This window comes from Pseudanabaena sp. FACHB-1998 (genome assembly GCF_014696355.1).
In the GTDB taxonomy this organism is placed as follows: Bacteria; Cyanobacteriota; Cyanobacteriia; order Pseudanabaenales; family Pseudanabaenaceae; genus Pseudanabaena.
The window spans coordinates 1-57,671 of the sequence record NZ_JACJQA010000038.1 but is presented as its reverse complement, the minus strand read 5'-3'; the positions used below and the strand labels follow the sequence as shown (position 1 = coordinate 57,671).

Genomic DNA, 57,671 nt, shown 5'->3' with positions numbered 1-57,671 from the left:
CGTCTTGGGAGAAGGGGTTAGGGGATGAGGGGCTAAATCTTCCCATCCGTAGGCTTCTAGAACGGCGTTGTCTAGTTCGTCGTGGATTTGTTTGAGGGTGGAGACTAGGGCTTTGTTGTTGTATTCTCTATCTTTGTCGGTGAAGTCTTCGCCTTTGCTGAGTTTTTCGAGGAGGTTATACATTCCTGTAATTGTGATTTTGGGATGTTGGGCTTGGACTTGTTTGCGATGGCGATCGAGTCTTTCGCCTAGTTGTCGAATTTTTTCTTTTTGTTCTAATGTTGCATCTGGGAAAGGGAACGGATCGAAACAAATAGATTTTACATATACAGGTGTTGGTCCGAGTTGTGCGCCACGAGCTAATGCCCAACAGAGATGAGTAGAACTTGAAAGAATTCCAAGATGGTAAGCATCGTCAATAGCTATTACTATTAATTTGTGATCTGGACGAACATCAGATGACACAAAAAAGAAGTTTCTATATTTACTGACTTCTAACGTAACAATATAGCGCTCCAATTTTTGAATTGCAGCTCGCATCTCAGTCTTATCACGACCAAAACGCCACCATTTTTTTCGACTTCCAGAATCTCGGCTTTCGTCTCGTTGAGGCTTTACATACTCAAGCAAGTGTTGAAAAGCTAAAGGCGCTTTGCATTGAGCCTGTGACTCATCAAGGGGATAAAAATCTATTACCCAATCAGTTAAGACTCCATTTATTAAGTCTCGCCCTGACAAAAAAGGATGACATATATCTGGTTCAATTTGCTTGCGTTTAGATTCATCAACAAGAAATCCTTTGCCAAAAAGAACTAATCCAACCGAACAAATAGAAGCATTAGCCTGTAAAGACTTCGCTTGATCAAGTTTTGCACCTCCACGAAGATTTGAATGTATAAACCCAACATTCTGATATTCAAAAGTTAAATTCGCTGTGTCCTCATCCTGTCGTTCCTCACGAATAACTCGAACAATAGTTGGTTGTTGCCTTTCTCTTTTTCCAACAACAGTCATAGCTATTCTTACAGCCGCACTTCCTTCTGTATCTACCCAAGGATGATCAGGTATCGCCCATAAAATCTCATATTCAGAATCATCTTTAATATTTTCAGAAATAACTTGTCTATTCAATATCTGGGTAATACTATTAGTCGTGATGAAACCGAATCGCTTTAATTTGTTCTGTTTGATTATGTTTATCGCATTAAACCACCAGTACATAACAAAATCTGCACCATCTGGCATCTGTGGATAAGCCTTAAATAAACACTCTAAATATTCATCTCCAAGTGCTGTCCTTCGTCTCGATTTCCCAATAAAAGGAGGATTAGAAACAATATAATCAGCCTCTTGCCACACCGCAGGACGCGGATTAATGTAGCGATAGATAGGAACCTGATCCGACGGATCAGGCACATCCTCACCCGTCACAGGATGCCTCATCATGCGCCCACCCCAACGACTCCGCACCTTACCCGTCTTCGCATCAATATCAAGCTCCCGTCCATCGTAAGCCAACACCGCATCCCGAAACTCGATATTGTGGAAATCCTGCAAAATTGGCTCAGGCGGCGGCGTAGTGCCATAGCGCTTAAAATGCCATTGCAAATAACCAATCCAGATCACTAACTCTGCGATCGCAGCCGCCCTTGGATTGATTTCAATACCCAAAAACTGCGAAGGATTCACCTGCTTTCGTCCCGCCAAACGTGGATCGAACTCTTCCAACAAATCCGTCGTCACCTTCCCCAACACATCCAACAACCGCATCTGCACCTCCTGCTCCAACGTCTTGATTAAATCTAACGTCACATACAAGAAATTGCCCGAACCACAAGCAGGATAAAGAATCCGCACCACTTGCAAACGCTCCAAAAACGCCCGAATCTCTACCTCCGCCTTATCTCTTTGGTCTTTTGTTGGTTGTTCTTGACCTTCCTTTAGTTCTAAAATCTTATCAACTACTTGCTCTAACGACTCCCACTCCTCTCGCAAAGGTTCTATTACCACAGGATAAACCAATCTCTCCACATAGGAGCGTGGCGTATAATGCGCCCCCAAACGACTGCGCTCCTTCTTCTCCAAAGCCCGTTCCAACAAAGTCCCAAAAATCGCAGGTTCCACCTCACGCCAATCCTTTTGCGCCGCCTCAGACAACACCTCAAGCTGTTCCCTCGGCAAATCAAAGGCGATCGCATTCGCAAAAAAGCTCCCATTAAACTGCGGAATCACATCAAAATCAAACTCGCCGCCCGTATTCATCTTCTTCCACAGCTTCTCAATCTCAGACTTAAATCGACTCGGTTCAGGAATCCAACGCTCCTTTAAATTCTTAGTGAAAATATCCCCCTGCAACAACCGCACATCCTCCGCAAACATCGTAAAAATGCAGCGCATCAAAAAATTTGCCACCTCCTGCGGTTCCTTACCCTGTTCCTCTAGCCACTTCGCCAACTTTGCCAAAGTCCCAGCCACCTCTCGCGTCACCCGCGCTCGATACTTCTCAGGATTCAGACTATGCGGATCACTAAAAATCGCCACAAAGCGATCAAAAACCTTCTCATCAAGAAGTCTCTCAAGCGCAATTACTTCACGCGCCCCATAGCCGCCATAGTTTCCACTAAAGCTCATCCATAGCTCAAAGTGCGAACCAATATCACAAGTCATCAAAAACGGTGGCTTGCTAGTCAAAAATAGCGTATAGCTCTGAGCCTGATAAAAAGCCTTCTCCATCATCCGCGCATAGCCATCAGTCCCCCGCCTCGGCGTACTTTGCTTAGAGCCATTACTCCCCTGCTTCGCCTCGATTAAAAAATAGCCCTCTTTATGGAAATCAATAAAATTAGAAGTCTCCTTGCGATCCTTATGAAAAACCGTAATCTCCTTATCAAAACAAAATGGATCACCCTTCACTGTCCCCTTAGGAATCGGACGCTCCACCCCCAACGCCCCACACAAATCATCAAAAAAAGTCTGATAATTAGCCCGCTCATTCCCCTGTGAGCCTTGCCATTTAGCTAAAAACCCCTGAATATTAGTGCGATCGCGCTCATCCATGATATCAACTGAAACTTTCGGATAATTCTAGCATTTTGGAGACGATTTGAGGCGATCTCTATTTTGGGGTGATGAATTTAGCGATCGCCATGATCTCCATTACAGACGCTTAACTTTACTTTTGAGAATCTTCTCCTCCACTTCATTGATTTGGACTTCTCGTAAGCGCGTGGCGTAGGCAGGGAAAGGGAAACCCACTAATAAAGGCGATGGAACTTCGGGCTGATGGATAAACATACTGCCAGACTTTAAAAGAAGCGATCGCTTCCGACAGGCTCCCGTCAAAAAGTTGTATTCAGGACGCTCTACTTCAGCAGAGTCAAGGCGACCAACGACGCGCACTGCTGCTTGTCCAACCACTCGCCGCTCGACTTCGGAAGCAGTTTGTTGTGCGCCGATTAAGATAATGCCCAGCGATCGTCCACGTTCTGCAATTTCTACTAACAAATCTTTAATCGGGCTACGACCTTCTTTGGGTGCGTATTTATTTAACTCATCGAGAACGATAAAGACAACGGGATATTGTCCGCGCTTTTCCTTTTCCATAAAAAGCTTTTGCAGAAGTACTCCCACCACAAACTTTTGAGCTTTACTGCCGAGCTTGTTGATATCCGCGATCGTTAACTGATATTCTGCCGCAAGGGGATCGAGCTTATACTTTTGCAACTCCTCCGCAGGCAGATCGCCGCGCACCAGATGCCCCATTTCATCGGCAATTCCCCACATCCGACGGGTGAGCGCTTCGGCAGTGGCTGGAGCATTACGCCCTAGCCATTTCTGATCAGGATTCTCCACCAACTTATCTTCGAGAAATTCAATCAAATCTCGAAAAGTCTCCACCTTATCCTTATTATCTTCACCATAGCGATCGTCTAAGTCCAGACTTGCCCTCGGTAAAAATCCTAACTTCTTATCATATTTGTCATTATCAGCAGCTAATCTCGCTAAACGCTCCTCGACAATGCTTGCCAAAAAGCCAATATTCCCTCGCTCTAAATCATCACCTGCAAACAAGAAACGGAATAGGCGATCGCGACAAAATTCACGCATACCCCAGACATAGGCGGAAATATTATCGGAGCGTTGATCGAGATGGGGCTCAATTTCCTGTGTATTTTTTTTAGGCGCAACGCAAAATCTGACATCGCGAAATGGCTCTACAGGCAGATCGAGCGTTCGATAACTCGCCCGATCCTCTTCCCGCATTTTGTTATTGGGCTTATCTAAGAAGAATAAATCTTCTCCCTTAACATTAAAAATCAAAGCCTTAGTATTCGCTCTCTTAGAACCTAGTGCCGCCGAATTAAAAATGGAATGGAGAATAAACAGGGCAAAAGAAGTCTTCGTCGCCACGCCTGAGATTCCCGAAATATTGACATGAGCGCCCTTTGTGCCATCGATAAATTCATAATTCAAATAGGCGGGACTACCATTTCGCATAATCCCAGCGGAGATACGCTGCTCCATGCCGTCAAAGTTCAGCGCAAATCGAAGATCCTCATCTTCCGCTAAATAGACAGCATCGCTAGGCTGGGGTGGTAAATATTCTTCAGGCTCGATGCGCGTAACTTGGATATGCGCGGCATAGGAGACATTCACGGGCATACTGCCACTAGTAACGAGAAATGTATCCGTATCAAACTGAGTTCCTTCATGGATAGTTCGCACATGATCGACCACACCATAGAAATTCACGACACCTTTTTTGTCAGGGCGATCGGTTTTCACCTGCACGACATCATCTAAACGCAGGACTTTGCCATCACTTACGGCTACCCAAAACTCAAGGGGTGTAGCATCTTTGGTTCCAAGTATGTATCCAATCGGGTCGATCATATGTCACTCTATAAACGAATAGGGAACGGTAGTCGCTCCCTCAATTATCATTATAATGTCCGTGCAGATGGTCTCTTCACAGCCTGTAAAAAATTATAGATTACCAAATTTTCCAGTCACCCCAATTGAGATTAAAAATAGAAGTATCGGGAAAGGCGATCGCATTGTTATTCTGCACCAGAGTTTGCTGCAATTTTGTCAGCAATGGATTTACTCGCGGCAAACTCTCCACCAATTGATAGGGCAGAATTCCTTCGGAGAGGGCAAAAGAAGCTGTCGTACCTGCGGCGGCTCCTACTGACCATTCGTAGGAATGGACGCGATAACCTGCGGCTACGATGTAGCTATAGGCGATATTTTTACCCGATACGATCAAATTATCGATTTTTTGGGGAATCAGCGATCGCAAGGGAATCTGTCCAGGAAAGGCGGCTCCATGTCCATTGCGAACTCCTGCTCGTTCTGTATTACCCGCTTTTTCGACAGGATACTCACTTAAGCAAGGGTGAAAATCGAGATAGTATTGAGCAATCCCGATCGCATCGGGATAAATGGTCGAACGAGTGCGACGAGGAATTTTTTGAGGTTCGGTGTTGTTTCTAATGGCGCTAGTTGCTTCTAGCCCAGCCAGAGCATTCCAGAGATGACGATAGCTTTGTGGTGAGAGGTTCTGTCGATAGAACTCCGTACTAAAATCTACTTGCGAAACATCAATCTCGGACATACTAAAGCCTTCGGGATAGCCATAGGAAGGACGACCGATAATTCTACGGGATTCTCGAATATAGGGATATTTCGATAATCCATGCATAGTTCCCATGGGCGAATCTATTCCCTGAAGTAAACGATGATTGGGAAAAGGTTTTTTCCAATTAGTTTTCTGTTGAGAATCCGTTGTGCCAGCAACCAACCAGTAATAAAAACCGAGGGCAATTTCTTCACCATTTTTCAGGGTTTCTTGGCGCAATCCGCCCATCCAGCCGTTCGCCTCCAACTGCCCCGATCGCTGTAATTGCTCCCTTGAATAAATCAAATTATCTTTATCCGTACCTCCCCGATAATCATTCCCCCAAACCCAATTTTGCATCGAAATATCCCCAGTCTTCATGCTCGAAACCCCAAAAGCATTTTTCTTAGGATTCGGAGCCTCAGCACTCCAAATGCGGCGATAGGTAAAGATATTGTCAAAATTGGCGAGATTTGGCTTAGGGTCGGAGCCGTAATAGGGTAAGTAGCGATCGTAAAAACTGGGCTTTTGCTGTGGTTGAGGCTCGGCGGTTTGTTCCATCGCAAAGGTATAAGTAAAACCTTGGGTGCAGTAAGCATCATTCTCGGTTACTGGCGAAGAAGGATTAAGATGCGATCGCGGATCGAGTCCTAGTCGATAAGGCACATCAGCCAAGGCAATAATTTCGCCTGTCTCTGTCGCATCAATCACAAACCAATCCGTAGGGCGTTTTTGTGCCTGCCCATCTAAGGGAACACTTAAGGGAACAAATTGAATGATTTCCTTTTGTAAACGAGGCGAATTTTCGTAACGATATGCCTCATCAATAATTGTCGAAAGTGGCTCAGTATTTAGGGGTGCTGTATTGGGTGCGGGACGATGCTGAATAGCGATCGCGCGATTAATTAATTTGCCATCGCTACTCAAATCAAGCTTTTTGATAATCGTATTCGGAAACCATTTCAACTTACCATTACCCTTACGTTCCGCTTCCTGCAACATCTCTGTCAGGATTTGCTGAGCAGTATTTGGCATAAAACAAGAAACACTTACCCAACAATCTCCCGCATTCAACTTTCCATATTTCTGTTCAATCCGTTTACGAAATCCCGTATAGCCTTGGGGAAAGAACCAGAGATTGCGTTGTTTTTTAGCTTCATCTAACGCTGAAGTTCCTTGAGAAGTAAGTTGTCCACCCACCCAATCGGTAATTTCAGTCATGCACACGGTGCGCCCAGCTAATAATCCTTCATAGGCGGAGGCTGTACCTGCGACTCCGCCACCGACGATTAAGATCTCGCAACCTTCAACTCGATCAGGATTTTTAGATAGATCTTTTGGGGTAGAAGTTTGGGCGATCGCCTGATCAGTTACTCCATTAGCAATGGCGACTATTCCTAACGCGATCGCAGGGGACAGATATTTGTAAGGTTTCATAGCAAGTTTAAATTTCATCTTCAATTCCATCTTCAATTCCCAAGGCACGTAAGCGTTCTGCTAAGCGATCGGCGCGTTGTTTTTCCTTAAGTAACTGCTCTGAGACATCCTTGAGACTGGTAAATTTTTTACCGTCAGGAAAATATAGCTCTAACTGTTCGCCGCTAAGATCGAAACGAATTCCTAAGCGAGGGCTAACCCAACCATCTATTACATCAATTACTTCTAGGTCTTCGCCAATCCGTTGCCATCCTGTCAGTTCGATACAGCTAGGATCGTAGAGATAATATTCCTCAACGCCATAACGCTCATAAAACTTTAGTTTCTTTGCCATTTCACTAGTTCTATTTCCGGGAGAGAGAATCTCAAAGACAACTTGGGGGGCAATGTCATTTTCAACCCATTGCATATAGGAACCACGTCTGCCCTTGGGTCTGCCAAATACCACCATCGCATCGGGAGCAGTACGGATCGTATTGTTGCCTTCAACGGGATACCACAGCAAATCCCCTGCCACAAAGACATTAGAATCTTTTGAAAAGAGAAGTTCTAAGTTCTCTTTAATGGTGACAATCCAATCAAATTGCTCCGTATTGTTGCTCATCGGTAGCCCGTCATCGTCTGGATAAATAATTTTTTGAGAGGGTTGCATTTGTAAAATCATGGCGCGACCTCAAAAATGTTTGCTTACGTTCACTCTAGTATAGGTATAGCGCTTAAACCCAGAAAAATTTTTGAAAGTATTGCTTCGCGATACTTTCAAAAATTTTTCTGGGTTTAAGTATTGTATAGATTGGCGACATAGGGCGCATAGCCGTTATACATCTGGGTAGCAAAGCGATCGCCTGTACCTAACATGCGCTCACTTGCCTGTGACCATCGAGGATGGGGAATATTAGGATTGACATTAGCCAGAAAATCATATTCTTGAGGAATGCGCGTATTCCAAAAAGTCGTAGGTTGGCGATCGGTAAATTCTATTTGCACAATCGACTTAATACTCTTGTAGCCATATTTCCAAGGTAAAACGAGACGAATCGGTGCGCCATGCTGTTTGGGTAACTCATGTCCATAGATGCCCACCACCATAAAAGCCAATTCATTCATAGCTTCTTTAATCGTTAATCCTTCGGTATAGGGCCAAGGCTCACTTTGGAGGATTTGCCGTCTTGCCTCCTTTTCCCTCAAAAAAGTTGTAAATTTCACATGGGTCGCCTTAGCTTGAGGCTCTACTAATTCGATTAATCGTTTAAGCGGAAAGCCTGTCCAAGGGACTGCCATCGCCCAAGCCTCCACGCAACGGTGACGATAGAGCCTTTCTTCGATAGGCATTTTGGCAATTAAATCCTCGATCGCAAATTTCTGGGGCTTGGCGACTAAACCAGTTACTTCTACAGTCCAAGGATGGGGCTGAAATTTGCCGACCTTTTCCCACACATCCTTATCACTGCTAAATTCATAAAAATTTGTATATACCGCCGCATCATATTCATTAGTGAGGGGGCGATCAAGGGTAAAAGCTAAGTTTCGCGATGCGTTAAATGATTGAAGTTGAGCGTCTTGTAATCTTTGGCTGACGATCGCTTTTTTCTCTTCAATGGTTTGACATCCTGCTAGTAGTCCTAATAGACTCAGGCTGCCTAGTCCAGACTTTTTAAGAAATCGGCGGCGATTTAAATAAACTGATTCTGACGTTGATTGGTTTTCAGGTAAAAACCAATCAGGGAGAATTTTAATCAGCGTCATAATTATTGAAGACCACAAATCTCTACCAAATATGCTATCCTTTCAGGGAAGGGAATAGGTAAAAAATTTACTCCAAAACAAGTAATAACCGTTTTTTGGCGGTTTTATCTTAGATTATGGGAAATATTTAGTCTATAGAAACCAAATTATTTTATGCAAGGGAATCTGCATATTGCTTTTCGTCCAATGGAATAGCTTCAGATCAGTGTATCTATTTAATCTTCAATCAATAGAATGACTTAACCTTTGCATACCTTCGGTAATGTCTCTTATTCATGCTCCCCCATGAAAATGAGGCAGGTCGTGAGGTACTTTTATCCTTCGCTACAAATTTTGAGATAGCTGTACCTCGCTTTTACATTACAAAGAAAGGGTTTGCAACGCAAACCCTTTCTTTATTGGAACTTCAGAAAAAACCTGATAGCTCGTATAGGCGACGCAAAATAGCCATGATCTTCTTGTCATAGTTGATGTCCTCAGCCCAATTACCACTCAATTGACTTAATAATGGTGCTGTGCCGCGCTTAACTAGACTAAAGCGCGGATCGACTAGGGGCAGCACAAGGGGCTGTCGAGTCGCATAGGCTTTGAGATGCTGGATTTGCGCTCTTACCCCAATGCGGCGATCGCTAAAGCTGTCACCCCTCACCCCGTTACCGATCGCCCCAATCCCACCGAAATTATTCTGCTCTGGTTTTACATCCCCATCAAATTGTAAAAACCCCGTTTCTAAACACATCTGACAAAAGGCAATGTCGTAGTTGACTCCCTCGGTAGTCGCTTCCTCACGATAAATGGTTGGTAGGTCACCATAGATATTAAGAGGGGCGTTATTGAGTCGCAATAATCTTAAGAGTTGGACTTCGGAGGTCATCCCATCCCCCATAATCCGATCAATCTTGCCCGTGAGTATGGGCGAACATGGCTGATTTTGACGAACAACCTGCGGATCGGTTACAAAATTTTGAGCATGGGCAGCATCTTGGCAAATGCGATCAAAGGCGATGAGAGCGATCGCACCCGAGCCTATCTGAAGAAACTGCTTTCTTCTCATAACGGTTGTGCTATGTCTTGCTATGTCTAAATGAGGTGGGCTTATGCCTAGCTAGGGATGTGAGCCTATGGGAATCACAACCGCCAACTTAGTCTTTGTAGATGTTAAGTAAATTTGTTTGCTTGTGGCAAGGGGGATTTGACGGATATTGAGTTCTTGGATCATTGCAACTAAGAGGATCTTGGGAATAAGCAGAGGCACTACTAGCAAAGGGCATCAATAAAGCAGACGCAGAAATAATCGATAGTAAAAGTTTCATAATTTTTTAGATTTGATTTTTAGATTTGAAATGGTTGAGTAGGATTTTTTAATTCTGGTTAATTCTATTTATATAGAAAACAGGCGATTTGTGGGCTTTAAACCAAATTTTTAAGACATTTAGCTTAAGGAATAACAGGATGATGTATCAAAAATTTAATAAATCTGATGTTTGACAAATTCAGGAATATTAATTTTTTGAGTGGAATTACTCGAATAGAGAAGGCTTTCGGATACTACCGAAATTAGATCGGGATCTTGGGTCGATTCTTTGGCTAACTCAAGAAACAAGCTCTCAATTTTTTGCATGGACTCAATCACTTGGTGCTTAATTTTGATGCGGTCGGCAGCTAACCAGAAGGATTTAGACTCTTCTTGCGAGCAGTCAGCGATTAATAGCTCAATCTCGTTAAGTAGATAATTCTGGTCGATTTCGCTATTTTCTGAAGAATCCCTTGGTGTTAGCCAAGACTCAGGATCAGCGATCGCTAAACGAGGCTGGAAATTATGCGAGTAAATGGGAGGAGTCGGAAAAGCGTCACTTTGCATATTCTCTCCCCCCTTAATTTAATGAAGCCTTGAAGGATGCCGAGGAATGATAGCCAAACGCACTATAGGAATGAGCTTTTTGAAACCTATGGCGATCGCTAAACTGACTCGACAACTGACTTGACAAATGCAGTTTGGGGTAGGGCAGATCCGCAAGGACTTCTAAAATGCGGCAAAAATCACGATGTTTGCGGCGGTCAGTTAAAAATTGCGGTACTTCCGATGGACAGGAAGAATTTTTTAGGCTTTGACGGAGGTTAGCGATCGCTTTCCAGAAATTGCACATTTCCTCATAGGTACAGGCTAGTAAAAAAGCCTCAATCTCATGCAGTAGCTGGGACAAGCGATCGGCAATGCTAGGTCGTACAGCTAAATGAGGCGATCGTGAGGATGTACTGGACTCTAAAGGGGAAGGACGTTGGGGCAGATGATGAATTGCGCTCATGTTTCAAGACCTCTAATTGTGAGGATATATGAGGAAAAGTCGTTTTTTGTCGGAAAACGTTATTTCCCTATTGCCTTATACACTTACCAGTGATACAAGAAGTAAATATTCCTTCATGTGAGGTTAAGTGAGCTTAGCGGTAGCCCAAAGGTAACGGAGATAGACAACTCGAATGAGTAAATCGACTTAGTAACCTTGGTTGGCAACCAGCATACAATCCAAAATATGATTTGCACACCTGAAAAAATAGTATTTTTTGTCAGTAAATGTATGGATAAAAGAAAAGACTTGATTGTAGGAATTAGATGCATATATAGGTCTTGTTTGTATGGATTTAAGTTTTTGATTTTTTAACAATTAGCAATCTATAAAATGCTATTAACTTATAACTAATGGATCGACTATGGGTTTTATCAATCAAGCATTTAAAAACAAGATTTTGATTTATTTTGTTTGCAAAAACAACTGTTTTATGTTTCTATTGACTGACTCTAGTTGACAAGCATTGACCCTATAACTTTTGCTAAGCAAGGTTTATCAGAAAAAACAAGAAAAAATTGTCATAGGTATTAAGCCAATGTCGGACTAAATCAGGATCTACTCAAAAGTTAGATAAATCTATTGCAAATACCAAAATATATGTTATCTATCTAACTTGAAAAAACAAGAATATGTTGACTAAATTATCTGGAAGTGTTGTGATTAGCCTTTAATTAAATATGATTAGTTGTCAACAAATCTTTTTTTAAAAGTATGCATAACTGTCATTTGTTAAGTCGTTAAAACACACATCATCCTTAGATACAACTAAGCCAATAACGAGACATTAATTAAGAGGAATTACGACTATGACTATTGAAGACGCACTTGCAGTTGTTGATGCGGCTCTCCAGCAAAAGCGCCTTAGCAACATTCAAGAACAACTATTTCGCCAAACATGGGAAGGCAAGACCTATGCTGAGATTGCCGAGATGTGTGGCTATGATTCTTCCTACATTCGGGATGTGGGCTATCGCCTGTGGCAAATGTTGACTAAGGGTTTTGGTGAGCGCGTCACCAAGCACAATTTGCAAGTGGTCGTCAGAACTCATGCTAAGCGTTTTCAAGATAGCGTCGAGTCTCAGCAGTCCGCCCATCCTCACAAATCCTTGAGCATCGTCAATCCTCACAACCATGCTCACAATAGTGTTCAACCTGTCTCCCCTACACCGAGCAAGCGCTGCGATTGGGGCAATGCGATCGACACCTCAATTTTTTATGGTCGTATAGAAGAGTTAGCTACGGTTAAAGATTGGGTGGTTAGCGATCGCTGCCGTTTGTTGGGAGTCTTTGGGATTGGCGGCATCGGTAAGACCGCTTTTGCCACCAAATTAGCGGAGCAGGTGCAAGGCGAATTTACGCTGATTGCATGGCGATCGCTCCGCAATGCACCCAAGATAGAAGTTTTGTTGGCGGATTTGGTCAGCTTTTTAACTAATCAAGCGATCGCCAATCTGCCCCAAGATTTGAATAGCCTCCAATTGATGTTTATCCAAGTTCTTCAGCAATCACGCTGTTTGATTGTGTTAGACAATGTGGAATCAATCCTCCGAAGTGGCGAAACCACAGGGCAATATAGCGAAGGCTACGAAGGCTATGGGGAACTGTTCCGTCAAGTGGGAGAAGTGCGTCATCAAAGCTGCTTGATTTTGACCAGCCGTGAAAAGCCTGCGGATGTGCTGCCTCCTGACATTAGCGATCGCATGGTGCGCTCTTTGCAACTGACAGGACTCAAGGAAGAAGCCTTGCAAATGTTTCAACCCAAATTGGCGATCGCCCCTGAAACTCGCAAATTAATCGACTTCTACTGTGGTAATCCCCTCGCGCTGACAGTGGTGTCACGTTCCATTAATAGTATGTTTGATGGGAATGTGCAGGACTTCCTTGATCAAGAAGCCAATGTATTTGGCGATATCCGCAATCTCGTCGATCAGCAATATGCGCGTCTCTCTCCTTTAGAACAACAGGTAATGCATTGGCTAGCGATCGAGCGTGAACCAATCACCACTGATAACTTGCGCCAAGATATTGTGCCAATGGTTTCTAAATCCCAAATTCTCGAATCTGTATTTTCCCTACGCTGGCGATCGCTGATTGAGAAAAAGGCAAATAGCTTCACGCAACAGCCTGTGATGATGGAATATATGACCGATCGCCTAATTGAATCCGCCTATCAAGCCGCGATCGAGCGTGATCCTGAATTCCTGATGAGCTACGCTCTTGTCCAACATCGCGCCGAAGATTACATTCGTGAAACGCAAATCCGTTATATTCTACAACCTTTGACTGATCGCCTATTGGCACATTATGGCAGTGCGGAAACTTTGCAACGGGAACTCCATGAGTTACTAGAAACTTTGCGCGATCATCAAACAGCGATCGGCTATGCTCAAAGCAATATCATGAATCTCCTCAAAGCCTCGAAAACTGACCTCTCCAAAAGCTTTAGCCGCTTTCCTGAACGAGTAACTGAATCTTCAGATTTAAAAATTTTGGGAAGATTGCTCGAAAGCGATCGGGCTGGAGGCTTGGCTACATGGGATCATCGCATTCCTTGGGCAAATAATCCCCTCGCTCAACAAACTTCCGAATCAAAAACCCAAATCCGCAGCAAAAATCTCTATTACCAATGGACAGAAGGCTCTCTTGAACAGTTGCAACAGGAGCTAAAGCAGCAACCTAAAATGCGTAAGCAATATCATGCTTGGCTAAATGAGACAGAATTTGCCGCGATCGATGCAGATTTTGAAGCTGTCCAAATCACTGATACGCTCAATCAGCCCGTTGAGGCAAGATTAGTCTTTATCAATGAGGTAAATGTAATTGAGCCTCCCGCCGACCTTCCCACTCCTGCCGAACGCCGCGCCCAAGTTCGTAAAAGGAAGCAAGAAATGCAAGCTAAGCGCAATAAGAAATTAGGTTAAATCTCAAAAAGAGAGGGAATAAAACTCTCTCTCTTTTTGGTTCCTAAGCAACGCGGATTAGTGAACAATTAGGCGTGCGTTACGAACTATATAACTTGCCTTTCTCACAAATGAAATAGGATTGGCATAGCTTGATGGCATAGGTTTTGACATCATTTTTTATCAAAATTTTGATGGGTTTCTAGATAAAGTGGTATATATGAATCGCACATTTCAATTATGGCAAAAAAGCGATCTCTTATCTCCAAATCAAGTCAATTACATAATATCCATTTTTTTTCATAAGAGGGGTTTATTCTTTTGGAGCTTGATCTACGAGGCTGACTAGAACTAAAGCACTAACATTGGGTTCATCTTCACGTACAGCCTTAATAATATCTTGTGTATAGTTATGGTAGTTCTCATTATCCTGTTTTAATGGTTTTAATCCACTATCTTCATAATAAAACCCCCGTGGTGGAGCGATATAAGTCCCCGTTGATATATCGATTATTCCTGCTGAAGGTTTAGACTCGATACTCCATTTGACTTTTACATCTGGCAAAACCTCAAAATCGGTACAATCGCCACAATAAACTTCAATGCTTGCACGGGTAGACAAATTTCTTTTACGTGGATGTCTTTGGTTATCTTGATCCTCATTCTCATCTTCACATTTTTGAATTTCAATTTTTCTAACGGTTTTCTTCCATGCATCTCCAAAAATGCCAGCGACAATCATATTAAGTTGTGTATTTGCGACTCGATTAAATAAACCTAAAATAAAAGCTAATGAGATTAGTACCTCCGAGGGCACACTACTCAATGCTAATGCAATTCCAGCAATATTCAAGTTCGCCATACTCAAAACCCAAAGTATCACCAAAGCTGTAAAAGGACTCTGAAGAAGAAAGTAATAATATTGAGGCTTGCGGCGAACCAAAACTTTAACGTCTTGTTTATCCCCTGATGATAAATGATATTCAGCTGTTTGTTGAATTATATAAAGCAGCGTACCAAAAAAACTCCAAAAAACAACTTCCAGCCATTTTCCATTACCTGTCCAGAACAAATTTTGTTCTAATGAATTCTCAAGAGATGATTCAAGATTCGCTAGACTTTTACTAGTATTAATAAGAAGTTGAATATTCTCCTGAATATTATCTTTCTTAAGATCTTTACTTTCTATCTCTTTCAGAAACAAAGATAAATCTTCAATAATCCGCTTTTCTTTGTTACTAATATTAGACTTACTTAGATCATCCTGCCATCTTTTAGCTGTTTTTTCTGCCAGTAAATTTCTTTCAGTAGATGTATTTAAACTCAAAATAACTTTATCAGCATTAGATTGGGTGCTTCTTGAACTACTAGCATCTTTAGCAGTTCCAGTTGAGCTGCCAGTACTTCTAGTGGTTTCAGTTTGGTTGAGTAGTGAAAGAACGGTACTTTCTTTATTCTTAATATCTTCTTTCATCAAACCAATTTCTTCTAAGATAGGCGCTCGTATTTTGTCATTCTGCCTCTTGAAAGAAGACAACGATGAGTTAGAAGGGATAAGTAAATGGCAACCAGTATAAACACTTAATCCCAAAATTAGCAAGATTACAAACTCTAGCATCGTAGCTGGCTTTTGGAGTTTAGCTACTTTTTGGGATTTACCTACTTTGTAATTTTCAAAATTTGCTTCACCAGCTTGCAAATTTTGAGCTTCTCTCGTCACCGATAGCCTTCTCTGTCCCTCTACTTGTGAATTTGGAGCTTGATTACTTGGGGTCATTGTTTTATAAATTTTGGATTGTTGGAATATATCTATAATTTTTAATTCACGAAAGTGTGACTACACTTTCGTGAATTAAAAATTAAACCTGATAAGGATTTTAAAAGCACTAAATGGCGTAGCCATTTAGTGCTTTCTACCTTGCAAATGCAAGTTCTCCACAAGGCAAAACGACTTAAAAATACACAAGTTGAGGGCTATAGGAAGTCGTGTTTATGAGAAGATACGTCCCCAACCATCATTACCTGCTGGAGCCCAACGCAGTTGCAGCATTGAACGAGTGTATACAGCACCCTTGCCATTAATTACAGATCCTGTGTAATCGTCATAAAACGAGCCGAAAGGATCGTTCACAACATAATCATTACCCTTCTTACCGATCGCAACAATCATGTGTCCCCCAGAAGGAGCAGCATCAGATCCCCTGTGGAGAATGCCAAGTACTACTGGCTTCCCTTTAGCCAGAGAGTTATCAATATCGGCAAAGGAGAGACGATAAGAGAAGGAAGAACTAATGCCATAACTATTGAGAACCTGTGTCTGTACATCATGATCAATTGTGTTACCGATCGCAAGAACCTTTTCAAGGTATGCATCATCACCAGTTGCTCCAATCAAAGTCCCAGGCTTGAGGAATTCAAGACACATTGCACAGGCGGATGAATTACAAGTACGTTCACCTTGGGTGTAGTTATCGACTTGACTAAAAAAGGGAACATTAAGAATAGGAGGCACAGGAGGAGCAGGAGGCTTAAATCTAACCCTGTACTTATTAATCCACTCTGCGTCCCCAGCACCACCTATACCATCATCAATCAAAAGTTCTGGGGGGATAGCTGTTTGTAGTGCAGTGACCGCTTGGGCATGATTCGCATTCTTTTCTGAGAAAAACTTGAAAAAGTTGTTTAGATCCACAGCACCACCGTTAGTATTGCCACCACGATAGGTAACAACCCACGGGGCTGTTTCTGTGAGAAGTTCGGGTGGAAGCGATGACTTCAAGATACCGATACTAGCAACATGATTAGGATTCCTTTCGTCATAGTACTTGAAAAAATTACTGAGATTTGCAACCATTTTGGGTTCTCCTTCTTTATCTAGTTCAAAATATTTTTAAATGTGAGAAGAAAAGTTAATTGAATATATGTAGTCAAACGACTGTTCTTCTGAGAGAGTTCTAAATTACTTGACTTGCTTTAGCAAAATAATTACGTCTATCTACATAACCATTTGGAGGATTTACGCCATTAACTCTTGCTCCTACTGCATCAACATTAGCTTCAGAGCTGCCATTGTCAGCAAGAGCATTGATATCGTTGTTCTTCCAGAAAAATCCTGCACTTGTGAAGGGATAGTTTTCGCCTACATAGCTTGCGCCTTGCATAACCCTCTGATCGCCAATAAAATTAGCAAAATCTTGATAATTAGCTCTACCAGTTAGCTGAATGAATCCACCACCTCGAAACCTGAAACCATCACCAGTTTGGGTATTGCCAAGATCTCGACGGGTTTCATACTTTTCCTGAACTGCTGTTGGTCCCCATATCTCAGTACGATATCTTAAAGCACCTGATTCATGGGCAATCTGTGCCAAAAAATGCCGAATGCGAAGTGGAGTGTTAATACTAAACCTTTTCAAGCAGGCATTTAAATCTGCAAGGTCTTTGGCATAAATTGAACCAAACACATGAACTGCCTGAGCTTTTGTGACAATTTCAGTCTCAATTGCAGGAGTTTCTGGGTTCCATCCAGATAATTTCGGATGAGCCAATCCAGCTTTCCATGTTTTAGCATCAACTGCCGATGCTTGTGGCAATCCAACATCCTTTTGAAATTTTTTGGTGGTTTCAAGAGTAGGCGAATCTAGATTACCTGTGATGTGTAATACAGGATAGCCGCATCCATTGAGAATGTTTTGCCATGCGGCTACAGAGCCAACTACATTAGGATCGTTTTCAATGGTCATAATAAAATACTTATGATTTTTTGTTCAAGAATTCAACCTTGATAGATTCAGTAATCGCTAGATGATTCCAATAAAAACGTTAGGTGGATAACTTCTTATCTAAATAATTTAGCGATCGCCTTTAAGCAATCAACTAATGCCAATTAGATAAGCATTTATACTTGTTCTTATAAAGACAACGCTTTATTTGATGTGTTTAGATCAACTTTAATTGGTAGTACAAATTTTAAAGGTCAGAAAAAGTCGGATCAAGGTCGGATATTTTTAGCGTATTTATGTAAATTTTTTTGACAAATGAATATTTTCTGGTCATAGTGTAATTAGTAGTAGGGTTTTAAGGCGAAAAATGACGGAAGAAGAGGCGATCCCCCTAGTTGAGGAATTACTAGGACGAAAACACTTAACCACAGTTCAAAATGTCGTATTTAGTCAATCTTGGGGAGGTAACAAATACTCAGATATCTTTGGCTATGATCTGGGCTATATCAAAGATGTCGGATCAGAATTGTGGCGATCGCTGTCTAAAGCATTAAACGAAAAAGTCACCAAAAATAATGTGCGGGGAGTATTGGAGAGATATGCTCAGCAACAGGCGACTAAATCAGGATTGAGTCAGTTTCACATGGGTGAAGCGATTGATGTTTCCAAGTTCTGTGGACGAATTCAGGAGTTAGAAACTCTTAGGGAATGGATTATAGGCGATCGCTGTCGGGTGGTCACGATTCTCGGTATGGGTGGACTAGGCAAAACTTCCTTATCAGTGAAAATTGCTGAACAACTGCAAGGAGAATTTGATTATGTGATTTGGCGATCGCTGCGCCATGCACCGACTTTTAAAGACAAGATGGCAGACTGTCTTACAATTCTGTCACAGCAACAAATTACGACCTTACCTGCTAACTTTCATGAGCAGATTACTTGTTTAATCGAATACTTCCGTAAGTCTCGATGTTTGCTGATTTTGGATAACTTCGATACGTTATTAGATCATAGTCAAGGGACAGGCTCCTATCTTGATGGTTACCAAGCCTATGGTGAACTTTTGTGGCGAGTGGGAGAAACCAATCATCAAAGCTGTGTGCTGATTACCAGCCGCGAAAAACCTTCAGAAATTGTGGCTCTTGAAGGGGATGGCTTGTCAGTACGCACACTTGCTCTCTCAGGATTAGAACTTGATGCAGGGAAAACAATACTAGCTCTCAAAGGGCTATTAGTCTCTGATGCCGAGGCTAGGCAATTAGTTGATTGTTATAGGGGTAATCCTTTAGCCCTAAAGATTGCCGCTACTTCCATTCGTGACTTGTATGAAGGTAATGTTAATCATTTTTTAGCCAGTGGCATAACTCTCTTTAATGGCATCAGCAATCTGCTATCTCAGCAATTACAGAGGTTGTCAGATATACAAAATCAAGTCATGTATTGGCTGGTGATCCATCGCGAGAGTATTTCTTTAACAGAATTACATAGTGTTTTTACGCCATCTATACCTAAATCGAAGGTAATAGAAGTTTTAGAGTCCTTGGTGAACTGCAATTTAATTGAGCGCGATCGCCATGGATTTACGCAGCAACCTGTGGTGATGGAATATGTAACGGAATGTTTGATTGAATTAATCTGTCAAGAAATAATTACTGAGTCACCGCAGTATTTGCTGACCCATTCTTTAGTTCAAGCCCAAGCAAAGGATTACCTTCGCGATAGTCAAATTCAATTAATTGTGCAGCCGATCCTTCAACGATTACAAAATAGTCTTGGCTCTACCGATCAACTTGAGAATAAACTGGGTAGACTGATTATCAATTTGCAAACTGAGTTAATAGCTTCAGATAATTATGGAGGTGCAAATCTTATTCATTTATTGGTTCATTTGGGAACTGATTTAACGGGCTATGATTTTTCGCGGCTGACGATTCGGGACTGTGATTTGCGATCGCTAAACTTACATCGTGTCAACTTTAGTCAAGCTTCCTTTCGAGATTGCCTGTTTGCCGCGACCTTTGGCGGTATTACCAGTGTTGCTTTTAGTCCTGATGGACTTTCCCTTGCCAGTAGTGATACCAATGGCGAAATTCAGATTTGGGACGCTGTTAATGGTCAGCAACTCTTTATTTGTAAAGGACATAACAGTTGGATTTGGAATGTTGCTTTTGCTCCCAATGCTCCAATTCTCGCTAGTTGTGGTCAAGATCATACAATCAAACTTTGGAATACAAATAATGGAGAATGTTTCCGAACCTTACACGGACATATCAATATTGTTACGGCGATCGCCTTTAGTCCTGATGGTCAAATTCTCGCTAGTAGTAGCACCGATCGCACCGTTAAAATTTGGAACTTAGTCACAGGCGAATCTATTCATACTCTGGAAGGACATAATGCTTGTGTCTGGTCAGTTGATTTCCATCCCAATGGTCATTTTTTAGCATCGGCGGGAGAAGATAACACGATCAAGTTATGGAATCTAGAAACAGGTTCTTGTGTGCAAACTCTGCAAGGTCATCAATATTGGGTCAAAGCGATCGCCTTCAATCCTGATGGCAAAACATTAGCCAGTGGCAGCTTTGATAGCACCGTGAAAATCTGGGATTGGCAAACTGGCGAATGTCTAAAAACTTTGCTAGGACATAATGCGGTTGTGACCTGCTTAGCCTTTAGTCCGCAAGGCGATCGCCTAGTAACAGGTAGCTACGATCAATCTGTCAGGATTTGGGATGTCGCCACAGGGAAATGTCTGGACACTCTGCACAAACACACCAATCGCGTGTGGTCAGTTGCCTTCCATCCCCAAGGAAATCTAGTGGTTAGTGGTGGTGATGACCATGCGATCAAAGTATGGGAAGTTCAGGGAGGGAAATGCATCAAAACCCTGCAAGGAAATAGCAATGCAATTTATGCGATCGCCTATAGTAATCAGTATGATCAGCAAAATTTACTTGCCAGTGGACATGAAGACCAGACGATTAAACTTTGGAATGTTAATATCAATGCGCCCCTAACTTTCGAGCCTGCTCTGCAACCTTTTCAAATACTGCGTGGACATAGCGATCGCATTCTCTCTGTTGTCTTCAGTCCTAATGGACAGATTCTTGCCAGTGGCAGCGCCGATCGCACGATTAAACTTTGGAATCCCCATTCGCATCTTCATACAGGCAAACCCATAAGAACACTTCAGGGACATCGAAGTTGGGTTTGGGAAATTGCCATCAGTCCTGACAGCAAATTCTTAGCTAGTGGCAGCTATGACCATACAGTTAAGGTGTGGGATTTAGAATCTGGTGAATGTTTACAAACCTTGCAAGGTCATCCTAGTTCCGTTCTATCGGTTAGGTTTAGTCACGATGGGAAGACGCTGTTTAGTAGTGGCTATGACCAGCTTGTGAAACATTGGGATTTAGAAACGGGTGAATGTTTATACACTTGGGAAGCGGACTCTAGTAACCGTATTTGGGCAATGGAGATCAGCCCCAATTCCCAGTATCTAGCGACGGGCGGCGATGATCACTCGATCAAACTATGGGACATAGAGACAGGAGAATGTTTACGCCTATTTTCTGGACATTCTCATCCCGTTGTCTCCCTCATCTTTACGCCTAATGGCGATCGCCTGATTAGTGGCAGCAGCGATCGCACTATTAAAATCTGGGATGTATGCACGGGAAATTGCCTTGAAACACTACAAGGGCATGGTCACTGGGTTGTGTCATTGGCTCTAAGTCAGGATGCAACAACTCTCATTAGTGGCAGTTGGGATGAAACGATCAAATGTTGGGATATCACCACAGGGAAATGTTTACAAACCTTGCGATCGCTTCTTCCATACAAAGGCATGATCATCAACGATGTCACAGGTTTAACTCAAGCTGAAATCGGCACTTTAAAAGCTTTAGGAGCATTAGACACCTAAAATTAGCGTAATAAAACGTACCACTAACTTTTAGGTTAGAAGGGGAGTAATATAGAAATCATATTTTTTGTCGTAGGCAAGTCATAACCGCCATGATGATTCACACCTTACCGAAAGTTACTACCTTTGATGAATTTGTGGAATTTCTTCCTGAAAATTCTGGCGTGCGTTACGAACTACATAACGGAAATATTGTTGAAATGGCTCAACCAGTTGGAGATCACGAAGAAGTTAAAAGCTTTTTGGGTGTAGAAATCCCCTTTGAAATCAAACGTCTGGGACTACCATACGGTATTCCTAACCAAGTTATAGTCAGACCTGAAGGCAAAGATTCTGGATATTTCCCAGATATATTAGTGATGAATCGCGCAAACCTACTTAACGAACCACGATGGAAAAAAGAATCAATTCTTAGTCAGGGTGCATCCATACCTTTAGCGATCGAAATCGTGTCTACCAACTGGCGCGATGATTATCATTTGAAATTCGCCGATTATGAAGAAATGGGCATAGCTGAATATTGGATTATTGATTATGCGGCATTAGGTGGACGGAACTTTATTGGTAATCCCAAACAGCCAACCATCTCAGTTTGTAATTTGGTAGATGGAGAATATCAAATTAGTAAGTTTCAAAATAGCGATCGCCTGATCTCGCAAATATTTCCTGAGCTAAATCTCACCGCAAATCAGATTTTTACAGCAGGGCTTCCCAATTAAAAACTACTTCAGGAAAAGCAAGAAGCGACAGAGTGTCACCCTGTTCATAGCGCTGCATTCGCTTATAACCTGATGCAGAGGGTTGCGTATATCCTTCGATAATTTGTTGATTGACATCAAAAAGCCACATTTCAGGAATCCCATTAGCAGAATATAAAGGCATTTTCACGTCGCGATCATAGGCGATCGTGCTATCTGCAACTTCGATAACTAATAAAATATCCTCTGGTGTTGGCAAGGCACTAGCATAAAAATCATCGCGCCATTTGAGGATGGCAAGATCTGGCTGAGGTTGAGAATAATCACCAAGAAGAATCGGATTTTGCGCCCAGACCAAAGCTCGATCGCCTAATGTGATTTGAAAAAATCTTGTTGTTTTTGTCACACAAACCGCATGCTTGATCCCAATTGGCGACATTTCTCTGATTTCTCCATTAATTAACTCATAACGATCGCCGACCGCAAACACACCCGCTTCGTGCATAAGATGGTACTGCTGCACTGTGAACTTATGGATATTGCTGGTAAAACTGGGCGTAACCAATTGGGCTGTGGTCATAATTTCACCTGAATCGGAGTTGTATTTTCTATACTAATTGTAAGAAGGCGATCATTGAAAATGTGGTTAATAGCGATCGCTTAAACCTTTAAGAGTCATATTTTGGGCGATCGCATCATGGGGAACTAGGACATATTGCCAAGGTTTACCGCCGTGAGTGAGCATATAGTCTGAGGCATTTTTACACCATTGAACTGCGACATCTTTTTTGGCAAGTACTTCGGGGTTGTTTGTTTCATTTTGAGCTTTCGGTTCGAGCATATAGATAATTTCTGCGGTTTCAGCGACAAAATCGGGTTGATATTCTGAATAGTTGCCATGCCATTTGTAATAAAGCTGAAATTGTCCTTTGGCGGGTTTAAACCATTTGATTGCTTCGCGTTCTAAGATTATTGCTAAAAGCCTTTCGGCTTCGGATTGAAATTTTTGCTCTTTGTAGAGGCATTTTGAGAAGCCTGTAAACAGATATTTAGACATATTGCTTTTGTCTGGTGGCGAAAAGCGATAATCAAGACGATTTTTGAGGCTGGTGTTGTAGGCACTATCTTTTAGAGTAGTGAAACCTTTACTGATTTTGACTTCATAATCGGTGGTTTCTTCCCAGAAGTTTTGCTGCATTTGATGATGGATAAAGTTAGCGATTTCATTTTGGCGAACTTGTAAAATCTTGCGGGTGTCATCTTCAGAATATTGGTTGAGAAAATGGCTGATAATTTGTCCCGCTAAGTCATAGAGCAAGTCAGAGTGTTCGTCATAGCAAATATCATCAAACTTGGCTAAGCTTTCGACAATGTAATTTTCTAGGCGTGATTTCTCGAAGTTTATTCTGGTGATTTCTAAGGATGTGGATTTATCAGTTGTGAGAGATTGAATATGTAGTTCTTCTTTGGAGGGAATGCCATAATTTAAGTCGGTTAGATTGATCGCAAAGGAGCGAAAGCCCGATCGCACTGTACCGATAGGAAGCACTAAAATTCTAGGTATATCAATAGTTTTCTGAATGACTAGGTTAGTGGTTTTGGCAATGATCGCTTCAATGTTTGGTGGTGGGGTTACGCCTTCGATTTCGATTTGAGCGGGTTGATATTCTCGCTTTACGGCTTCGCGGACGATCGCTTGGATTTTAGGATTGGCAAGATGCGCGGTGGTGGGAACTTTGTCGGGTTGGCTTTCAAGTTTGCGAATTTCTTGATAAGTGATTTGAGCAATTTTTTGTTCTATAGGTGTGGAGAATAGGAGAGGTTGAGTAACTTGCGGTTCGTTTGTAGATAAACCTTCGGATATTGGAGATGGTAAATTAGTTGCTGATTCTAAGTTTAGTCCTAGTGCTTGAGAGAGTTGAGATCGCGAAATTACAGGTTGTGTTTTTTGTTGGAGGTCTTCATCGGTGAGGATGATTTGTTTGAGGCGAATCTGGGATTCGGGTTTCTTGGCTTCATCGACGATTTCTTGGAATTTGTCATGGCAGACGATATTGAGGCGATCAACTATTTCTACGCCTGTACGCATTCCGTAGGGTAAACGTAAGCCACGCCCGATCGATTGCTCGATTAAGATTTTAGAATTTGCGGCTCTCAATGGCACGATTGTATAGAGATTGGTGACATCCCAGCCTTCTTTGAGCATATTTACATGGATCACGATTTCGGTAGGTTCATCGGCATCTTCAACTTTGAGCAAGCGATCGACCATTTCATCTTCCTGTGTACCTGTTTTGCTGGAGTCAACTTGAATGACTTTATTTTTGTATTCTCCTTCAGCGAATTCATCGGATTGAATTAGTCGCATCAAGTCTATGGCATGAGTAATATCACGGGCAATGATGAGCATGAAGGGTTTGACGATTTTTTTGCCTGTGGCGATCGCATAGGTTTCTAATTCAGCTTTGATATTTTCGTGGAGATAGATGCCATCTTCTAGTTTGATGCGTTCTATCGCTTCGGGTGACATGGAGGCGGGATTAAAATCTTTGCGGGTAACGACGGCGGGATCTTTGACGAAGCCATCGCTCATGGCGCGTCCGAGGGGATAGTCATAGATTACATTTTTAAACGGTACGCTTCCCTTATTGGTTTCGATAAAGGGTGTGGCGGTGACTTCTAAGCCCAGCAATGGTTTCAATTCGTTAATGGCGCGAACTCCTGCGGAAGCTCGATAACGGTGCGATTCATCCATTAAGATTACGAGGTCTTTTAGTTGAGATAGATAATCGAAATAGCTTTCGCCAATGTATTCAGATAGTCGTTTGATTTTGGGGCTTTTACCGCCGCGTACTTCGGAGTTAATTTTAGATATGTTAAAGATGTTGATTTTGCAGCTAATTTGCTCATCTAAAATCGTTCGCGCTCGCATTTCATAGTTATCACCTGTGATGATTTCGGGTGGATTTATGGCAAATTCCGTGATGCCTGTAAATACATATTTGGGTGTGTTGGGTGTGAAATCGGTAATTAGTTTGTTGTAAATGGTCAGGTTGGGGGCGAGAACAAAAAAGTTTTTGATGCCATGAGCGAGGTGTAAATAGCTGATAAATGCGCCCATGAGTCTGGTTTTACCTACACCTGTGGCAAGGGAAAAGCAGAGGGATGGAAATTCGCGATCAAAGTCGGTGACGGTGGGAAATTCAGCTTTAATGGCGGTGAGGCTGGTTTCAATGTCTTTGATATTTTGGATTGGTAAGAGTTCGCAAATGCGATCTAATATTTTTAATGAGTCACGTTGGGGATGACGGAGGCTGAGGCGATTAGCGATCGCATTGACATGATTATTCATAGTGAGTTTCTCTGAAGTTGTAATTGAGTAGGATGCGTTAGTGCAACGTAACGCATCATGTTTTCCTAATTGATGCGTTACGCTACCGCTAACGCATCCTACATTTAAAAACCTAACTCCAATTGTCCAAGTTTGGCAGGGGCTTTGGGGAGGTTTTCGATTTTGAGGCTGTAGTCATCATGTCCCCATTCACAGCGAGAGAGGATTTGTTTAGGGATTTTCTTGACAGTGAGGTTTGGGAAGTCGTCAGTTTTACCGCGAAAGGCGCTACATAGGACGAGTAAACTGCGTTCTTCGCCTACTTCTTCGGATAGTTTGGCGAGTTGCTCATGACTGAGGTTTTGGGTGGTGACGTAGATAAAGTCGCGTTCGGTGGAGTAGCCATGTTGCCAATAGAAGGTGTCTGAGGGTGCATATTTGAATCCTTCAATTTTACAAAGGGCTTCGGCAAGCATGGCGGCGTTATAGTCTTTGTTGATTACCCAGTTATCCCATTTGTCTTTTTCGAGCAACGATGGCGCAAGATGATAATACCGAAATCCACCGCCGCCTTTCCAGTTAACTGTTTTGCTAATCCCGCCTTGGTCTTCGCCGTTGATGACTTTTTGGATTCGGGGAATAATATGGGTATGGCAATGTTCGCCCAGTTCGATCATGATCCAGCGTCTTCCCATTTTGTGCGCGACTGCGCCTGTTGTGCCTGATCCTGCGAAGGAATCGAGAACAAGATCACTAGGTTTTGTTGCAATATCTAATATTCGTCGAATAAGCTTTTCAGGTTTAGGTGTAGCAAATGAATCATCGGGATTTATTGCTTTAACTTCTTCTCGCGCTTCGTGATTATTTCCTGCTTCAGTATGTAGCCAAATTGTCGCTGGAGGAGTTCCTGAAATTTTCAACTCACTTAAAAAAGTCTTTCGCGAAGGGTTTGCTTTGCCATCAGTTCCAAACCAAATTTCATCATTCTCATCTAGCTTCCGCAAGGTTTCAGCAGGGAATCTAGGCGAAGTCCCTTTGGGTGGCATCCATACAAAGCCATTTTTAAATTGAAATGAGAATGCTTGTTCTTTTTCAGAACCAGTTCTTTTTGCATAAATAGGGGTAGCTTTCCAGACTCCTTTAGGATGATTATCAGGATTACGATAGCGCTCATCCATTTCAGAAGTACGTCCAAGTCTATATGGTCGCCATAATTCTTTATTCTTAGCAAATATCAAAATATGATCATGATTTTCTGCCAACCATTTAGCATCATTTGCTACTGTATATTTCTTTTGCCAAACTGCATTTGCTACAAAATTAGCTCGTCCAAAAATCTCATCACATAATACTTTCAAATAATGAGCTTCATTATCATCAATCGTTATCCATAAAGAACCATCATTAGATAATAGATTTCGCAAAATTTCTAAGCGATCGCGCATCAAACCAAGCCAGATTGAATGCTCAACACCATCATCATAATGTTCAAAAGCTGACCCCGTATTGTAAGGCGGATCGATAAAAATACATTTGACCTTTCCTGCAAACTCAGACTCCAAAGCCTTGAGAGCCAACAAATTATCCCCAAAAATCAAGCGATTATCAAAAATATCATCATCACTCACCCGATGCGCCGCCGTATAAGACCTCTCAGGATCTTCCAACAAAATACGCGGCTCCAACTGCGGACGTACATCCTTCCCAATCCAAGTAAGTTCTAATCTTTGCTTTTTAGTCATAATCAATCTCAATCTCAAACTTTAAATCATCTATATTTAGGACGGCAAATGAATGTAGGGGCAATTCATGAATTGCCCCTACATTCACGAATTACTTCTTTGATCTAACTCCTGCATCACCCTACTCATCAAAGGTCTAACATCAGTTAAATTCTTGAAAATCGACAGATAGCTTTTGTTATCACTCGCAAATTGAGATTCTGCAATATTGTAAATCAAGGTTTCCAGATCGTTTAAAATCTGTGAAAGCTCATTTTTATCAGAATCTGACAAATTAATTTCTGACTTATTGAGCAACTCCTTATTTCGCCTTCGTCTTGAAAAAATATCCAGAATAAAGAATCTTCCATGTCGATAAAACATCTTTTGTCTACCTGTCGCCGCTCTCTCCGAAGCCGCAAAAATCCCATCTAAATATGCAAATATCCGCACATATCGACAAAGTGTAATCCCTGAAAGCCGATTGCTAAACAATGTCGAATAATAATGCTCCCGCTTGTAAAGCTGACTAACCTCTCGCTTTGCCGCCACCACTATATTCGTATCACCACTAAAACAAGCCAATGCGATCGCCGCCTGTTCAATCGTAATATCATCCTGACCCCGATCCGCCGATGGTCGATAGTGATATACCACGCCTGACACCATGCACTCCTGACGCAATCGCTCTTGATTCGGGTCTAGCGCCGCAAAATAAACATCCCGTACTGCATTTTGGGTGTTTCTTGCCCCAGTAATTTTTACCCCAATTCCATCAGTTACCGTCCCCACCTCAATGATCGTCACCAATAACTTAGCATCAGCCGATATCGAACTATTAGCGCCATAAACCGAAGCGATTGCCCCGACAGTCTGCGCCCCATTCACCACCGAAAACCCTTGCAAAGTAAATTTTGTTGACTTCTGATTATGACCCGATGGCAACTCAACCTTTGAGCAAGTAATTGTTAAACCATTATTCAAATAAAACAATTCCGAAGGCTGTTCTCTTACAGTTTCCGCGATCGCTGAATTAACATCCTCAGTCCCCAAATAATAACGAATATTCTTTTCAAACAGTCGTTTGTCATGCTGTTGATAAAGTACCGCAAGATCCGAAGCCTTCACCAATCCATAAAAAGCTTTGCGTGGCTGCTCCAAACAATGCCAATTTTCGAGCGTTAATTCCACATCAACAGGTGCGATCGCTTGTTTTGCCGTCAACCAACTATGCGTCTGCTCAATATTCAGATCCCGCCATTCAAAGCGTAGAGAAAATCTATTTAGTTCTTCCGTTAACTGATTAAGATCATTAACCACATGAGAGCCAAGATCACCTTCCAAATAGACATTACAACCAACTATTTTCAACCCATTGATATCTAAAGCAGCCTCCACATCTGGCTGTAATCGCGCAAAACCTTGATTAAATTTATCAAAACGTTTTTCGATTAAATCTCGAATTCCATCGCAAAACTTTTTGTTGTCGCCCATATTAGGCGCGTTACCTGCCTTAGCCTGCACTAACCAAAGAAAATTCTGACTACGATCAAAATAAATTGCATCAATCCCATTATCATTTTCCCCATTGATAATTGAGTTAGCCCCTTGAGCAGGAGTAACATCCGCCAGATTCGCGATCACAAATGCAGCCAGCGATCGGCTCAACCTATTTTTCTCATGTTGATTGGCTGTCCAATTCCTTGCAAGCTCAGGAATCATCGGAAAATAGTCTCGCTTTAACACCTCAATAACTTGAGTCTTTTTAGCACTGGCATTTGGCTGGGTCATTAGGCGATCGAGAATATCTTAATAATTTCTAAAATAATATCTTGTTTTTATTTCCAGAACTTCATAATAAGCAATATCTCAACGCCTAACTTATTTTTACCCTGTTGATCTGTCAACAGATTAGACCTTTCATGCTAAATGTTTAGTATTATTAAGATTCGAGATTAGTGGTCTTATAGATCGCTTGCTTCTTTATTCGCATATTTTCGCACATTGATTGATAAGTAATGGACACTAGATATAATCCCCAGCAGATCGAACCCAAGTGGCAAAAAGTTTGGGCCGAGAAACAACTTGACAAAGTAAGCAACGATGCAATTGGTGCAGACAAAAAGAAATTTTATGCGCTGTCAATGTTTCCCTATCCGTCGGGCGATCTGCACATGGGTCATGTCCGTAACTACACGATCACCGATGTGATTGCCCGTTACAAAAGAATGCAGGGCTATCAAGTGTTGCATCCAATGGGTTGGGATGCCTTCGGATTGCCTGCGGAAAATGCGGCAATCGATCGCAATACGCATCCCGCCAAATGGACTTATGCCAATATCGACAATATGCGATCGCAGCTTCAGCAAGTGGGTTTGTCCTACGACTGGGATCGGGAGTTAGCAACTTGTTCGCCCGACTATTACAAATGGACGCAGTGGATATTTTTGCAGTTTTTGGAAGCGGGTTTGGCTTATCAAAAAGAGGCAAAGGTTAATTGGGACCCCATTGACCAAACTGTAATTGCCAATGAGCAGGTAGATAATGAAGGCAGATCTTGGCGATCGGGCGCATTAGTTGAGAAGCGCAAATTGCGTCAATGGTTCTTAAAAATCACCGACTATGCCGAACAACTTTTGCAAGATTTGGACAAGCTCAAGGACTGGCCCTCTAACGTCAAGATCATGCAAGCCAATTGGATTGGCAAATCCACAGGTGCAGAGTTAAGTTTTCCGATTGTTGGCAGTGACGAAAAAATCACAGTTTTCACTACCCGTCCCGATACCGTTTACGGCGTGAGCTATGTCGTACTTGCCCCAGAGCATCCCTTAGTTGAGACTTTGACTAGTGCTGCTCAAAAAGAAGCGGTTAATAAATTCATTGAGGAAGTCAAAAATCTTAGCGAAATCGATCGCACCTCCGATGATCGCCCCAAACGTGGCGTAGCGATCGACGCAAGTGTGGTTAATCCCTTCACAGGCAAAGAAGTCCCCATCTGGATCGCTGATTATGTTCTATTTGAATATGGAACAGGCGCAGTCATGGGAGTTCCTGCTCATGATGTCCGCGATTTTGCTTTTGCAAAGCAATATAACCTTCCCATTCAAACCGTAATTATTCCAAACTCCCCTCTCCCTATGGGAGAGGGGCAGGGGGTGAGGGAATCTGCCTATACCGAAGCAGGGATCATGGTCAATTCGGGGGGATTTGATGGCTTAGATTCCGTAATTGCGAAAACCAAAATCATTGAACTCGCAGAAAAGAATCAATGGGGAACTGCCAAAATTACCTATCGCTTGCGTGACTGGTTGATTTCGCGCCAAAGATATTGGGGCTGCCCAATTCCCGTCATCCATTGCCCAAAATGTGGCATTGTTCCCGTACCTCATGCTGATTTACCGATCGCCTTGCCTGAAGATGTTGAACTCACAGGTCGCGGTGCTTCACCCTTGGCACAATTGGACGCTTGGGTAAATGTCCCCTGTCCGAAATGCGGCACAGCAGCTAAGCGCGAAACCGATACGATGGATACCTTCATCGATTCTTCTTGGTATTTCTTGCGGTTTGCTGATGCGAAAAATGATCAAGAAATAGGCGATCGCAATGCTATCAATAATTGGATGCCCGTCGATCAATATGTCGGTGGTGTGGAACACGCGATTTTACACTTACTCTATTCGCGTTTCGTGACTAAAGTTTTGCGCGATCGCGGTTTGCTCAATTTCGATGAGCCATTTACGCGATTGCTGACTCAGGGCATGGTGCAGGGCTTGACCTACATGAACCCTAACAAAGGTGGAAAGGATAAATGGGTTCCCTCTGCGTTAGTTGATCCTAAAGATCCTAAAGATCCAAAAACGGGCGAACCATTGCAAGCGCTATTTGCCACCATGTCCAAATCTAAGGGCAATGGTGTGTCTCCGACTGAGGCGATCGCAAAATATGGAGCCGACACTTTGCGAATGTTTACTCTATTCAAAGCTCCACCCGAAAAAGATTTGGAATGGGAAGATGCCGATGTAGAAGGTCAACAGCGCTTCTTAAATCGAGTGTGGCGCTTAGTTACTAGCTTTGCCGAAACCAAGCAGAATGGAATTTCTAAAAAAGTTGATAAGAACTTACGCAGAGCAATTCACATCGCAATTAAGGAAGTCTCCGAAGATTTCGATGGTGGCTATCAACTCAATACCGCGATTTCGGAAATGATGAAGTTGAGCAATGCTTTGCAAGATGCTGAAGACAAGAGTTCTGCTACTTTCCTAGAAGGTGTGGAAACTCTCTTAACCTTACTTGCTCCCTTTGCGCCGCACATCGCCGAGGAACTCTGGTCACTCATTGGACATGAAGACTCGATCCATTTACAGCCTTGGCTCACCTACGATCCCGATGCGCTCACCGTTGATGAGATTACCCTCGTCATTCAAATTAATGGCAAAGTGCGTGGCAGTCTTCAAGTTCCATCTAGCGCCAGCAATGACAAGCAAGCATTGGAAGAATATGCGCGTAGTTCGGATGCGGCGCAGAAGTATCTCGAAGGTAAGGAGATTAAAAAGGTGATTGCTGTCGTAGGTAAGTTGGTGAATTTTGTAGTTGTTTAAGTTTGTGGGTGGTGTTTATCGCCACCCTATCTATTTACTCAATAACGAGGCTATATTTTTATGGAAGAATTATTGACTCTGAAGGAATTGCTAGTTTGTGGTGATATTCCTGCGGCGATGGTTTTGGTTGAGGAAATGACGGAGATGAGTAAGGATGATAAAATTAGCAAAATTTTCAGCTATAGCATCATTTTGCTAGTTCATCTCATTAAGCAAAAGGTAGAAAAACGCTCGACGCGATCATGGGATCTCTCAATTTACAACTCGACAACTCAAATTCGGCGTGCAAATCAGCGTCGTAAGGCTAAGGGAACTTATCTTAGTCAATTAGAACTTAGTGAAACCTTAGCAGATGCTTATAATATTGCGCTTTCTAGTGCAGCGATCGAGGCTTTTGAAGGTCGTTATGAGGCGGATGAGTTAGCGGCAATGTGCGATCGCGATGAGATTTTGACAGATGCAGTAAAATTAATTGAGCAGGAATCAGTTAATTAGGCTTTTACAAGAAAACAACAGGAGTTTATATGCATTTGCAAAGAGTTCAGGTTCCTGATTTTCGGGTTCTAAAGGATGTAGACATCACTTTTGAGAAAGATTTTAATCCTAGAGTTTTCCCTCTTGGTAGTCAAAATGGTGGGGGGAAAAGTACTTTATTGCAATTAATCTTTGTATTGCTACATTGTTCAACTAATCCTCGTCGATTACCTGCGCTTAATAACTTGCTGAGTAGTTTTATGTTGCAAGCAGGAGAAGATAAGAAAGAATTAGCAGTTATTGATATTTGGGATGAAAATAAGACAATTCAATTAGATTTTTTCGTTGTTAGCGAAAGACATCTAAAGGAGTTTAACAAGAATTTAGATGTCAATCTTGACGATAAATTTGAGTCTTTAACAAAAAGGATTCAACAACAACAAAGTATAACCGAGGGGGAATCTCAAGAAGCATACTTCTTTGCAAACTTTCTTATAGATGAAATTATAAAATCTTTGTCTTTAATGGGTGATACTATTTTAATTACCTGTTATGTAGATATAGATGAGATGAATTTCCCTCGTCTATTGACTTTGCTATGTAATATAAAGAATTTAGGAGGATACAAACCTCATGAATTCTTGAATTGTTTGTCTAACAAAATATTTTTAGCAGCTCCATCGACTCAAGTTTTCTTATTTCTTGATGAAGAATCTATAAACTCTTTATTTAAAAGCAATTCTGTTTATCAGTCAAATTTAAAGAAGATCAACTCTATTTTGCCTAGCCTATTTACATATGATTTTTTAGCAACAGAACTGTTAATTAACTTCTTTAAATCTATTAGAGATAAAGATTTTAAGGAAGCTATTAAGACTGGTGAATATGGCGATAATTATAAGAAATCACTTCAAAATTTAAATCTTATAATGAATAATAAGCAAGTTAATCTTTCAGAGGATTTCTCCAGTATAACTTTTAAAATTATTGGATTAGATAATAGTATTAACCTCTACCCTCAAGATCTAAGTCATGGTGAGCTAAAACGACTTAGTATTTATGTATGGCTAAAATATAAAAATATCGAAGATTCAATTGTATTAATGGATGAAGTTGATCTTGCATTGCATCCAGACTGGCAGTATAAAATTACAACAGACTTGGTTGAATGGTCGCCTAGTAATCAATATATATTAGCAACTCATTCTTATGAAGTATGTGAAGCACTAACTCCGTCTCATGTGAAGATATTAAAACCAAAACTCACTGAAAGACGTACTAAATAATTATGAGTTTTAGTCAAGAAGAATTACAAAATTATTGTAAGTACATTTTAAAGCAAGAAAGAATTCGCGATAGGATTCTTGTTCTATGTGAAGGAAAAATATTAAAGGAAGAAGTTAGAATATCTAGATCCCCTGAGTCTTATCAAAATCAATTACCTCAAACTGATCAAGATGAAAAGATAACCCCAGATTCATCTTTTTATAAAAAATGTATTCCAGATTCTTGGTTTCAGTTTGATTTAGTCCCGAAATTTTTTAATTGTGGAAATTGTGATGATGTCATGAAAATTTATCTTACGCTATCAGAAATAATTTCTAAGGATATAAATAATGCATATATTCATCCTAAAGAAATATTTGCCATCATAGATTTAGATAATCAAATAAGAAAGATTAACAACTATCCATTTAAAACTACGCAAGAAATATTCTTTAATCTGTACGAAAACACAAAAATCAATAAAGACAATGCTGAAGCAAATCATAAAATATGGGTAACAGGTCTCATCCATAAAGAAGCTTATTTTCTAATTCCAGAACTTCAGTCATTTTTTGATAGTCATAAACCACAGTTTTTTTATAAAAGCAGCAAAATATTACTTCAAGATATTTATCATTCAATGATTCTTGAAATTGAGCAAGACAAAAATTTAGCTGCAAATTTAGAAATTATTAGCCCCCGCATAAAAAATTGTCTAGGACTAGATTTTAATAATTTAGATCAATTAAAAGATATTTGGTTAAATCTATTTAACAATGAGACTAACGAGAATAGAAAGCGCGAACTAATATTGAGTTTACTCACTGTGATAAAGGTTAAAGATAACTACTGGAAAAATATTAAGCCAGAGCAAGGCCTAAACGCTCATCAACATAGAGAACAACTAGAGTTAGAAATTGCAAGCAAGTTCTATGCAAAACAAACTGACGATGAAGCAGCGGCAAAATATCATATTCCCTACTTTTTTAAGATGTTGCGTAAATTTGCTTGATGAATTTGCGATTCCTTAGCCAAAAAGTCCACCAATAGACTGAAAGACGAATCCCATCTCTCGTTACCCTATTTACATCAACTTTATGATAATGATTATTATTCTTATATAACTAACACTATTAATTCTTAGTAAGCTTATGTACTAAAAGATATAGATATTGCTTGTAATGTCTCATAAATCTATTTCTACATATTGCCTAAATTATGTATGATGTAATTTCTTGTTTAGTTATTGATAATATTTTGCATTAGTATTTATATTTACTGAGGAAATTTTCTATGTCTCAAATTTCATCTCGACAGGTCTCGAAGTCTTTAGCTAACGCGATCGCTTTATCGGCGTTGGCGATCGCTACCTGTGTTAATTCTGATGCTTCTGCCCAAGTCATCAAACCTGCATCCACTGCAAATGAGCGATCGCTACTTCAAAACAAATCGGTCATTGGGCAAGACGTGATTGGACAGAATGTTACCTCTGTTTCTCAACTTAGTGATGTGCGCCCCACCGATTGGGCGTTTACAGCATTGCAATCCTTAGTGGAGCGCTATGGATGCATTGCGGGATATCCCGATCGCACTTTTCGCGGAAAGCAAGCGACCAGTCGCTACGAATTTGCCGCAGGGCTAAATGCTTGTCTGGACAAAATCAATGAAATTATTTCGGCTGGTTTAGCGGACAAAGTGAGCAAAGAAGATCTGGCAACATTGCGAAAACTGCAAGAAGAATTTGCCAGTGAATTAGCAACTTTGCGGGGTCGTGTTGATGTGCTGGATGCGAAAACTGCCAAATTAGAAGCGCAGCAGTTTTCAACTACGACCAAACTGGAAGGTCAAGCGATCGTCTCTATTGCCGCCAGTGGCTCAGGTTCAGATAATCTCGTAAATCCTAATGGAACTCTGTCAGGCAACAGTGGCAAGGCAAATACAACCGTAATTAATCGCGTCCGATTGAACTTCAATACTAGTTTTACAGGCGAGGATTTGCTGTTGACCCGATTGGAAGCAGGCAATGGCGGCGCTACTGTGGCAAATTCCCTTGATGGTGCGAATAATGTTTTTCGGGGATTTAGTGGATTAAAAAGTAGCTCCGTAGCTGACTATAGCGAAGTGGGTAATACCTTTTCTCTAGGGCGGTTGCGCTATGATTTTCCCATTGGTAGTGACATCAGAGCTTCCGTTGGTTCCGTGATCGCTTTAAATGATCATTTAGATAAAAATAGCTTTGCTAATGATGAATCGGTAGATTTTTCCAGCCGTATGTTTATCAATAATCCGCTTATTTTGCCTGTAAATGATGGTGCGGGTGCGGCGATCACTTGGAATATCAATCGTAGTGCCTTCACTTTTAGGGCGGGATATGTTGCCGCGAATGGAGCCAGTCCAAATGGAGCCTTAGATCCTAACGGCAATCCCATTAATCAAGGGCTATTTGGCGATGCCTATCAAGGCACAGTGGAGCTAGAGTTTGCGCCAAAAAATGCAGAAAATGCCGCACCTTTTGCTCTGCGATTGCAATATACTCGCGCCTCTGTTAATAATTTGGACTACAACATTGGCGGATTAAATGTTGAGTGGGCAGTGAATAAAGCGATCGCGATTTTTGGACGCTATGGCTTTGGCAATATCAGCAATCGCGGTACGGCGATCGCTAATGCGCTGAATACCTATATCAATGCAGGTTTTACAGGCGATTCCATTAGCCCACAAACATGGTCAGCAGGTTTCGCCTTTCCTGATTTATTTAAAGAAGGAGCCACAGGGGCGATCGCGATCGGGCAACCCTTTATTGAGAGCAAAGTTGGGAATGCTACCCAAACTAATTTGGAATTATTCTATCGCTTTCCAATTTCAACTAATATCAGCATCACTCCCAATCTACAATTTATCTTCAATCCTAATAACAACAGTGGCAATAGTACGATTACCATCGGTACTTTAAGAACTGTCTTCACCTTCTAAGCCCAAAGTAAGAAATGGCTCCACCATTTCTTACTGTATAGCTGTGGTCAATCTTGTTAGGACACAAAACCAGAAGACGAGTTGCGGCGCGAAGCGCCGCAACTCGTCTTCTTAGGTTTTGATTTGCCCTAATACAAGTGACCACAGCTATAATTCCCAATCAATTCGACAAAATAGGAAAAAGTTACAGTGTTGCTTCGCAACACTGTAACTTTTTCCTATTTTGTTCTTAATACTGCTTCGCTTAGGGCAACCCATTGGGTAACATCCAAATCCTCAGCACGCACCTGTCCATTAATTCCCATCGATTCCAAAATCTCAACTAAGCGATCGCGATCAATTTCAGGAATGAGATTATTTCTGAGCATTTTGCGTTTAGTCGCAAAACCCAAAGTAATTAAACGTTCAAGAAACTTTGGATCGCTAGCGGGAGTGATCGGCGGACGGGGAATTAGTCGAATTACCGCAGAAGTGACTTTGGGTGGTGGATAGAATGCCGAAGCAGGAACATCACAAATAAACTGACAATCTGCCAAATATTGCATCCTCACACTTAGGGAGCTATAAGCCTTATGTCCTGCCTTTGCCGCAAGGCGATCGCCGATTTCTTTCTGGACTAAGAGGACAATCTGTTCAAACTGGTGAATGGGTTCAGCTAGAGTTCCTAATAACTTTTTGAGAATTTCCCCTGTAATGTTGTAGGGAATATTTGCAATCACTTTATTGGTTTGCGGAGGCAGAGGAATATCGAGAATACTACCTTCGATTAAAAGAAAATTAGGCTGATGCATGGTCTTACGCAGTTTTTCGCAAAGATCGCGATCAATCTCGACTGCCGTAAGCGACTCCACAAAAGGCAAGAGTAAACGAGTGAGATTGCCTGTCCCTGGTCCAATTTCTAAAATGCGATCGCTTGGTTGCAATTGTCCCGCCCGTAAAATTTTGTTGAGAACAGCATCACTCTTTAGCCAATGCTGACCAAACTGTTTGCGGGGATAGATTTTGGGAGAACTTTTGCTAGAGCTAGGCTGATCGAGATTGGTCATTGCGGCGGGATATTTAGTCCAAGAAACTACTTCGTAAAATGAGTTACTTGCGTTATTATCGCTCTTACAGCGCTGTGCGCTGTCATAAATTACTTAATTATCGCTAAGCGGTTAACGCTAAACGTGCATAGACAATCTTCTTTTACTATTCGTCACGCCAGCTCTAGGGATGTCGGTCACGTTGCAGACATCTTAACTGAGAGTTTTTATCGGAGTCCCGAGGATCAAGTTAATTTACTGCTCCGTTGCTTTACGGACTTGGTATATCCCCTATTGCGCTATGGGATCATGCTTGACCTCAATAGCCGCTTTGACGATAAAACTCCCTGTTATGCTTGTCTAGTCGCTACTCATCCGTCAAATAATTTCCAAGCGATCGCATCCCTCGAAATCTGTATGCGCCATGTGCCAGCCAAATCCTATCGTGATTTTTGGCTATGGAGTGAGATGAATCAACATCCCTACATTTTTAACTTGGCAGTGCATCCTCAATGGCGACGACGTGGTGTCGCTAAACAACTATTGTTAGCTGCCGAACAAACGGTCAAGCAATGGGGATTTTCATCGTTATATATGCATGTGCTAGAAAGTAATCAGCCCGCCCGTAACCTCTACGATCGCCTTGGCTATCGACTGCATCACCATGAGGGGACGGTAAGTTACTGGATCTTGGGTCGTCCCCGTCGATTTTTATTACAGAAGATTTTGGGATCGAGTTACAATAAAGGCTAGGTTCGCCAGCAGACATTGACTGCTCTAGCTACCTTTATAAATTACTAGGAGTAAATCCACCCACTATGACAATCGCAACCGATATCGCTACCCCCGCCGATCTACATCTAAGTGAAAGAGAACAAGACCAAAGCTATCAAATGGTTCAGGCAGCCGTAGCTGCGGCTGACGATCGCAAGGGAGAAAATATCGTTGTGTTGGCGATCGGTGAAGTCTCCTCCTTAGCAGAATATTTTGTGATTGTGTCAGGCTTTTCTAAGGCTCAAGTCAAAGCAATTTCAGGAATGGTCGAAGAAAAGATTTCTGAACAATTTGGACGTAAACCCAGAAATATTGCGGGTGAGCAGGATGGCTCTTGGATTTTGTTAGATTACGGTGACTTAATCGTTCATGCCATGATGGACAAAGAGCGTGAATACTACGATCTAGAAGCCTTTTGGGGTCATGCTCCCAAACTAGAAGTAGTTTTACCAGAAGTCCCAGACTAAGTAAAAGGGCTGTGATTTAATAAAAGATCAATTTTTAGTGCCGTGGCGAAGCCACGGCACTAAAAATTGGTCTTTTATTTTCACTATCAAAGAAAGAGACAGACCCAAATGCTATTTCTTTCTTTGATAAATTTGTGTTTTGACGATTGATTGACCACCTAGACAAGCGATAATTGATACATATTGTTTACATTTAGATATATCGGAATATATGAAGGTTGGCGATCGCGTTCGTATCAAAACAACATTAAGTGTCTTTCACCATCCTGAACATAAGGGCAAAGCCTTTGACATTACAGGATTGGAGGGAGAAATTGTCCGTATTCATACGGAGTGGCATGGTCGTCCGATCAGTCCTAACTATCCCTATGAAGTGCGGTTTACTCCTAAATTTGTGACTCACTTAGGAGATCACGAAATAGAAATAGCCAGCTAGATCACTTTAAAGATGAGAGGCGCAAAGCGCCTCTCATCTTTAAGTTCGCAGACCATCTTGCTATGAGAGATTTGTCCGAGACTTATCTATGGAAGCAACAGTTTTAAGTATTGTCTTTGCCCTCTTAAGCGGCACTTATATTTATCGCTCCTTTCAGATTATCGAAGAAGGTCAAATTGCATTGGTTGAAAGGTTTGGTAAATATCAAAAGACGATGGAACCGGGAATAAATATCGTCTTACCATTCCTCGATCGCATTGCCTTAATTAAAAGCTCCCGCGAACAGGTTCTCGAAATTTCTCCCCAGCCCTGCACCACCTCAGATAGTGTCAGCGTCAGCGTTAGCGGAGTCATGTACTGGCAAATTACAGATTTGCAAAAAGCAAGATACAACATCGAAAATGTAGACAAGTCCTTAGTCGTGTCCCTTGCTACCCAAATCCAAACCCAGATTGGGCGATGTGATCTGGATAATATTATTGGCGGACAAGAACGGATTAACGGCGATATTTTAGAAGGGATTTCCAGCGATACCAAAGATTGGGGCATCAAAGTTTTGCGGGTGAGATTAGGCGAAATTACGATTCCCACCTCCGTGTTGCAATCGATGGAAAAGCAAAAGGCTGCCGAAATTGAGAAAAAGGCGATGATTTCTCTGTCGGAAGGGGAAAAAACTTCAGAAATCAAAAAAGCGGAAGCGGTGGCGCTATCCAATAAAGTCCTTGCCGAATCGGAGCGAAAGGTTCGGCTAGAACAAACTGAAGCTATGGCTTTATCAATCGAGCGCATTGCCAAGGCGATCGCTAATCATCCCCACGGGCAGGAGGCAGTCCAGTATTTACTTGCTCAAAAATATTTGGAAATGGGCAAGGCGATCGGCGAGAGTCCGAGCAGCAAAGTCCTCTTTATGGATCCCAACTCAATTCCCGCCGCAATTCAATCACTCCTAGCGATGACCGATACCAATGTCGTAGAGGCGATCGCCAAACAACCCTTTGGCGAGAGTACGAATATCCCATCCGCCATGAGAAATATTCCTGAAATCAAGGATAAATCCATCAAACCCCCTTCCGATCCAGCCTAAAAAAATAGGTGCGTTGCACCTTTCTTCAAAATCAAAATATTTTAAGGCGGCGCAAAGCGCCGCCTTAAAGCCTTAGACTGAACGCCGCTTGGCTATCGCATAGAAAAAAGAGGTGCATTGCACCTCTTTTTTCTATGGAAGTAGTCCGCCAGAATTGCCAATGCCTAGTCGTGCCGCCACATTAGAGGTAAGGGGTAGCAAAGTAACGAGCATCCAAAATAGAGCCACAACTCCCAACGCCTCGCGATCGCCATCTAGTTCCGACAACTCATTGAGCATAGGGCGTTCGAGATCTCGCAAGAGAATTAAGATAATCCCTCCCCAATAAAGCGCAAGGGGATTAATTACCGTCGCAATTACCAAAAAGATCAAGGTCAGCACCGTAGTCCAACTAGCAGTACGTCTGCCATAGATCGATTGGACAATGCGTCCGCCATCCAATTGCCCCGCGGGCATCAAATTCAGAGCCGTAATCGCCGAGCCTAGCCATCCCAAAATCACTAAAGGATGAATGGAAATAAAGCTATTTTGCAGCGCTTCTCCTAAAAATAATTTAGCCAAGGTTCCTGCTAAGACTGAAGCTTGAAAAATTTGGCTAGGAATATCAATGCTACCCATTCCGATCGCGGATAGCCGTAAGCCCACTAGCAATATAGCTAAGGACAATAAACCGCTAGCAAGGGCGGGGGCGATCGCGATGTCAAATAGCACTGCTCGATTTGGTAAAGGCGAATAGATGCGACTAAAAGCCCCAAAGGAGCCTAGCTGCGACGAAGGCAACAAAAAGGGCAAGCTCATCTGCACCTTGTACTTCCGCGCCATCCAGCGCATAGCAAATTCGCGAATCCCTAAAATTGCGCCAAGGCAAAGGGCAAAGGGTAAACCCACTAGATATTCTTGATAATTCTGCACTACAGGAATCCCCGCCACCTGTGCGCCTAAGCTTACAGCCGTGTAGCTATTGGCAAGAATTAGTACCGCAATCAAGATTTTTTGAGGAATTGTATTATTATCGATCGCCAAATCTCGATGGGGCAGCACAATAATTACAGGCTTACGATCTTGACCTTCCACTAAAAAGAGATTGTATTTATTGCCAAGGCGATCGCTTAAGGATTTCGATAACCGATCATGCACCTCGTCTGCTTCTCCGCGCAAATTCCCCTTAAATATCGCGCCCTCTTGATAGGGAATGGTTTCCGTCACATAGTAAGTCTCAATTCCAAAAATTCCCTGTATGAGTTTCATATCTTCCACAGGTACGGGCTGAAAACGTTTAAGCTGCGTTTTGCCCTGAGCCATGGCCAGAGCAATGGGCGTATTTGCCGATTGATTATTTGGAGAAGAGGGATTATTAGGTGCACTATTGGGAGAATTATTAGAAGGATTATTAGATAAAGGGCGATCGCCATCGCTAGCATTGAGATCTTGTTTGAGTTTCTGCTCAATTACTGCTCTTTCCTCGGTGACAGCCTTTCGCAATTGATTGCCAATCACCACATAGGCGATCGTCGAACTTAATAGTAAGAATAATAGCGTGGTGAAATTAATAAAAATACCTGACACAAATAGCCCAAAGTACACTAGCCAAGGCGACATCAGGGAAACGAATTGCAGCCAAGAAAGTAGTCCTAGCTTGCCAAATCGCCGTGCGCGAAAATATCCCCAGCCGAGTAAGGCAAGGGTAAGTATAAATACAGCGATCGGAATAAATGGAGTTGATTTCATAAAACTAAATTACAGGAAATAATAGAAATTCTTGAAGGTAATCCACAATTCCCTACAATTTCTGGATACATTGCCTTCGGAGCAGGCTTAATCAGCAATAGATTAATTTGGGATAAAAAGCCTAATCTTGAAGCTCATATAACCACTCTAGCGATAAACCCTAGTTAGCTGTCAGGATTTTAAAAAACTTAGCTTATTCAGGTTTTTACTACCTTCGCCGTGAATACTCCTTTTCCAAGTAATAGGCGTGTGCGGCTTCGCCGCGCACGCCTATTTATTCACTCAAAATAATTACCAAAACCCGTAAAGTTGCACCCCTACGGGGTGCAACTTTACGGGTTTTGGTTGGTAATTAATTATGCCTAGCTACTTAACGCCTATTTTTTTGCGAAGGGAGTAGCTACTGGATTAGTGGGGCGGTGCTTTGCACCGCCCCACTAATCCAGTAGCTACTTAAAACCTATTCTTTGACGGGGAAGGGATGATGATGTGATAATATTTAAAATCAACGGTAAACACATAGGCTAACTGGAGATTGCTAAAAGCTATCCAGTTAACTATCTTAAAGACAAATAGCAAGACAATTTGAGGCAAGTGCAACGTGGGCATTGTTGTAGAAAATGTAAATAAGCGCTTTGGCGATTTTTTAGCCCTAGACAATATTAATCTTGAGGTCAAGACAGGTTCATTAGTGGCGCTACTAGGTCCTTCAGGTTCTGGTAAATCGACACTTTTGCGGCTGATCGCAGGGCTAGAAACTCCCGATAGTGGCAAAATTTTTCTTACAGGTAAAGATGCCACCGATCAAGATGTGCGCGATCGCAATATTGGCTTTGTGTTTCAGCACTATGCCCTCTTTAAACACATGACCGTCCGCAAAAATATTGCCTTTGGTCTAGAAATTCGCAAACAGCCCAAGGATAAAATTGCCGATCGCGTTGAAGAATTATTGGAACTAATCCAACTCAAGGGCTTAGGCAATCGCTACCCTTCCCAACTATCGGGCGGACAGCGTCAACGTGTTGCCCTTGCCCGCGCCCTTGCCGTTGAGCCTAATGTGCTTTTGTTAGATGAACCCTTTGGCGCATTGGATGCCAAGGTTCGCAAAGAATTACGCGCATGGTTGCGCCGCCTCCATGATGAAGTCCATGTGACCAGTGTATTTGTGACCCATGACCAAGAGGAAGCGATGGAAGTTTCCGATGAAATTGTGGTGATGAATAAAGGCAGGATTGAGCAGATTGGCACACCTGCGGAAGTTTATGACAATCCAGCAACGCCTTTTGTAATGAGTTTCATTGGCCCCGTAAATGTCCTACCTGCTAATCGCAGCCAAGTTAGTGAGTTTCATAAAATCCATCAACACAAAGAAAGTGCAGATGTTTATATCCGTCCCCGTGATATTTTGATTGCGACGGAACCCACCAGCAGTTCTATTGCGGCTCAAATTACCCGATTGATTCATTTAGGTTGGGAGGTACAGGCGGAGCTAGCCTTGGGGGATGGTCAAGTATTAACTGCTCACCTAACGCGCGAGCGCTTTGATGAGTTAAAGTTACAACCCCAGCAACAGGTACATATCGAGCCAAGAGATGCCAAATCTTTTCCTTTGGACTATTCAATTTAAAAAAAGTCGATGCATTGCGCCGATTTTTGTAAATAGCGATCGCTATTTAATCAAAGTTATACCGAAACTAAAAATGGCTATACCATTTTTAGTTGTGAAAAACCTTATGGGATTTGCTTTTTAATCCACAAAAGTGTGGTCACCCTTTCATGGATTGATATTCCAGTTTGGGGTAGACGCGAGTAGTACCCAAAGATTTTTGAAAGCGTCACTTCACAACGCTTTCAAAAATCTTTGAGAGTTTTAAGTCAGCATTGATCGCTGTAGTTATGTTGCTATAAAAAATTTTGGTATAAACTAGAAAGTAGATGTTATTTAAGGAGACAAAACTATGATTTCAAAAACAATTTCCCTAGTGACTACAGGGATTGCTGCTCTAACCCTATCAGCAACAACGATCGCATCAGGGGCGATCGCACAAGTTAATACTGCACCAACTCTTGCTGAGCAAACCCTACGCGAAGCTCAACAACAGGAAAAATCTTCCCTTAGCATTGGCGGTAGTAATTTGAACATACTTCAGCTAATTAATAACATCAACTTAGCGAATGGTAAGTCCCCCGAAAAATTCCGTGCCGATCAAGCTGAATCTTTAGATGATGCTGTTACTAACTTTAGAAATCAACAACGCCGCGAAATCAAGATTTCCATTCCTACTAATCCATAATCAAAACTTTGACTTTACAAACCAAAAAGCGAGTTGCGGCACGAAGTGCCGCAACTCGCTTTTTGGTTTGTATGTCTTAAGCAAAACTTACATTGCCACATACCCTCAATTAGGGAATATTTACTTTAAAGTTAAAAACTTTTCCAGCGATGTGACTAATGTAGGTGACCATCGACGGATATTTTTGACCCAATTAATATCTCGATAGCGGGGATCGAGATTTTCGACCGATACCCAATTGCTCTCAGCTTCACCATTTTTCTTATTAGCCCAGAGTGCGGCTGTCAAAGCTGCTCTGACATCAGTGAAGTTGGGATATTTACGAAGAATATTTTTCATTTCTTTAATCGCTTCTTCGGTCTTGCCCACTTCGTACAAGGCGATCGCATGATTGCCAAAGGCTGTACTAAATCGCGAATTTACCTGCATCGCCGTTTGATAATCCGCGATCGCCTCTTCCCATTTACCTAAGCCCGCCTTAGCATTACCACGATTGTTATAAGCCGCCGCATCCTTGGGATCAATTTCTAAAACGCGATTATAGTCAGCGATCGCTTCTTCCCATTTGCCTAGACTTTCTAGCGCTGCACCACGATTGAGGTAGGGATCGGGATAAGCGGGCGCAAGTTCTACGGACTTGTTGTAATCAGCGAGAGCCTCCTGTGGTCGATTTTGACTCATTTTCGAGTTGCCCCGATTGCTCCATCCTGCGGCATTGTCGGGATAGAGATTAATCAAATCTGTCCAATAGCCCTCCGCCTCTGTAAATTCCCCTGCATCCGTTGCATCAAAAGCTTTTTTCACCAATGCATCTAATTGCTTAGCTTCAGTTTCGGTAAGGTTGACCTGAGCTTGCACAGGGGCGATCGCCGCAGGATGAAAGACTAGAAATAAAGTAAGAAAAATTGCAAATATCGAACGCATGGTTAAGTAACCCTAAATTTAAGCACTGGGCTGAATTGTAATATTGCCACGCATTCCTGCTTCGGTGTGACCAGCGATCGCGCAGTGCAACTCATAAGTACCAGACTTAACTGGTACAAAAGTCCACTCGGCAGTGGTGTTAGGGCGTAGTTCTAATTCGCGGATACTGCCCTTAATTTCCACATTGCCAGCCACGACATTTTGCGTCCAGACTGCGTCGGCAAAATCTTTGCTCGTGAAATAATGCTTCATGCCACTAGAATTGCTCAGCATTAATTTGTAGCGCTTGCCCGACTCAAAGGTAAATTTATTGGGTGTAAATTTAAGTTCATTGGCTTCGTTACTCAGACTAACCTTGATGGCGATCACAGGTTGTTTAGTGAAATCAGTTGGGAAATCAGCAGAGGCGATCGCCAGATCGGGACTAATCACAAAACACAAAATCCCCAAAATTATTGCTATCAGAGTTTTCATACTAAACTTACCTCAACCTCAATATATTTGCATAAATAACAGAAAAGGGTGCGAAGCACCCTTTTCTGTTATTTATGCCATAACCATGCCGCCATCGACATTAAAGACTTGCCCTGTAATATACGCCGCCGCAGGATCTGCAGCCAGAAATCGCACCATACCCGCAATTTCTTCGGGCTGACCATAACGACCGAGGGGAATAAATTTGAGAATATCGTCAAGGTTTTTTAATTCGGCGGTCATGTCTGTAGCAATAAATCCGGGAGCCACCGCATTCACCGTAATCCCACGACTGGCGAGTTCCTTAGCGACGGTTTTAGTAAAGCCAATTACGCCTGCCTTTGCCGCACTGTAATTACCTTGTCCGGGATTGCCCATTTGTCCAGCGACCGAAGCAATATTAATGATGCGCCCCGACTTTTGCTTGAGCATGATCTTAGAAGCGGCTCTGGTGGAAAGAAATACGCCTGTGAGGTTGAGGTCGATTACGGATTGCCAATCTTCAAGCTTCATTCTTAGCAATAGCGTATCGCGGGTAATGCCAGCGTTATTCACTAACACGTCTAAGCGTCCCCATGTATCGATCGCCGATTTGATTAAGCTTTCAACTTGGGCTTCGTGGGAGACATCGGCATGGAGGGCGATCGCCTCGCCACCATTTGCCTTAATTTCTGCAACCACTTCTTCCGCAGCAGTGGCAGAGCTAGCGTAGTTGACGATGACCTTTGCGCCTTCTCCTCCGAGGGCAACAGCGATCGCCCGACCAATTCCTCTTGATGCACCTGTAACGAGCGCCACCTGACCTTCTAAAAATCCCATGCTTATCTTTAAAACTCCACAATCTATTTTTATTAATTTGTCGATCTTATACCAAATTAAGAAATGGCTACGCCATTTCTTAATTTAAAAACCCTTACTGGGTTTGGTTTTTATAGCTATGGTCACTTGATATTAGGAAAAATCAAAACCCAAGAAGCGAGTTGCGGCGCTTCGCGCCGCAACTCGTCTTCTGGTTTTGTGTCCTAACAAGAATGGCAACAGCTACAATCCACAAAAGTGTGGCAACACTTTCGTGAATTAGTATTCCAGCGCTTTGGGCGGTGTTACGAAGAGAAAGGCGGCGCTTTGCGCCGCCTTTCTTTATAGTCATTGTTAGGTAATCCCTTGTAAAGCTTGGATGGCTTGCTGAGTGCGTTTGATCCATTCGGCATCTCGATTTTCTTCGTATAGCTTTAAGGCTTCTTGGTAAGAGCGAATGGCATTGCTCACTTCACCACGCAAAGTGTATAAAGCCCCCAAACCAAAGTAAGCCTTGGCAAATTTTGGATTTAAGTTGATCGCTTTCAGATAAGCCGCCTGTGCTTCTCCCAACTTGCCGCGATCGGCGTAGGCAAGCCCCAAACTTGTGTAGTCCACCCATAGATCCTCTTTGCCGATATCAATCGTTTTTTGAAAGGCTTCGATCGCCTCATCACTACTGCCCTGAGAGCGCAGCAAATTACCGAGATTGCTATAGGCGACTGCATTTTTGGTATCAAGGGCGATCGCTTGACGAAAGGCTTTAATTGCGTCGGCATTGCGATTTTGGTCAGAGAGGACTCGTCCTAGATTGTTGTAGGCAGCAGCATAGTTAGGATTAAGGGCGATCGCCTTTTCGTAGGCAGCGATCGCGCCTTCTAGATCCCCTTGGCGACGGAGGGTTAAACCCAAGCCGTTGAAATTACTAGCAACTTTAGGGTTAATTTCCGTACTACGTTTAAAAGCTTCCGCCGCTTCAGGAATATTTTCCTCCCGTAAGAGCGCACTACCAAGGGCTGAATAAATATCTGCATTGCGCGGATCTTGCTCGATCGCCTTACGGAAAGTCGTAATCGCGGTTTGGCGATCGCCTAATTGGTTATAGGCTAAACCAAGGTTGTAATAAACATTCGGAAAATTGGCATCAATGGCAGTTACCCGCTTATAGGACTCAATTGCGCCCATATAGTCGCGTTCCTCGTAGAGGGATATGCCTAAGGCAAAATGCGCCACGGCATACTGCGGCGCTAGTTCGATCGCTTTGCGATAGGCAGCGATCGCCTCTTGGCGATTGCCTTGACGACGCAATACCGTACCTAAGCCGTTGTGGGCAAGCGCGTATTTAGGATCAAAGCTGATTGCTTTCCGAAAGGAACTAACTGCCCCCCCAATATTATTTTGGCGTTCATGGGCAAGCCCCAAGTTGTAATACACAGGCGCGAGATTTGTGTCCGCTTTACTGAGGCTGACAAATTGGTTATACGCATCAATTGCCCCCCTTGTATCGCCTTTTTGATACAGAGCAATTCCTAAACCGTAGTAAGCAGGGGTATAGCTTTTGTCGATGGTGATGGCTTGACGATGGGCTTCAATTGCGCCTTGAATGTCCCCCCTCTGACGCAAGGTGACCCCTAAACCATAATAGGCAGGTACAAATTCGGGACTGGCGGCGATCGCTTGGCGATACAAAGTTAGGGCGCGATCGAGTTGATTTTGCTCCCTCAGTGCATTTGCCCTCTCTACCAACTTAATCGGCGTATTCGTCAGCGCATTATTTTGAGTATTCTGCGCGATTAGACTGGTTGAGACGGGATTAGGCGAATTTTGAGCTAAGGCGATCGCATCAATAGCAGGGGTGAGACTGCACATTAAAGGAAAAAATCCGACTACGGCGATCTTTGTAATTGCGGTTTTGATCATAGTTAATAGTGCTTATAGCTTATTTCTGCCATGCTGTAATGAACGGTAAGTTAGGCTACTGAGATAAAAAGTAAGAAAAGCAGAGTTAGAAGAGCTAAGTCTTGATCAATCACATCACATCAATGACTTTATCAAGGAAAATTACAAAACAACTAAAAAAAAAATTTCTCTCGATGCAAGTTAAGCAATAAAGCCCAAAATCTATTTCCTAAGATCTATGCCCTAAATGATATTTTCCGAATAATTTGGCTATGGCGATGCAGGGGGCAAATAGATCGCTGATTTTGTAAGAATGACTAGCTTCCATAAATTCTTTGGCGTTCTGAAATTCTTTCTTCTGAATTGAGCTTTAAAAGTTGTGTTGTCGTGCGACCTTCAGCCGTCAGTCCAAAAATCTCACCATCTCGAAGCTTAAAATGATCTTGCCATCGTTGCCCTCTCGGATGAAAAAGGAAGCAAAACTCATTTGTATTGGGATCAAAAGAACCTAAATCACTTCCTTTGTGACGATTACAACGCCAACAAGTGAAAGCCAGATTATCCTCTACGGTTAAGCCACCATGTTTTTAGGCAACAATGTGATCAATTTCGTGGGGAAAGAAAGAAACTCCAGCAGGCAAAAGGCAATATTCACACTGATAGTTTGCCCTCTGTTCTACTAACCTTCTGATTGCATTAGAGATATATGTACTGCTCATTGCTCTAGAAATTTCAGCTTGCCAGATTTGAGCATAATAATTAAATGTTCAATACGCTCATACTCATCTAGCTCGATAATTTCTGGCTCTGTTAAATCACCTGTTTCATTTCTTATGATTAATGTCCTTAAACGTTCTTGCATATCGATAGTAGGACGAAAATCTTTGATTTGCTGAGAAGTAGGATTACTTGCTAAAAAGCTGAGAATATATCTATATACAGAAGATGGTAAACCAGTCTGTTCTAGGCTTTGATTAAGTACTTGAGGTAAGCGATCGCCTAGATTTACTAATTTTTGAGATAACTCTTCTGGTACTTCTAAAGTGATTTTAACCATATTTGTATAACTATTATTAGCTCTAATTAGAACACGAAATTTAAGTTGGGATTTCTTTTTAAAGCAACCCTAGCTTTAAATTTTAACTGCGATCTACCCAGACAATTGTTCTTGCTTCTACACCGTTACTTTTAAGAACATTGGCGATCGCCATACTTACATCGCGATCTAAGCCTAAATTCCATTGAGTCTGAAAATCCTTATAAGACATAGAATAGCTTTGGCTATTTGTATCGGTGTAATAGATCTGTTGACGCTGCGGGTCAACGCCTGTCACAGCAATCCAATGTAAATAGGGAATCGTGCCAACATATGGCACTGTAAAACCACCCACCCGCACCAAGGCGATCGCAGGTTTACCCGAACGGACTAAATTAATTAATCGATTAAAACTTGTTTGGGGTGAGCGTTTAACGCGATCGCCTTCCCAGCGTTGCATCACCTGTTGCAACGTGGCGGGAGGCGTACCAGTGCGGATCTCAATCCATTGATTGTTGAAGGGATTCCGCATTTTTTGCGGTAAAAATAATTTCTTATCCGTTAAGGCTCGAACCGAAACATAGTCCACCTCATGCCCGTAATAACGCAAAACTCGCGCCGCCGAATTGGGCCCACAACTCCAACTATCATTTTGTGCGCCTGTATCGGGTAATTCAATTACTTGCTTTGCGCCTGTAGCGATAAATTCGGAAGAATTGGGTAAAAGATTTGGGGATGAGATGGGCTTGGTATGGGGACGGTTGAGGGTGGCGATCGCCGAATTGGTCGGAGAGGTAGTTAAAGCGATCGCCAATCCCGTAATCGTAAATGTAAGAGCAAGTGTAAAATTCTTAAAAAAACGCATTATGGACTTTTCCGTATTTTTACAACAGTTTTTAAATGGCTTATCCATTGGCAGTGTTTACGCAATTTTTGCCCTCGGCTATACCCTCGTATTTTCAATTTTAGGGATCATTAACTTCGCTCACGGAGCCGTATTCACCCTTGGCGCGTATTTTACCTATGTACTTTGTGGCGGCGCATTTGGCTTTAATGGCATTTTAGCCAATCTCTCCCTACCCAAAGAACTGCATTTACCCTTTTTTGTTGCCATTTTCATCGGTAGTATTCTCGCTGGTGGCGTTAGCGTCCTCATCGAGAGGATTGCCTTTAGACCTCTACGCGATCGCAAAGCCGATCCTTTACTTACCCTAGTTTCTAGCTTGGGCGTAGCCGTAGTCATCGTTAACACCATTCAATATCTGGTGGGCGCAGAAAGCTACAACTTCCCCGCCAATATCTATGGCAGTCTCCCACCAGCGATTAACTTCGGCACAGTAGACAAACCGATCGCCATTCGCACTGTCCAAATCGTCATTTTCGGCGTATCGGGAATCATTTTATCGATTTTGACCTACGCGATTAACTACACCAAACTCGGTAAAGCGATGAAAGCCGTTGCCGAAGATGCGATTACCGCTAGTCTTTTAGGAATTAATACTGACTTTTTTATTTTACTAACTTTTTTTGTGTCAGGGTTTCTCGGCGGATTAGCAGGAACTCTCGTTGGCTCTAGTGTCAGCATTGCGGGGCCCTATTTTGGCATTGGCTTTGGTTTAAAGGGACTAGCCGTAATCGTTCTTGGTGGCTTAGGGAATATTCCGGGAGCAGTGGTGGGCGGTGTGGTCTTAGGTTTAGCGGAATCATTTGTCCCCTCAGATCAATCGGCTTATAAAGATGCCGTAGCCTTTGCTCTGTTGTTTATCGTTTTATTAGTCAGACCTCAAGGCTTGCTTGGCAAAACCTTTGTTCAGAAAGTTTAATCAAAAGAAAGACAGCTTTGCACCGCAAAGCTGTCTTTCTAGCGACTGCCGATCGCACCCAGATTTTTTGAAAGGCTTGCTTTGCAACCCTTTCAAAAAATTTCTTAGTTGATCAGGGTTATTCGTTCATTTCACGATAAATAGTCGCCGTAGAAGGCGAGGCTTGGGTGAGATATTGGAAAATCCAAAACTTGAATAAGCCGTCTAAGAAAACGGGAACCGTGGAGATAAATGACTGGGCTAATATTTTATTTTCTGGTAGTCCAAAATGCTCAAAGACAACTGTTAGCAATGCATCCCAGCCTTCGCTGGAGTGGAATCCGACAAAGGTGTCGGTAGAAATGATGATTAAAAAAGCCTTGGCATTGTCATTGAGGCTGTAAAGCACCTCATCAAGAAATTCTTTGATGGTTTGCAGTTCCTTACGACCTGACAACAGAAATATATAAAAGACAAAAGCAGATGTAATATCGGCGAGTAAGTTCTTTACTCCATTGAGGCTTTCCTCGTTATATCTTTTTAAGATCTTGATGGATTCCTGCTTAATTAAAGCTTCAACTTCTTCAGAGGACGAATTTTCGGCGCGTTCCACGGTTTTATTCTCAGCATTTTTACCCTCAGATTTGCCAATTTCCTCCTTAGCTTCAGATTTAGCAGTCTCTGTTTTAGAGATTTCAGGTTTAGCTGGCTCCTGCTTATTTGTTTCCTTAGGAGATTCTGGTTTAGGTGCTTCAGCTTTTTCTAAGGTTTCGTCTTTGGGATCAGCCCGTTCCGCCATAATTGATTTGATCATGTAATCAAATTCAATCCGCTCTTTTGCTATCTTGAGCGCATTAAACGCTTTTTCCTCAATAGCGGGGCTAAACCTAACGGTCATGTTTTTATTATCAATAAAACTGTTGATCATCGGGCTGAAGACCAAGGTTTTGGATAAAAACTGCACCGCAATTACAGAAATCACCAGAATGACGATATAACGAAGGGCTTGGTTAATGCGTTCCCGTGATTGCCTTAGCTCTTCAACGATGTCCTTTTCATATTCAAGATAGGAGCCGCTAAGATTTCGTTTAACGCGATCGAAGGCTTTAAAAAAAGAGCCAGGTAAGATGCTTTTCTCAACGGATGTGCTTGGCGGGGTTGTGCGCCTGAAATTTTTGGATTTATTGTTTTTAAAAAGTTGAAACTTTTCGGTCTCGTCGGAGCCTATCTCCTCCTCACCCGATCGCTTGGAGTTGACAGGAGCTTTTTCGGAAGGCTTAAATTCGACATCAATAACGCGATCGCTGGCATTGTTATATCGATCGAGCATGTAGTCGATAAAGGCGAGCTTTTGGTAAATTGAAAACCTACGACTATTACCACCCAGTTGATTAGCGGAAAGCTGCCCATTACCAACGGGATCAAGGTCTTGGCTGTTGGGGGAATATTTGGCGATCGCCGTATTAGCTTGGTTAGAGGAGCTTTGAGTCTGCAAATACGGTAAGTTAGCACTGACCTTGTAAAAATTAAGACATAGATTAATGTTTCTGAGATTTTTTTGAAGCTGGATTTCAAATACACTAAATACACTGGTGCTAAAGCTGCCATCATTGGCAATTTTGTTGCCCTTAAAGTTTTCTTCTTCAACTCGCTTGATCTTGACAGCAGATTCAAAAGCTTCGTTAATGGCTCTTTCGGGAGTGTTCTGAACCCAAGAAAATATATTTTTGAGAGGAGAGGAGTTGCTGTCAGGGGGGGTGTTCATAGGTGGGCAAATGAGGCGATAGCCTATAAATGCAGAAATTACAGTCGTTGCTTAGTTTAGGGGAGAATAATTATTGCAAAATGTTTTTGTAGATCGATAACCTAACATTTTAAATTTTATTCAGCAAACGAAGCCCAAAATAATAGCGGCGCGAAGCATCACTATTATTTTGGGCTGTTGCCATGTTAGGACACAAAACCAGAAGACTAGTTGTGGCACTTCGTGCCGCAACTAATCTTCTGGTTTTGTGATTTGTCCTCATGCAAGTGACCACAGCTATAAACAAAAAAATATCAGCTTGAAATATAGCCATTAATTGAAGCCCAAAAAGAAGGCGGCGCGATGCGCCGCCTTCTTTTTGGGTTTTCTATACTGACGGACTAATCGGAATCCGCTTGAGTAGGTGATATTTACAGCCTGCGGCAAGAATATGCACACGCAAGTTATGAATCGTTAAAGGCGCAGCACCACTGACCCATAATTGATTGCTGTAAGAGACCTCACCTGGATCGACCACAGTAACAGTGCCACGACCCAAAACTCGCATAATATTATTTGGCTCAAAAATAGCTACGGTGTCTTCGTCAATACCGATGCCAATCTTATCTGGATGGGCAGCGATCGCCGTAATCAGACGAGCCATCCGATTACGGTTATGAAAATGCTGATCGACAATAATCTCAGGCAAAATACTCAGCCCAGTGCTCATATTTACGAGTTCCTTGTGAGGAGACTCACCACTACTACCACCAGAAATCATGTTATAGCCCATAGCAGCTGCGCCAGCACTCGTGCCTGCTAAAACTAAGCGATTTTCAGTAATTCGCTTAGCGATCGTAATCGCAAAAGGCGTATCGGCAATCAGACCACAAAGACGCAGTTGATCGCCACCAGTCATAAAAACACCTGTAAACCGATCCACTAACGCTTCGGCTGCGGGATAGTCATAGTTAGGACGTTCACGTATATCTAAGACCTCAACAGCTTGTGCGCCGAGGTCAGTAAAAATATCATGGTAAATTCGTCCGATAATATCTGGTTCCCTTGAAGCGCAAGGAATGATCGCAATGCGAGCTTGGGAGCCACCAGAATTTTCTACAAAGGCTTTGAGAATCTTGCGGTCTTGGACTTTATCCTCTCCACCACCAATTACCATTACCGCCGACTTAATAATTTGAGTCATGCCCCTTTCTATCGCCACATCTTCGTCTAGATTCAGCATATTAGCAGATTGGTCAACAAATTTTTTTAGGCGGTTGATTAGATTAGCGCCTTGACTCATTTTTTGCTCTTGCTGACTCCCCAATGGTTTGAATTACCTCCATTGTTGCTTACATGGCTAGCACTACCGCTATACATTGTTAAATTGTATAACTTTTGTGTTACTAAAGGCTAATATTTCGCACAAAGTCTGCGATTCAAATCCGAATAATTAATAACCTTAAAAAAACAGGGGGGCAAGTACCTCCCTGTTTTTAAGATTGCTAATCATTTTGCCAACATTCTCGGCTTAATAAATCACAAATGCGATCGCGTAATAGATAATGATTTTCTTCTAATTCTCGTTCGATTTGACACCATTCGCGATCGCGAAAAAATCGACAAAGGGTATGAATAGGTTGACTGCGGCTCAGTCTCCCACTTTCAAGTAGATGTCTTGCTTCGTCTTGAATAGCGCTGATGGAATAGTAAAGTGAGTGCAACATAACCAAACTCTCTATTTAGGTTTTTGCGTAACCAGTCAAAGACTTAATACCAAACCAATTAATAGCCAATTAATGAAAGTGTGACAACACTTTTATTAATTAAAAATCAACCCTCATAAGGGTTTCAAAGACATAAAATGGCTTTGCTGTTTTATGTTTTGGTATTAATTAATGATTTGTATTTTATCTAACAACGATTTGCGTCTGTGTTAGAGAATACAAACTTTAACTATCTTCCCACGCCAATTTGCTTAGTACACAAAAATTAAAAGAATCTCAAAAAACGAACATAGCTAGGCTTAATTAAAAAGAGTGGCGCACGTTGCCCCTGCGCCACTCTTTTTAATTATTGAATGACAACTAGTCCCTTTGCAAATTTTGCATCGCCCTTTGAGCGTAGTAGCGCATTTCTTCCGCCCTGCGCCATAGCTCCTGCCCTGTATGTAAATGGTGATCATCAAAGTTTAAGGTGAAATAATTTAACTCTTCAATGCCATCACTAATCGCATTCAGGCAATGATAAAGATAGCTAGCAATACCTGCGGCGGAGGCAGGATTAGGAAAGGCTCTAAAGAAAATCTGCGCCTTTGCATAGGAACCCCGACAATCATCAATGTAGTCTTCAAAATCTTCCATCAGACCATCATCATAGGGATCGTCCGCCAGAGTATCAATCTGCTCATCTAGACTATCCAGAATTACCTCTAGCATTTCGCTGATCGGTTCATAAACTAGCTTGATCCAGCGATCAATTTTTTGATCTTCATTAAGATGGGTTTCGCGCTTGGTAGGCGATCGCTTCACACTCGGAGAACTACGGTTCGGATTATGCTTAAGCCCCAAACTGCGATCGTAATGGGCGCGAGCTTGGGGATTGCTCAGGACTTCATAAGCGAGATTGATCGAGGCGATATCATCATGGTTGTCGAGGTGATGATTGCAATCGGGGTGAAACTCTTTGACTAGTCCGCGATAGGCGCTTTTGACCTCAGCAGGATTTGCGTTGTAGCTAATCCGCAAGGTTTTGTAATGATTGACCTTTTGGGTATTTGTCGTTGTGCGATCGCTTGTCCTAGCCATGTCCGTATCAATCTATGATGTGCGCTAATGATTTATGTTTTCATACCAAATTTTTAGAATCTCGATATGCTCGAAACAGTTCAAAACTTTTCTATTAAGCATTTTGTAGGGATATTCAATTAGCGTCAACCACTTGACAATTGAAAACTAGGCAAATTTTAGGCTTAGTTTTCAATTGTCAAGTGACTTACCCGCGCTTTCTACACAACTCCTAACTCTTTAACTTTCGCTTTTGAGAGTAAATATTTAAATATTGCTAAAGCGATCGCACTTCTGTTATCATTCTTTAGCACTAAATTTGCTGGTGTAGCTCAGTTGGTAGAGCAACTGATTTGTAATCAGTAGGTCACGAGTTCGAGTCTCGTCCCCAGCTTAAACATAAAAAGCCCTTGCATTGCAAGGGCTTTTTAATGCATAACTAAAACCTAAAGCTGAGGCGCACGCTGCGCGTGCGCCTCAGCTTTAGGGGTTTTATATTTAATTGCAGCCCGATACTTAGGCAAAGATGCTGCAAGCCTTATCGTAGTAGTGCTGGCGATCTTCTAAACCGTTATAGCCACCATTTACCCGTAACGTCACTTGCTCGACGGTTCCGCCACTATCGCAGAGGGTATTCATATCATTGTTGGACCACCAAAAACCTGCACTGGTAAATGGGTATTTAGCAGCAACATAATTAACTCCCTCCATTACTTTAGGATCGGCGATCGCCTTGCTAAAAGCTTGATAATTTGTCCGTCCCGTAAGCTGAATTACACCAGCACCCTTATATCTTGGACCATCCCCAGCATTGACATTCCCTAAATCATCACGTCCTTCATAATCACAGCCATCGGCAAGTTCTTCGGTATATTGCAAGCCGCCCGACTCATGGGCGATTTGACTCAAAAAGTGCCGTAGTCTGACCTTAGTTGTAATCTTGTAGCGTCCTAAACAGGCATTCAAATCTTGCAACTGTACATCGGTAATTGGATTCCCAAATAGAGCTTCAGCTTGCTGTTTACTCACAATTTGAGATGGGACTAATCCATCCCAATGGGGAGGAAATGCATAATAAACTCCACTATTTGCAGCAAGGGTAACTTTTACATGTCCATTGTCAGCAGGGTCAAATTTATCATATCCATAACTTTTACCTACTGGTACATCAATAGTTTCATTGGGTTTAGTCAGTTGCGATGAATCAACAGGACGGATTTTCAATTTTGTCGCAACCTTCGCTTTCATTATTCCCATTTGGATTACTTCACCATGATTAGTTAAGTAATTATCGACTTCCAAAACTATTTTTGTAAATAAAACTTGGGTATTCGTGATTTTTTAAAACATTTTGCAATTTTTCTAAGTACCTCGGCTTAATAAAACCAAGAACCCAAATAAGTTGATTCGCCCGCGAAGCGGGCGAATCAACTTATTTTGGGTTTGGCTCAATAGGTGAATCGGGGAGGTGAAAGTAAGGAAGAACTTGATAATATTGTAGCGAAATCCAAAAGCCGCGATCCCTATACTGAGTGTGAACTTAACCCATCTAATTGATGACGAAAAATGTTACGAAACAGTACGTCAGATGCGATGGACAACAGGAATACACTGTCCAAAATGTAAAAGCTCAGAGGTGAT

44 protein-coding genes, 1 tRNA gene and 1 pseudogene (1 of these 46 running past the window's edge) are annotated in these 57,671 nt (G+C 42.2%); 17 read left to right on the top strand and 29 right to left on the bottom strand.

The features are described from left to right. The 8 genes from H6F42_RS16165 to H6F42_RS16130 all read right to left on the bottom strand — a co-directional run. On the bottom strand, positions 1 to 3,057 hold the 5' portion of the coding sequence (locus tag H6F42_RS16165; protein ID WP_190400406.1) for a class I SAM-dependent DNA methyltransferase. Its footprint begins 81 nt before the window's first position; 3,057 of the gene's 3,138 nt are visible here — the first part of the coding sequence; its start codon is at positions 3,055 to 3,057; the stop codon falls past the left edge of the window. 99 nt (positions 3,058 to 3,156) lie between these two features. Beyond that, the gene (locus H6F42_RS16160) at positions 3,157 to 4,893 is read right to left on the bottom strand and encodes an ATP-binding protein (protein WP_190400405.1); all 1,737 of its coding nucleotides are present in this window, start codon (positions 4,891 to 4,893) and stop codon (positions 3,157 to 3,159) included. Between the two features lie 100 nt (positions 4,894 to 4,993). Further along, complete coding sequence (locus tag H6F42_RS16155; protein WP_190400404.1) at positions 4,994 to 7,057, bottom strand: FAD-dependent oxidoreductase; 2,064 nt, start codon at positions 7,055 to 7,057, stop codon at positions 4,994 to 4,996. Positions 7,058 to 7,064: 7 nt separating this feature from the next. Further along, entirely contained in the window at positions 7,065 to 7,721 is a 657-nt protein-coding gene (locus H6F42_RS16150) for a Uma2 family endonuclease (protein ID WP_190400403.1), read from the bottom strand. A 113-nt stretch (positions 7,722 to 7,834) separates the two neighbouring features. Further along, positions 7,835 to 8,803 (bottom strand): protein-methionine-sulfoxide reductase catalytic subunit MsrP, encoded by a 969-nt coding sequence (msrP, locus tag H6F42_RS16145; RefSeq protein WP_190400402.1) that lies wholly within the window; start codon positions 8,801 to 8,803, stop codon positions 7,835 to 7,837. A 406-nt stretch (positions 8,804 to 9,209) separates the two neighbouring features. Next, on the bottom strand, positions 9,210 to 9,857 hold the full coding sequence (locus H6F42_RS16140) for a glucosaminidase domain-containing protein (RefSeq protein ID WP_190400401.1): 648 nt from the start codon (positions 9,855 to 9,857) through the stop codon (positions 9,210 to 9,212). A gap of 414 nt (positions 9,858 to 10,271) precedes the next feature. Beyond that, entirely contained in the window at positions 10,272 to 10,664 is a 393-nt protein-coding gene (locus H6F42_RS16135; RefSeq protein ID WP_190400400.1) for a hypothetical protein, read from the bottom strand. Between the two features lie 13 nt (positions 10,665 to 10,677). Further along, positions 10,678 to 11,109, bottom strand: coding sequence for a hypothetical protein (locus H6F42_RS16130; RefSeq protein WP_190400399.1), 432 nt, complete (start codon positions 11,107 to 11,109; stop codon positions 10,678 to 10,680). Positions 11,110 to 11,957: 848 nt separating this feature from the next. Here H6F42_RS16130 and H6F42_RS16125 point away from each other — a divergent pair. Continuing rightward, a complete protein-coding gene (locus H6F42_RS16125) occupies positions 11,958 to 14,072 on the top strand; it encodes an NB-ARC domain-containing protein (RefSeq protein WP_190400398.1) in 2,115 nt (704 codons plus the stop codon). A 292-nt stretch (positions 14,073 to 14,364) separates the two neighbouring features. Here the strand turns inward: H6F42_RS16125 and H6F42_RS16120 are convergent, their stop codons facing one another. From H6F42_RS16120 to H6F42_RS16110, 3 genes are all read right to left on the bottom strand, one after another. Then, positions 14,365 to 15,828, bottom strand: coding sequence for a hypothetical protein (locus tag H6F42_RS16120; RefSeq protein ID WP_190400397.1), 1,464 nt, complete (start codon positions 15,826 to 15,828; stop codon positions 14,365 to 14,367). A gap of 213 nt (positions 15,829 to 16,041) precedes the next feature. Then, on the bottom strand, positions 16,042 to 16,905 hold the full coding sequence (locus H6F42_RS16115; protein ID WP_190400396.1) for a C39 family peptidase: 864 nt from the start codon (positions 16,903 to 16,905) through the stop codon (positions 16,042 to 16,044). 100 nt (positions 16,906 to 17,005) lie between these two features. Next, positions 17,006 to 17,794, bottom strand: a complete 789-nt coding sequence (locus H6F42_RS16110; RefSeq protein WP_190400395.1) for a peptidoglycan-binding protein — start codon at positions 17,792 to 17,794, stop codon at positions 17,006 to 17,008. 346 nt (positions 17,795 to 18,140) lie between these two features. Here H6F42_RS16110 and H6F42_RS16105 point away from each other — a divergent pair, with 346 nt between their 5' ends. Both H6F42_RS16105 and H6F42_RS16100 read left to right on the top strand, forming a co-directional pair. Then, positions 18,141 to 21,698 (top strand): NB-ARC domain-containing protein, encoded by a 3,558-nt coding sequence (locus tag H6F42_RS16105; protein WP_190400394.1) that lies wholly within the window; start codon positions 18,141 to 18,143, stop codon positions 21,696 to 21,698. A gap of 95 nt (positions 21,699 to 21,793) precedes the next feature. Then, complete coding sequence (locus H6F42_RS16100) at positions 21,794 to 22,417, top strand: Uma2 family endonuclease (RefSeq protein WP_190400408.1); 624 nt, start codon at positions 21,794 to 21,796, stop codon at positions 22,415 to 22,417. On the opposite strand, the gene H6F42_RS16095 is transcribed toward H6F42_RS16100, so the two are convergent. From H6F42_RS16095 to H6F42_RS16080, 4 genes are all read right to left on the bottom strand, one after another. Next, positions 22,395 to 22,976 carry a Uma2 family endonuclease gene (locus H6F42_RS16095; RefSeq protein WP_190400393.1) on the bottom strand — a complete coding sequence of 194 codons (582 nt, stop codon included), beginning with the start codon at positions 22,974 to 22,976 and terminating at the stop codon, positions 22,395 to 22,397. The two genes, H6F42_RS16100 and H6F42_RS16095, sit on opposite strands and share 23 nt — an antisense overlap. A gap of 66 nt (positions 22,977 to 23,042) precedes the next feature. Next, entirely contained in the window at positions 23,043 to 25,748 is a 2,706-nt protein-coding gene (locus H6F42_RS16090; RefSeq protein ID WP_190400392.1) for a DEAD/DEAH box helicase family protein, read from the bottom strand. 104 nt (positions 25,749 to 25,852) lie between these two features. Continuing rightward, complete coding sequence (locus tag H6F42_RS16085) at positions 25,853 to 27,469, bottom strand: site-specific DNA-methyltransferase (RefSeq protein WP_190400391.1); 1,617 nt, start codon at positions 27,467 to 27,469, stop codon at positions 25,853 to 25,855. An 84-nt stretch (positions 27,470 to 27,553) separates the two neighbouring features. Next, entirely contained in the window at positions 27,554 to 29,239 is a 1,686-nt protein-coding gene (locus H6F42_RS16080) for an AIPR family protein (RefSeq protein WP_190400390.1), read from the bottom strand. 227 nt (positions 29,240 to 29,466) lie between these two features. Here H6F42_RS16080 and leuS point away from each other — a divergent pair, with 227 nt between their 5' ends. The 5 genes from leuS to H6F42_RS16055 all read left to right on the top strand — a co-directional run bounded on the left by leuS (position 29,467) and on the right by H6F42_RS16055 (position 36,759). Continuing rightward, positions 29,467 to 32,046: a leucine--tRNA ligase gene (gene leuS, locus H6F42_RS16075; RefSeq protein WP_190400389.1), complete on the top strand. Its 2,580-nt coding sequence runs from the start codon at positions 29,467 to 29,469 to the stop codon at positions 32,044 to 32,046. 60 nt (positions 32,047 to 32,106) lie between these two features. After that, positions 32,107 to 32,541 carry a DUF29 family protein gene (locus tag H6F42_RS16070; RefSeq protein WP_190400388.1) on the top strand — a complete coding sequence of 145 codons (435 nt, stop codon included), beginning with the start codon at positions 32,107 to 32,109 and terminating at the stop codon, positions 32,539 to 32,541. Positions 32,542 to 32,570: 29 nt separating this feature from the next. Continuing rightward, entirely contained in the window at positions 32,571 to 33,806 is a 1,236-nt protein-coding gene (locus H6F42_RS16065) for an AAA family ATPase (RefSeq protein WP_190400387.1), read from the top strand. Between the two features lie 2 nt (positions 33,807 to 33,808). After that, on the top strand, positions 33,809 to 34,798 hold the full coding sequence (locus H6F42_RS16060) for a hypothetical protein (RefSeq protein WP_190400386.1): 990 nt from the start codon (positions 33,809 to 33,811) through the stop codon (positions 34,796 to 34,798). 281 nt (positions 34,799 to 35,079) lie between these two features. Further along, on the top strand, positions 35,080 to 36,759 hold the full coding sequence (locus H6F42_RS16055; protein WP_190400385.1) for an iron uptake porin: 1,680 nt from the start codon (positions 35,080 to 35,082) through the stop codon (positions 36,757 to 36,759). Positions 36,760 to 36,977: 218 nt separating this feature from the next. Here H6F42_RS16055 and rsmA read toward each other — a convergent pair whose 3' ends face one another. Then, entirely contained in the window at positions 36,978 to 37,805 is an 828-nt protein-coding gene (gene rsmA / locus H6F42_RS16050; RefSeq protein ID WP_190400384.1) for a 16S rRNA (adenine(1518)-N(6)/adenine(1519)-N(6))-dimethyltransferase RsmA, read from the bottom strand. A gap of 123 nt (positions 37,806 to 37,928) precedes the next feature. Between rsmA and H6F42_RS22350 the strand changes: the two genes are divergently transcribed. From H6F42_RS22350 to H6F42_RS16030, 4 genes are all read left to right on the top strand, one after another. Further along, complete coding sequence (locus tag H6F42_RS22350; protein ID WP_190400383.1) at positions 37,929 to 38,537, top strand: GNAT family N-acetyltransferase; 609 nt, start codon at positions 37,929 to 37,931, stop codon at positions 38,535 to 38,537. Between the two features lie 65 nt (positions 38,538 to 38,602). Next, positions 38,603 to 39,025, top strand: a complete 423-nt coding sequence (gene rsfS / locus H6F42_RS16040; RefSeq protein ID WP_190400382.1) for a ribosome silencing factor — start codon at positions 38,603 to 38,605, stop codon at positions 39,023 to 39,025. A 211-nt stretch (positions 39,026 to 39,236) separates the two neighbouring features. Beyond that, on the top strand, positions 39,237 to 39,461 hold the full coding sequence (locus H6F42_RS16035) for a ferredoxin-thioredoxin reductase variable chain (RefSeq protein WP_190400381.1): 225 nt from the start codon (positions 39,237 to 39,239) through the stop codon (positions 39,459 to 39,461). A gap of 88 nt (positions 39,462 to 39,549) precedes the next feature. Beyond that, on the top strand, positions 39,550 to 40,545 hold the full coding sequence (locus H6F42_RS16030; RefSeq protein WP_190400380.1) for an SPFH domain-containing protein: 996 nt from the start codon (positions 39,550 to 39,552) through the stop codon (positions 40,543 to 40,545). A gap of 132 nt (positions 40,546 to 40,677) precedes the next feature. Here the strand turns inward: H6F42_RS16030 and H6F42_RS16025 are convergent, their stop codons facing one another. After that, positions 40,678 to 42,273, bottom strand: a complete 1,596-nt coding sequence (locus tag H6F42_RS16025) for a site-2 protease family protein (protein WP_190400379.1) — start codon at positions 42,271 to 42,273, stop codon at positions 40,678 to 40,680. Between the two features lie 601 nt (positions 42,274 to 42,874). On the opposite strand from H6F42_RS16025, the gene H6F42_RS16020 reads away from it, so the two are divergent. Together H6F42_RS16020 and H6F42_RS16015 are read left to right on the top strand one after the other, a co-directional pair. Beyond that, a complete protein-coding gene (locus H6F42_RS16020; RefSeq protein ID WP_190400378.1) occupies positions 42,875 to 43,900 on the top strand; it encodes a TOBE-like domain-containing protein in 1,026 nt (341 codons plus the stop codon). Between the two features lie 331 nt (positions 43,901 to 44,231). Next, positions 44,232 to 44,567 carry a hypothetical protein gene (locus H6F42_RS16015; RefSeq protein WP_190400377.1) on the top strand — a complete coding sequence of 112 codons (336 nt, stop codon included), beginning with the start codon at positions 44,232 to 44,234 and terminating at the stop codon, positions 44,565 to 44,567. 120 nt (positions 44,568 to 44,687) lie between these two features. Here H6F42_RS16015 and H6F42_RS16010 read toward each other — a convergent pair whose 3' ends face one another. The 7 genes and pseudogenes from H6F42_RS16010 to H6F42_RS15985 all read right to left on the bottom strand — a co-directional run bounded on the left by H6F42_RS16010 (position 44,688) and on the right by H6F42_RS15985 (position 50,563). Beyond that, positions 44,688 to 45,491, bottom strand: coding sequence for a tetratricopeptide repeat protein (locus H6F42_RS16010; protein ID WP_190400376.1), 804 nt, complete (start codon positions 45,489 to 45,491; stop codon positions 44,688 to 44,690). An 18-nt stretch (positions 45,492 to 45,509) separates the two neighbouring features. Next, positions 45,510 to 45,965 (bottom strand): cupredoxin domain-containing protein, encoded by a 456-nt coding sequence (locus tag H6F42_RS16005; protein ID WP_190400375.1) that lies wholly within the window; start codon positions 45,963 to 45,965, stop codon positions 45,510 to 45,512. Between the two features lie 72 nt (positions 45,966 to 46,037). Next, positions 46,038 to 46,784: a 3-oxoacyl-[acyl-carrier-protein] reductase gene (fabG, locus tag H6F42_RS16000; protein WP_190400374.1), complete on the bottom strand. Its 747-nt coding sequence runs from the start codon at positions 46,782 to 46,784 to the stop codon at positions 46,038 to 46,040. Between the two features lie 333 nt (positions 46,785 to 47,117). Next, complete coding sequence (locus H6F42_RS15995) at positions 47,118 to 48,683, bottom strand: tetratricopeptide repeat protein (protein WP_190400373.1); 1,566 nt, start codon at positions 48,681 to 48,683, stop codon at positions 47,118 to 47,120. 296 nt (positions 48,684 to 48,979) lie between these two features. Beyond that, a pseudogene (locus H6F42_RS22345) lies at positions 48,980 to 49,381 on the bottom strand (HNH endonuclease signature motif containing protein). Then, positions 49,378 to 49,719 (bottom strand): hypothetical protein, encoded by a 342-nt coding sequence (locus tag H6F42_RS15990; RefSeq protein WP_190400372.1) that lies wholly within the window; start codon positions 49,717 to 49,719, stop codon positions 49,378 to 49,380. The pseudogene H6F42_RS22345 and the gene H6F42_RS15990 overlap by 4 nt, the downstream one beginning before the upstream one ends. 82 nt (positions 49,720 to 49,801) lie before the next feature. Then, the gene (locus H6F42_RS15985; RefSeq protein WP_190400371.1) at positions 49,802 to 50,563 is read right to left on the bottom strand and encodes a C39 family peptidase; all 762 of its coding nucleotides are present in this window, start codon (positions 50,561 to 50,563) and stop codon (positions 49,802 to 49,804) included. A 1-nt stretch (position 50,564) separates the two neighbouring features. Here H6F42_RS15985 and H6F42_RS15980 point away from each other — a divergent pair, with 1 nt between their 5' ends. After that, entirely contained in the window at positions 50,565 to 51,521 is a 957-nt protein-coding gene (locus H6F42_RS15980; RefSeq protein ID WP_190400370.1) for a branched-chain amino acid ABC transporter permease, read from the top strand. A 118-nt stretch (positions 51,522 to 51,639) separates the two neighbouring features. Here the strand turns inward: H6F42_RS15980 and H6F42_RS21960 are convergent, their stop codons facing one another. The 4 genes from H6F42_RS21960 to H6F42_RS15960 form a co-directional block, all read right to left on the bottom strand. Further along, entirely contained in the window at positions 51,640 to 53,265 is a 1,626-nt protein-coding gene (locus H6F42_RS21960; RefSeq protein WP_242018477.1) for a hypothetical protein, read from the bottom strand. Positions 53,266 to 53,632: 367 nt separating this feature from the next. Further along, a complete protein-coding gene (locus tag H6F42_RS15970; RefSeq protein ID WP_190400369.1) occupies positions 53,633 to 54,547 on the bottom strand; it encodes a cyanophycinase in 915 nt (304 codons plus the stop codon). 202 nt (positions 54,548 to 54,749) lie between these two features. Continuing rightward, on the bottom strand, positions 54,750 to 54,971 hold the full coding sequence (locus H6F42_RS15965) for a DUF4327 family protein (protein ID WP_190400368.1): 222 nt from the start codon (positions 54,969 to 54,971) through the stop codon (positions 54,750 to 54,752). A gap of 360 nt (positions 54,972 to 55,331) precedes the next feature. After that, complete coding sequence (locus tag H6F42_RS15960; RefSeq protein ID WP_190400367.1) at positions 55,332 to 56,051, bottom strand: J domain-containing protein; 720 nt, start codon at positions 56,049 to 56,051, stop codon at positions 55,332 to 55,334. Positions 56,052 to 56,351: 300 nt separating this feature from the next. Between H6F42_RS15960 and H6F42_RS15955 the strand changes: the two genes are divergently transcribed. Further along, positions 56,352 to 56,424 (top strand) — tRNA-Thr (locus tag H6F42_RS15955). A gap of 122 nt (positions 56,425 to 56,546) precedes the next feature. Here H6F42_RS15955 and H6F42_RS15950 read toward each other — a convergent pair. Continuing rightward, positions 56,547 to 57,332, bottom strand: coding sequence for a chitinase (locus H6F42_RS15950; RefSeq protein WP_190400366.1), 786 nt, complete (start codon positions 57,330 to 57,332; stop codon positions 56,547 to 56,549). A 232-nt stretch (positions 57,333 to 57,564) separates the two neighbouring features. Here H6F42_RS15950 and H6F42_RS22160 point away from each other — a divergent pair. Beyond that, positions 57,565 to 57,671 (top strand): transposase (locus tag H6F42_RS22160; RefSeq protein ID WP_347272320.1); only part of this gene is annotated, 107 nt, incomplete at its 3' end.

Bases quoted from the DNA above. Each gene is read 5' to 3' on its own strand.
- H6F42_RS16160 (WP_190400405.1), bottom strand. From the start codon at position 4,893: ATGATCGACCCGATTGGATACATACTTGGAACCAAAGATGCTACACCC.
- H6F42_RS16155 (WP_190400404.1), bottom strand. From the start codon at position 7,057: ATGAAACCTTACAAATATCTGTCCCCTGCGATCGCGTTAGGAATAGTC.
- H6F42_RS16150 (WP_190400403.1), bottom strand. From the start codon at position 7,721: ATGATTTTACAAATGCAACCCTCTCAAAAAATTATTTATCCAGACGAT.
- msrP (WP_190400402.1), bottom strand. From the start codon at position 8,803: ATGACGCTGATTAAAATTCTCCCTGATTGGTTTTTACCTGAAAACCAA.
- H6F42_RS16140 (WP_190400401.1), bottom strand. From the start codon at position 9,857: ATGAGAAGAAAGCAGTTTCTTCAGATAGGCTCGGGTGCGATCGCTCTC.
- H6F42_RS16135 (WP_190400400.1), bottom strand. From the start codon at position 10,664: ATGCAAAGTGACGCTTTTCCGACTCCTCCCATTTACTCGCATAATTTC.
- H6F42_RS16130 (WP_190400399.1), bottom strand. From the start codon at position 11,109: ATGAGCGCAATTCATCATCTGCCCCAACGTCCTTCCCCTTTAGAGTCC.
- H6F42_RS16125 (WP_190400398.1), top strand. From the start codon at position 11,958: ATGACTATTGAAGACGCACTTGCAGTTGTTGATGCGGCTCTCCAGCAA.
- H6F42_RS16120 (WP_190400397.1), bottom strand. From the start codon at position 15,828: ATGACCCCAAGTAATCAAGCTCCAAATTCACAAGTAGAGGGACAGAGA.
- H6F42_RS16115 (WP_190400396.1), bottom strand. From the start codon at position 16,905: ATGGTTGCAAATCTCAGTAATTTTTTCAAGTACTATGACGAAAGGAAT.
- H6F42_RS16110 (WP_190400395.1), bottom strand. From the start codon at position 17,794: ATGACCATTGAAAACGATCCTAATGTAGTTGGCTCTGTAGCCGCATGG.
- H6F42_RS16105 (WP_190400394.1), top strand. From the start codon at position 18,141: ATGACGGAAGAAGAGGCGATCCCCCTAGTTGAGGAATTACTAGGACGA.
- H6F42_RS16100 (WP_190400408.1), top strand. From the start codon at position 21,794: ATGATTCACACCTTACCGAAAGTTACTACCTTTGATGAATTTGTGGAA.
- H6F42_RS16095 (WP_190400393.1), bottom strand. From the start codon at position 22,976: ATGACCACAGCCCAATTGGTTACGCCCAGTTTTACCAGCAATATCCAT.
- H6F42_RS16090 (WP_190400392.1), bottom strand. From the start codon at position 25,748: ATGAATAATCATGTCAATGCGATCGCTAATCGCCTCAGCCTCCGTCAT.
- H6F42_RS16085 (WP_190400391.1), bottom strand. From the start codon at position 27,469: ATGACTAAAAAGCAAAGATTAGAACTTACTTGGATTGGGAAGGATGTA.
- H6F42_RS16080 (WP_190400390.1), bottom strand. From the start codon at position 29,239: ATGACCCAGCCAAATGCCAGTGCTAAAAAGACTCAAGTTATTGAGGTG.
- leuS (WP_190400389.1), top strand. From the start codon at position 29,467: ATGGACACTAGATATAATCCCCAGCAGATCGAACCCAAGTGGCAAAAA.
- H6F42_RS16070 (WP_190400388.1), top strand. From the start codon at position 32,107: ATGGAAGAATTATTGACTCTGAAGGAATTGCTAGTTTGTGGTGATATT.
- H6F42_RS16065 (WP_190400387.1), top strand. From the start codon at position 32,571: ATGCATTTGCAAAGAGTTCAGGTTCCTGATTTTCGGGTTCTAAAGGAT.
- H6F42_RS16060 (WP_190400386.1), top strand. From the start codon at position 33,809: ATGAGTTTTAGTCAAGAAGAATTACAAAATTATTGTAAGTACATTTTA.
- H6F42_RS16055 (WP_190400385.1), top strand. From the start codon at position 35,080: ATGTCTCAAATTTCATCTCGACAGGTCTCGAAGTCTTTAGCTAACGCG.
- rsmA (WP_190400384.1), bottom strand. From the start codon at position 37,805: ATGACCAATCTCGATCAGCCTAGCTCTAGCAAAAGTTCTCCCAAAATC.
- rsfS (WP_190400382.1), top strand. From the start codon at position 38,603: ATGACAATCGCAACCGATATCGCTACCCCCGCCGATCTACATCTAAGT.
- H6F42_RS16035 (WP_190400381.1), top strand. From the start codon at position 39,237: ATGAAGGTTGGCGATCGCGTTCGTATCAAAACAACATTAAGTGTCTTT.
- H6F42_RS16030 (WP_190400380.1), top strand. From the start codon at position 39,550: ATGGAAGCAACAGTTTTAAGTATTGTCTTTGCCCTCTTAAGCGGCACT.
- H6F42_RS16025 (WP_190400379.1), bottom strand. From the start codon at position 42,273: ATGAAATCAACTCCATTTATTCCGATCGCTGTATTTATACTTACCCTT.
- H6F42_RS16015 (WP_190400377.1), top strand. From the start codon at position 44,232: ATGATTTCAAAAACAATTTCCCTAGTGACTACAGGGATTGCTGCTCTA.
- H6F42_RS16010 (WP_190400376.1), bottom strand. From the start codon at position 45,491: ATGCGTTCGATATTTGCAATTTTTCTTACTTTATTTCTAGTCTTTCAT.
- H6F42_RS16005 (WP_190400375.1), bottom strand. From the start codon at position 45,965: ATGAAAACTCTGATAGCAATAATTTTGGGGATTTTGTGTTTTGTGATT.
- fabG (WP_190400374.1), bottom strand. From the start codon at position 46,784: ATGGGATTTTTAGAAGGTCAGGTGGCGCTCGTTACAGGTGCATCAAGA.
- H6F42_RS15995 (WP_190400373.1), bottom strand. From the start codon at position 48,683: ATGATCAAAACCGCAATTACAAAGATCGCCGTAGTCGGATTTTTTCCT.
- H6F42_RS15990 (WP_190400372.1), bottom strand. From the start codon at position 49,719: ATGGTTAAAATCACTTTAGAAGTACCAGAAGAGTTATCTCAAAAATTA.
- H6F42_RS15985 (WP_190400371.1), bottom strand. From the start codon at position 50,563: ATGCGTTTTTTTAAGAATTTTACACTTGCTCTTACATTTACGATTACG.
- H6F42_RS15980 (WP_190400370.1), top strand. From the start codon at position 50,565: ATGGACTTTTCCGTATTTTTACAACAGTTTTTAAATGGCTTATCCATT.
- H6F42_RS21960 (WP_242018477.1), bottom strand. From the start codon at position 53,265: ATGAACACCCCCCCTGACAGCAACTCCTCTCCTCTCAAAAATATATTT.
- H6F42_RS15970 (WP_190400369.1), bottom strand. From the start codon at position 54,547: ATGAGTCAAGGCGCTAATCTAATCAACCGCCTAAAAAAATTTGTTGAC.
- H6F42_RS15965 (WP_190400368.1), bottom strand. From the start codon at position 54,971: ATGTTGCACTCACTTTACTATTCCATCAGCGCTATTCAAGACGAAGCA.
- H6F42_RS15960 (WP_190400367.1), bottom strand. From the start codon at position 56,051: ATGGCTAGGACAAGCGATCGCACAACGACAAATACCCAAAAGGTCAAT.